The following is a 41894-nucleotide window of genomic DNA, read 5'->3' on the forward strand; positions in this document are numbered from 1 at the left end:
GTCTCTGCACTCGCTCGCTGCGTCGGTTCACCTTTAACCCGCCTTTCGGCGGCTTGACTTTGCTCACGCTCGGCAAAACCCGCAAGCGGTCTTTGCCCTCGCTCAATCGCAAAGTTCACCTTTCACTTTTCACTCGCCCTCCCCGAACACGCGAACGAACGAACAGAGCCCACCCCTTGTTCGTTCGTTCGCGTGTTCGGTCGGGCGTGTCCCCCTCTGCGAACGCCGAACGAACAACACAGGCCCACCCCTTGTTCGTTCGTTCGCCCGTTCGCCGGACCTGAAAGGTCCGTTTTATGTGCGGCAGCCGGTCCAGTCGCTTTCGAGCCCGTTCTACGCTCCCCGGACCCAAGAGGTCCGTTCTGAGGGCGGCAGCCGGTTCCGACGCCTCCGGGGCGGAGAGAGCGCAACCGTCCCGGAGGCCCCTCCGGCCCCGTCACCACGGTATCGACACCTCGCGGCCGTCCTCCGAGAGGCTCAGCCGCCCCGCCCGGATGGCCCGCGTGATGCGCATGCGCACGGCGTCGACCGAGCAGTCCATCTGCTGCGAGAGGCGCGTGGTGAGCAGCGCCCGCTGTGCCATGCCCCCCAATTCGTCGCGCAGCAGCGTGACGCACGGGTCCTCGCCGGCCGGACCGGTCTGCGGCAGATCGCACTCGACGGGCAGCCCCTCGCGGTCGATGCGGAAAGCGAAGCGGTCGAACGGCTCGTTGCGGCAGAACTGCGGCTCGACCACCGTCACCTCCCCCGCACGGCGGACGTAAAGCACCGTCTCGGCCTTGCGCTGGAGCGATGAACCGGTGTGTCCGCGCGCCTTGTCCGAGTTGGGGTTGGTGTGGAGCACCGAGAGGATGTGACACGACAGCTGCGAGGAGATACGCATCAGGTCGCAGACGATCCGCTCGCTCTCTTCGAGGTCGTTGGTGTTGTTCTGCAAGTCGCCGATGCCGTCGACGACCACCAGCCGCGGACGCAGCTGCTCGATGGCTGCAAAAGCTACCTCGGTACGGTCGCGGGGCGCCAGTTCGCGCAGCGCAAGCGTCCAGAAACGGTCCTCGTTGACCTTGAGGTCGAATCCCGCCATGCGGTGCACGCGCTGCATGACCCGCAGCACGTGGGTATCGGCCTGTTCGGTATCGATCCAAAGCACCCGGCCGGGCTGGGCGCCGAAACCCATGTAGTCCGAGGCGGAGAGCACACCCCCGGCCACGGCCGAGGCGAGAAAGGTCTTTTTGGACTTGGCTTCGCCGACCACGGCCGAGAGGTTGCCCTCCGAGCCGACGATCATGCCGTTCCACCGCACCACGGGGACGGGTTCCGCGATCCGGCGGCTAAGGTCCATCACATAGGGTTCGTAGTCGCAGGCGGGCGCCTGCCTCCCCTGGTAGGGGTTATACAAGGCCGTTGAAACGGCGCGCAATTCTTCTTCGAGCATAGTCGTCGTGTCCGTAAAAAAGGGTGAAATCGAGGTCGAAATAGTGGTTGAAGAGCGGCTCCTGGCGCAGGTGCAGCTTGAAGCCGTCGATCCAGGGGTTGAGCCGTGCGGCTTCGAGCCAAAGGGCCGTACATTGCAGGTAGGCCAAATAGGGGTCGTTGCCGGGGTCTACAACTCCGGCCAGCGGTAAATCTTTCATAATCAATAATATTAATGCGTTTTTAGAGTACAGTCGCCCCAAGCGATATTCTACGGGAACGGGATACCACAGGTGGTATTCTACGGGAACAGGATACCACAAGCGGGATTCTACGGGAACGGGATACCACGGATGGGATTCGGCAAGTGGGTACTACTTGTATACTATACAACCAGTGGGTACTACGAGTATTGGATTACCCGCGGATAGAGATGTGCACGATACAAATATACAACATGAAGAGCCCCTTTGTCAAGAGGTAAACGCATTTTTTTTCGATTTTTTTTGCGGCATGCGGCGCGAACACGCGAACGAACGAACAAGGGGTGGGCCTGTGTTCGTTCGTTCGCGTGTTCGGGGAGGGCGGGGCTGGGCAGGGCGGGGAAAGGTGAAAGGTGAAAAGTGAAAAGTGAATTTTGCGGGTAAGCGAGCGCAGAGACCGCTCCGCGGGCTATACCGAGCGGTGAGTCCAAGCCGTCCAAGCGGGACACGTCCAGCCGAACGCGCGAACGAACGAACGAACAAGGGGTGGCCTCTGTGCGTTCGTTCGGCGTTCGCAGAGGGGGACACGCCCGACCGAACAACCGAACGAACGAACAAGGGGGTGGGCCTGTGTTCGTTCGTTCGGTTGTTCGGGGAGGGCGAGTGAAAGGTGAAAGGTGAAATGTCATTCCGAGCGGATGCGAGGAATCTTCCGCAGACTAACCTCCGGGGAGCGCGGAACCGGCTCGAAAGCGACCGGACAGCCTGTCGCCCATAGAACGGGCGTCTTACGCCCGCCGCTGGCTGCGAACCGCAAAACCGGGGAGCGCAAAATCGACGCGAAAGTCCTCAAACGAGCGTCTGCCGCCCGGGTTGGCTGCGGACTGAGCTGCCCGAGGCGAACTCTTTGCGAACCCTGCAACCCCTTGACTGGCTCTGGGATCGAGAGCACCTTTCACCTTTAACCCGCCTAACGGCGGCTTGACTTTGCTCACGCTCGGCATAGCCTGCAAGCAGCCACTGCACTCGCTTAATCGCAAAGTTCACTTTTCACCTTTCACCTTTCACCTTTCACCTTTCACTTTTCACCTTTCACCTGGACTTACTCCGGCAGTCCGTGCTCGGCAATGTAACGCAGAATCTCTTCGCGCCGGGCGCGCGGGGTGACGTTCTGCCGCAGCACCAGCAGGTAGGAGTTGCGGATTTGCTGGCGGATGAATGCGTCGGGCAGGTCGCCGTCGGTGCGGATGCCGTTCCAGTGGCGCTTGTCGAAATGGCGGGCGCCGTCGATCTCGGGGTAGCGCTCCCTCAGGGCGACGGCCTCGTCGGGGTCGCACTTGACAGCCACCACCTCGAACGCCGCCATGTCGGTGCAGGCGTACATCTTGCCCCCGACCTTGTAGACCAGCGTGGTCTGGTCGAAAGGGGTCGACTCCTCGGTCAGGGGGAGCGAGAGGCAGTAGTTGCGCAGCGCGATGAGGTCCATGCGGCAAATGTAGTGAAAATTTTTGGCACACGGATTGCGGGCCCCACCCAAGTAAACCAAAATCAAGGTAAACAATGAAAAAAATTCTCCTCTGCGTGCCCCTCTTCTGCCTCCTCGCGGCGGGCTTCACGGGTTGTTCCCAGAAACGCCAATGGAACGACGAGCAGCGCAAAACCATGCGCGAATCGCTCAAAAGCTACCGCCAGATGGTCTACCTGGACGACCTGACCGACCAGGAGTTCGTCGTCTTCACGGACGACGTGGCCGGCCAGCTGGAGGGCTCCTACCCGGTCTACACGGCTTTCGTCCAGATGCCCGGCGCCACCGACACGGTGGACGTGGTGGTCGTGGAAACGATCGTCGACGAGCTGAATGCCGACGCACGCAACATGCGCCACATCTACCCCTACTCCTACCTGGTGGCCCAGGGCGTGCTGCCCGAGGGGCTCGACCACGAAGAGCAGCGCCAGTTCTACAACTGTTTCGCCTACAAGGTCAACACGGCCTACCAGACGATGACGCAGTTCTTCAACGCCGTGGTGGCCGACACCACCGACCGGTCGCAGATCCGCCGCATGGAGCGCGAGTGCGCCGGCGACCTCTTCGACTGGACGGTCACGGAGGTGGATATGGTCGAGAGCGTCGACTGACCGCTGCCGCCGAACGAACGAACGAACGAACGAACCGGGACGGCCTGTTATAAAACAGGTATCCCGGTTTTTTCGTGCCCGGCAGGCTCGTCGAGGGCCCGGTTCTCCGCGGCGATGCGCACGCGCAGCATCCAGGCGTCGAGCAGCGTGAAGACGACGGCCGTCGCATAGAGGTGGAAGATCATCGGAATGAGGAAAATCTCGCCCGCGACCGCCAGGTAGTTGGGGTGCCTGAGGAAGCGATAGGGACCCTTGCAGACCAGCTTCGCGCCCGGGATGCGGTAGATGCGCGTGTTCCAGTAGTGCCCCAGCGACAGGACGGCCCACGCCTTGAACGCCAGTAGACCGAGGTAGAGCATGAGCAGCGGCACGCTGCACCCTCTCACCGGCGCGGAGAGGTACTCCGCGACGAGCCAGAGGAAGAAGAGCGTATGCAGCGCCACCATCTGCGGGTAGTGCCCGCGGCCGTATTCGACGGCGCCGTGCTGCCGCAGCCAGCGGCCGTTGCGGCGCGCGAGGAGCAGTTCGCCCAGCCGGAGCAGGAGCACGAAGAGGAGAAAAAGGGCGAAACACATCGCGTCAGGGGTTCAGGTCCAACAGGAGCATCTCGCTCGAAAAGCCGGGCCCCATGGCCATCATCAGCCCGCAGCCCGCCGCACGGCGGTCGAGGAAGCGCTCGAGGACGTACAACACCGTCGTGCTCGACATGTTGCCGTAGTCCCGGAGCACGCCGCGCGTGGTTTGCAGGGCGTCGGGGGCGAGCTCCAGCGCCTCCTCGTAGGCGGCCAGCACCTTGCGGCCGCCGGGGTGGAAGATGCAGTGGTCGAGGTCGGACAACGCCCGCCCGTGCCGGGCCAGAAACGCCGTCACGTCGTCCCGCACATGGGCCCGCACCAGCGCCGGAATGCCCGGCGAGAAGCGCACCTTGAACCCCCGGTCGGTGAAATCCCAGCCCATCACCTCCTGCGTATCGTAGTAGAGCCGGCTCCCCGCCGCCACGAAGCGCGCGCCGTGCGGCCCGGCCCGGCGGCTTGCGTCGCCCGTTACGAGGCACGCGGCCGCCCCGTCGGCGAAGAGGCACGAACCGACGAAATTGCTCTTGCCCGGATCGCTTCTGAGGAACGTGAGCGAGCAGAGCTCGACGGCCACTAAGAGCACCACGGCCTCGGGATCGGCCGCAGCCAGCGCGCACGCCTTGGCCACGCCCGACACGCCGCCCGCGCAGCCCGGGCCGAAGAGGGCCATGCGCCGGGTATAGGGGCTGAGCCGCATGCGGTCGATCACCAGCGCGTCGAGGCTCGGGGTGGCCAGTCCGGTCGTCGAGACGAAGACCAGGTCGGTAACCGCCTCTTTCGGGACCCCGGCCGCCGCGAGGCACTTTTCGGCCGCCTCGACGGCGTAGTCGAGCGCCAGGCGGATGTATTCGTTGTTCTGTTCCTCAAAGGTGTGGGGCTGCATATACCAGTCGAGCGGCTTGCAGAGGTTGCGCCTCTCGATCCCGGCATGGTCGAAGACCCCCAGGAGGCGGTCGATGTCCGGGAATGCGGGGGCGAAGAGTTTTCGGGCGAACTCCCGAACCGCCTGCTGGGAGGTTCGGTTCGGGAGTTCGACGGTCGAAACGGCGGCGACGGTGGGCATGGCGATCCTGTTTTTCCGGCACCGGCAGCAAGAACCATGCACTTTTTTTTGCGGCCCCGCGGGGACGGGAAAGGTGAAAAGTGAAAGGTGAAAGGTGAACTTTGCGGTTGAGCGAGTGCAGAGGCTGCTTGCAGGCTATGCCGAGCGTGAGCAAAGTCAAGCCGCCGTTAGGCGGGTTAAAGGTGAAAGGTGAAAGGTGAACCGACGCAGCGAGCGAGTGCAGAGGCTGCCCAGCAGGCTATGCCGAGCCGCAAGGAGGAGAAGACTGCGCAGCAGGCTTAACTGCGGGTAAGCGAGTGCAGAGACCGCTCCGCGGGCTGAGGCGTGGTCGCGGGAATCACAAAGAACTCGCCGCTGCAAGCGGCGGCAGTCCGCAGCCCCCGGATGCGGAGGACTGCACGCAGCCTGTCGGCTTCGAGCACTCCTCCGCTGGCTGCGGACCGCAAAAGCGGAAGCATAGAATCTCTGAAGAGCGCAGAAACCGAACCCGATAGCATCCGCCCCGCCACCCTCCAAACGGCCGTTTTACGCCGGCCGAAGGCCCGAACAACCGAACGAACGAACAAGGGGTGGCCTTTGTTCGTTCGTTCGGTTGGGCGCTTCTCGCTTTCAGCCGCTTGACTTTGCCCCGCCCGGCATAGCCTGCAAAGCAGTCCAGCGCTCGCTTAGCCGCAAAGATCACCTTTAACCCGCCTAACGGCGGCTTGACTTTGCTCACGCTCGGCATAGCCTGCAAGCAGCCTCTGCGCTCGCTTACCCGCAAAGTTCACCTTTCACCTTTCACCTTATCATCGTAGTACCCCGCCAGCGCATACAGGTTGGCGTGGAGAAGCCTGAGGCTGCCGAGGAACTCGGTGTAGGGGACGTATTCGACCGAGACCAGCCCCTTGTTCGAGGCCGTCTGGCCGCCGTAGCTGTCGCAGTACTCGAAATGCATCCACCCCGCGCAACAGCGCGTTTCGAGGAGACGCAGGCAGAAATTCTCGTAGAACGCCCCGCGGTCGCGCTGCGTGCGGACGAGCCAGCCGCCGCCGTCGAGGTTCGCATAGGGCTTGCCCCGGTACGTGGCGTCGTCGCCCTTGACGTAGAACTCCGAGACGATGAAGGGGCGCTCGCCGCACCACGCCGCGAGGTTGGCCATGTAGTCGGGCTCGGGCTGCCAGCGGGCGTAGTAGTTGACGGACACCGCGTCGCAGTAGCGGGCGCACGCCTCGACCACCCCCTGCGTGTACTTGCTCCAGTCGTGCAGGCGCGAGCCGAGGATGAGGTGCTCGGGGTCGGCCTTGCGCACGGCGCGGGTCGTCACCTCGTAGTAGCGCTCGGCCACGGCCGTGCGGAACGCCGTGCGGTCGGCCGCCGTGATCGCTTCGGCCGAAGCGATGCCCCGCTCGCGCAGGAACGCCCCGGCGAACTCCCGGGCGCCCCGGTAGCGGTCGGGCAGCGCGAGGAAATGCGCCAGTTCGACGCCCCGGACCGGGTCGTTGTTCTCGTAGGCGACGAACGGCAGCTCGTTATCGAGGTAGTACCCCACGAAATGGCGGTCGCCGGCGAACAGGGCGCACTTTTCGCGCGCCAGGTCGGTGACGTACTGCTCGAACGTGGGTTCGAACACCAGCACCAGCCGGTTGTAGGTCCCGTCCTCGAACGCATAACCCAGGTTCTGCCGCATGTCCCACATGAACGTGCGCAGCAGGTAGAGGTTCTCGCCGTAGGCGATCTTCCGGCCGCCGGGCGAGAGGAGGTTTTCGCGCACCTCCGCGGGGAACGGCTCGATGCGCTTGGCGCCCCACGAGATGTAGTTGATGCCCTCAGCGGCAAGCAGCGCGCCCGTCTCGGCGCTCCACTTTTCGAGGCTCCCGAAGCGGCTGTTGAACGCCGCCTTGTGCTCGTCCGACTCGCCGGGAGTCACGTGCTGCGTGCCGCGCAGAATCACCGCCCCGCCGTCGGGGTCGAGGAAATACCACCGCCCGTCGGCCCGGGCCACGCGGAAGAAGCCCGCGGCGCCCCGCACCGCCTCGGGCGCGCCGTAGTCGAGCCGCCCGCCCCACGGGGTCTCGACGTGGAAATCGACGGGCGAAAACCAGTTCATGCCCGCCACGGTGCGGGTCTCGGCAGCATCGGCCGTGGTCCAGGGTTTGAATCCCGAGCTCTGCCACTTGCGGTACTCGACGGCCGAATAGCTGTATTCGGGTTTGTCGCACGGTCCGGCGGGCTGTTCGGCCGGGGTTTCGTCGGTGCAGGCCGCCGCCAGGCAGCAGGCCAGTAAAAAGGTCGATTTTTTCATTATCTGCATATTAGTGTTTATCCTGATGGAGCAGCCGGAGCATCGCTTCGGCGTAGCGGCGGCCCAGCTCGCGCTGGCTCGCCGCCGAGAAATGGGGGTCGCTCTCGTCCCTGAGGGGCTCCAGCCCCTCGGACGAAACGCATACCGCCTGCGGAATCGCAACCGCGCGCAGCATCGTGTTGAACGGTTCGGTCCCCTCGGCGCGGCCCGTCCAGTTCCAGCGGGCGATTTCCCCGAAAACGACCGGAAGCGCCGGATCGCCTATATCGGCGCGCAGGCGCTCGACCAGTGTGCGAAAACGAGCCTCGTAGCGCTCCGGATGGCGCACGTCGGCCTCGCCCTGGTGCCACAGCACCCCCGCCACATCGCCCCACGCAAGGGCCGCGCGGATGCGCCGCAGGGCCTGGTCGTAATAGCCCGCTTCGGCCCCGGGAAGCCATCGCTCGATCGACGTGTCGCCCCGGGCGTTGACCACCAACCCCACCGGCGCGCCCGTCCGGGCGGCATAGCTGGCGGCGAAGCTCCCCGCCGGGCCCACCCCCTGCATCCCGAGCTCCTTGCGGATGGTCGAATAGCGGTTGAGCGGCTCCGCGGCCCGCTCGAACCGCCCCGCGTCGTTGAGCAGAAAGACCTCCGGCAGCGTCCCGCGCGCCGCACTGTCCAACCTCCCCCGCCCCGCCATGTTCGACTGGCCGATGCAGAGGAAGAGCACTAAACGCGGGAGGCGCACGAAGCAGACCCCGCCCCGGAGGAGCGTATCACGGCGCATGCGGCGCGGTTCGAGGCGCACGCAGCGCCCGTCGTCCCCCGTGCATTCGACGGGCGGCGTGTAGCGGGCCGAGTAAGGGACGTAAACCGTATCGGTCTGGGCTGCCGTCCGCAGCGTCCCAGCCAGCACCGAGAGCAACAAGAGGATGCGTCTCATGGCGTCAGCGGTTGCGGTAGATGCGGATGGCGTTCAACACCGCCTCGCCCTCGCGGGGCCTGAAATCGATGCGGATGCCCTCGCCGTCCTCGACCGGCACCTCCACCTTGCGGACGAGCGCCCGCGAGAACCCGACCTCCGAGGCGATCGAGAAATCTTCCAGCACGCGCACGCCGTTGACCTCCACGTCGAAGCGGCGGCCGCGGTAGGCGCTGCCCGTATCGTCCGCCCCGAGGTTGTAGGCCAGCTTCTCCCGCTCGGCGGGGGCATCCAGTTCGGCCCAGTAGAGGTAGACGGAGTAGTGCCCGTCGGGCACATCGGCGCGGAACGCCTCGATCCCTACGCGCTGCGTCTGGAAGAGGGGGTTATCGTCGGTGCCCAGTATGTCGGCCGCCGACCCCAAGTAACCCGTACCCGCACGGCGCAGCACGCGCCCGCCGACATAGCCCCAGCCGCCCGGCGCGTAGGGCTGCTCGGGAATCCACGCCAGCCCTTCGGTGCGGTCGTCGTAATAGCGGGGCGAGCCGAGCATGACGTTAAGCTCCGTAAACTCCCGCGGCGACGCCTTGGCCAGCCGGAAATCGACCGTCAGCGCGTCCGTCAGCGCGCCGGCGGTGGCCACCAACCGGTTTTCGCCCGCAACGAACGGAACCGCGAACAGGGCCACCCCCTGTTCGGTTCGTTCGGTTGCGACCTTGCGTCCGTTGACCCGCAGCGTCACCGACGGCTGGTTCGAGAAGACCGGCACGGACTGCACCGAGCGGCCGTCGCCCCGGTCCGCGCCGCCGCGGTTGCGCCACATGCGGTTGCCGATCGCCAGCTGCGGCGCAGGATCGAGCAGCGTCTTGTAGAAGAGGTAGGTATCCTTTTGCTCGCGGTCGAGGCCCGTAATTCCCTTGTTGTTGACGTGGGGCACGGCGTCGACGCGCGGTTCGGAGTAGAAATCGTTGAGGTTCCAGAGCGACGACCCGGCCACAAAGGGCCGCCGGAGCATCTCCCGGAGGTAGTGGCGGTGGTAGACGAGGCCGTACTCCTGCGAAAAGTCGAACTGCTCGGGGGCGTACGAATGCAGGCGCGGATCGACCCCGGGGCCGTATTCGGTCACCAGCAGCGACTGGCCGGGGTACTCGGCGTGCAGGCGGTCGAGGATGCGTTCGAACTCGGTTATATCACGTTCGTACCACCCCTGGTAGAGGTTCCAGCCCTGGATCATCGGGATGCGCGTCAGCCCCGCCGCCGCATAGCGGTCCGGAGCGTTGTGGAACGCCATCATCGTGTAGCGCGCGGGGTCCTCCTCGCGGCAGGCGGCCTCCAGCGCCCGGGCCACGCGCTCGACGGCCTTGTAATACGCCGCAAGGCGCTCTTCGTCCTTGTAGGGCTCGCGCAGCAGCACCTCGTTCATGTAGGCCCAGATCACCACCGAGGGGTGGTTCCGGTCCTGACGGATCATCTCGCGGACCATGCCCACGGCCGTGTCGAGGAACTCGGGCGTCTCGGTCACGGCGTTGACCACCGGAATCTCGACCGACGCCACGATCCCCAGCCGGTCGCACAGCTCCAGCACCACGGGGTCCTGCGGGTAGTGCGACACGCGCAGGAAATTCCCGCCCATCGCTTTCAAGAGGCGCAGGTCCCGCTCGTGCATGGCGTCGGTCAGCGCCCAGCCACGGCCCAGATAGTCCTGGTGGCGGCAGGTGCCGATCAGCTTGCGGGGCCGCCCGTTGAGCGAGAAACCCTTGTCCGGATCGAATTCGAACCACCTGAAGCCGAGCGGATTGGATACCTCGTCGAGCACCTCGCCCGCTTCGGTGAGGATGCGCGTCGAGACGCGGTACAAGTTCGGCGAGTCGATGTCCCACAGGTGCGGCCTTGCGATCCGGATGGGGCGGCTCAGCTGCTCGGCGACCTCCCCCGCGGCCACCTCCACGGTCTGCGTCACGCGGGCCGCCTCGCGGCCGTCGGGCCCCGCGATGCGGTGCTCGACACGCACCCGGGCGGGCTCCGCACGGCGGTTGGCCACGAGCGTGCGCACCTCGACGGTCGCCTCGTCGGCCGAGACCGCAGGAGTCGTGAGGTAGACGCCCGACGAAGCCAGGTCGGTGGGGGCCACGTGCACCTTGTCGGTCACCAGCAGGCTCACGTCGCGGTAGATGCCCCCGAAAAAGGTGTAGTCGGCCGACAGGGGCGGGATGTTCGGATCGTGGGCATTGGTCACCTCCAGCGCCACGAGGTTCTCGCCTCCGGGCACGACCCAGCGCGTGATGTCGATGACGAAGCGCGTGTAGCCGCCCCGGTGTTCCCCGGCGTAGTGGCCGTTGACCCAGGCGCGCGTCACCTGGTTGGCCCCCTCGAAAGCGAGGTAGACCTGCTTGCCGGCAGCCGAGGCGGGCAGCGTCAGGTGTTTGCGGTACCACGCCGGACCGCGGTAGAAGCCCGGTGTGTCGTCGTCGGCATCCGCAGCGTTCCACGTGTGGGGGATGTCGACCACCTCCCAGGCCGAGTCGTCGGCCGCGGGCAGGTGGGCGTTCCAGGGCGACCCCTTGGCGAAGCGCCACGCATCGTTGACGGTGTATTGCACGCGGGAGGCCGAGGCCGTGGCTGCAACGAGCAGCAGGGCCAAAGAGAGAGCGGTTCGAAAGAGTTTCATATCGTCGGTTGCTTAAAATTTCACGTCGAGCGGCTCTCCCGTGTAGCGCACCCGTTTCCCGACGGGTTCGACGCCGGGCCGGTAGAGCCGCAGGGTCAGTTCCTGCACCGCGGCCATGCCCTCCCAGGACCCCTCGCGGGCCGAAAGGTGCAGCGTCGAGTCGGCTTCGGACCAGTCGAGGGTGCATTTCGCGCACTCCCCGGCAAGGTAGCCGAAGCCGTCCCCGGCATCGTCGTAGAGCGTAAAGCGGGCGTCCGCGCCTGCATAGATGCGGATTTCCAGCTCGCGGTCGGGACCCTCCCCGACCGACTGTTTCACCGCGCCCAGCGGGAGGATCGACCCGCCGCGGGCGTAGAGGGGCAGCTCCGTCAGGTCGCACGCCTTTTCCGCCACGCAGCCCCCGGCGAGCGCCTCGCCGGTTTCGAAATCGTACCACCACGTCCCCGCGTGCTGCGGCAGCCGGGTTGCGACCCGCTGCCGGCCGGCTCCCGCGGGCAGCGGCTCGAAGACCGGCCGCACCAGCAGCGACGGCCCGAAGAGGTAGGCGTCGTCGGCCGCCCGCACCCCGCGGTCCGCGGGAAAAGCCATGCCGAGGGCTTCGAGGAACGACTCGCCGCGCATGGCCACGCCGTAGGCCGTGGAGTAGATGTAGGGCATCAGACGGTAACGCAGATCGATGTATTTGAGCTGGTTGCGGTACCACACCGAGCGCTCGCCGCCCATCTGCCACACCTCACGCGGCACATCGGTACCGTGGGCCCGGAAGATCGGGACGAGCGCCCCGAACTGGAACCAGCGGGCATAGAGGTTGCGGTAGTCGGGGTCTGCGAGACCGCGGGGGTATTGTCCGCCGTTCGACGAGACGAAGAAGCCCCCGATGTCGAACGTCCACCACGGAAAGCCCGACGCCGCGAGGTTGACGCCCCCGGCCAGCTGGCGCTTCATCGCCTCCCACGAGGCCACTACGTCGCCCGACCAGACCGCCGTCGCGTAGCGCTGCTGCCCGGCGAAAGCCGAACGCGTGAAGAGGAACGGCCGTCGCTCGGGCTGCGCCGCCCACAGGCGGGCGTACAGGTCGCCCATCCACACCAGCGAGTAGGTGTTCAGGTAGCGGTGGAACGCACCCCAGTGGGTCCGCCCGGCCGATTTGGTGCGCGCCTCCTGCCGCCGCTGGGTGAAGCCCTCGCGGAACGAGGGTTCGGTGGCGTCCATCCACCAGCCGTCGACGCCCGTCGGGAGCAGCCCCCGCTCGAAATGGCGCCAGAAGATGTCGCGCGCCGCGGGATCGTAGGCGTCGAAAACCTTGTAGCCGGCCCAGGTCCGCTCGTCGAAGAGCGCCCCGGCCTCGTCCAGCTCGCGGTAGACGGCCGTCTCGGGCCCGAAGCCCGGCCAGACGGAGAGCATCAGCCGCACGCCGTACCGCTCGTGCAGCCGCGCGATCCGCGCCGCAGGGTCGGGAAAGCGCGCGGGGTCCCACGTAAGCGAGTTCCAGTGCGGCTTGTCGCCCCAGTACTCCCAGTCCTGCACGATCACGTCTAACGGAATGCGCCGCCGGCGGTATTCGCGCACGACGGCCTCCAGCTCGTCGAACGACTTGTAGCGCTCCCGCGACTGCCAGAACCCGAAAACCCACTTGGGGAGCATCGACGCAGCCCCGGTCAACGCACGGTAGCCCGCCACGCACCCCGCCGGATCGCCGCCCGCCACGACCCAGTAGTCGACGGCATCGGCCACCTCCGACCGGAATTCGAACCGGTCGCCCCGGTCGCGGAACTCCGAGGCGGAGTAGTTGTCCCACAGGAGGCCGAAGCCGCGCGTGGAGACCAGGTAGGGGTTGACGATCTCCTTGTTGGCTTGCAGGAGCAGCACCGTGTCGCGCTTGCAGTCCACCGTGCCCGTCTGGTACTGGCCCAGGCCGTACAACGATTCGTCCTCCTCGCCCGCGAACTGCTGCACCACGGCGTAGCACGCCTCGCCGCCCACGGTGTCGGCCGCGAAGCGCCGGGCTGTTTCGGCCAGCAGCAGCTCCCCGCTCCGGGCATCGCAAAACGAGAAGAGACCCGTCCGGCGGTCGAAGCGCACCTCTAACTGCGCCGTGGCGAACGTCCGACAGCCGTTCGACGACGCACAGCGCACAGCGACGGGTGCCGCAGCCGCCGTATCGACCGCCAGCCGCCGCGTGACCAGCCGCGCCGTGTCGGGATGCACGAGAATACGCACCGTATGCTCCCCGCGGAACTCGACGCCATACGTCATTCCGCCCTCGCGGAACCGAAAGGCATTGCCCTCGCGCACGGGGCCTCCGCAGGCGCACAGCAGCGTCGCAAGCGTCGGAAAAAGGAAGCGCCTCATCGCACAAGGGTATAGTGGACGCGCACGTCGCGCAACCGGAGTTTTCCCTTGAAGAGCAGCGTAAAGCCCGGCGTAGTGGCGTAGAGCACATTCTCCGGGGCCAGTTCGACCCGCACGCGCCGCCATGCGCCCGTGCCGCACGTCTTGAATTTGGCCACCGTGGCGAAGAGCTCTTTGGGCTGCCGCTCGGTGCGCGAGTAGATGTAGACATACTCGTCGGTCGGCTCCTCGTCGAAATACTCGAACTCGACGTAACCCCGGTGCGTGCGGGCGGCGATCAGTTCGCGCGTGGCGGCCTCCGGGAGGTAGACTTTCAGTTCGGGATCGGCCGACCACACCCCGTGGCGCGCCTCGCTGCTCAGGCGCAGCTCCCCAGAGGGAATGTCGAGCGTGCGGATTTTGAGCGTCCGCTCCAGCGCCGCCAAAGCCTCATCGGCCCCGGCGAGCGTCTCGGAAGCCCCGCCATAATCGCCCCGCGCAACGGCCGCCGCCGCTTCGTCCAGCAGGGCGTCGGCCGCCGCGGTCTTGCGCCTCGCCGCCGCGAGCCACGCACTGCGCTTGCGCATCCCGAAGAGGCGGCCGGGCAGTGTCAGGCCCGTCGTGTCGGCGGCGATCTCTTTGAACTGCGCGGCATACCGCAGCGTCGTACGCAGCTCGCGGTCGCCGTTTTCGAGGGTCGGTTCGATCTCGTGTCCCTCGGTGTAGTCGCTCCACGAGGCGATGAAGACCAGGTCGAGGCTGTCGCGCGAAGCCAGCGTGTACTCCCACATGCGTTCGTAGGTGCGGCCCCCATCGCGCGGAATGAGGTAGTAGTGCTGTCCGCCCCACCCGGCGCAGCCGCTGTTGTCCATGCCGGGCGTGACGAAGCCCGCCTTGAGCGTGTAGGTCGGGTCGGCGCTCCGCCACACCGAGTCGCGGAACGGTTCGAGGAACCGGATCGCATCGTCCGGCTCGGCGTAGTGGTCCCAATGGGGGTGCGCGGCGTCCATCTCCCGCACGCGGGCCGGCAGCCAGGGCGTGGGGATCATCCCCAGCGCTTTCCACTGCCCGATCTCATCGCTCCATCGCACCGGCTCGTAGCGGCCGCTCGGGTCGAGCTTGCCCCACTCGGCCCAGCGGCGCAGCACGGCGGGCCGGGGCATGCCCTCCGGCAGCCGCACTTTCGCCGCCGCCGACGCATACTCGGCGGGCGTGGCGCCCGGACCGAAGAGGTAGAAGAGCGGACGGCCGTGGACCGTCGGCGCCGCGGGACCCGTCAGCACCCGATCCACCAGATACTGGTAGCAGCGGGCGTAATGTTCGGTCTTGGCCTCGCGGGTCGAGATTTCGGGGTGGAGGCGCGTGATCCAGTCGTAGTAGAGCCAGCCGTCGCACCAGTTGACGCCGATCTCGAAGCCGTAGCGCGCCGCCACCGTCTGCATGGCCCGGAGAAGCACGTCGTTCTCGTGCTCCATGAAGCCCCACTCGATCAGAAAGCCGTCGATTCCGGCCGTCTTGGCCGCGAGAATCTGGTATTCGATGTAGTCGGGGTCGAGGTTCGACTGCATGCCCACCGCCGGGTAGGCCACCGCAGCGATGTCGTGGCGACCCGTCGAGTCCTGAAAATCGGCGTTGTAGCAGAGCCGCTCGCGGCCGGTCGCCGAGCGGCGCGTGTCGCCGTGCATCTCCCAGCGGCCCAGCTTGCCGTCGTGGGCGCGGGTGTAGCGCACGCCGTGGTAGTCGGCGTAGACCTTTTTGCCGTTCTGCGCCCCGGCCCCGGAGGCGACGAGCGCGAAAAGGGCCAGAAAAATCATTCCATGCGGTTTCATATCGGGTTCAGCGGGTTGAAAAACCGGAAATTCTCCGGGCACCGTTGGCCCGGAGAACTCCCGAAAGAGATGATTGGACTATTTTTTGGGAAATTTCACCGAGATCGTGACGGTCGAGAGCGAGGTGTTCTTGTTGCGCTCGTAAGCCTCGATCTTGATCAGTCCCACACGGTTGCCGCCGGCCGACGACTTGCCGCCCGTCTTGAACGCGATCACGTCGCCCGCCTGGAGGGCGGTCAGTTCGGCCGTCGTCACCTGCCCGGCAATGACCTTTTCGGTGATCTCGGCCGCCGTGGCGTTCTCGAAATCGAGGTCGTTGCGCAGCTGGTAGCGCGTCTGCACCTGCGGCAGGTCCTTGGAGGTGCCGCCGCTCCACGTATACTCGTTGGCCTTGTTTCCGCCGGGGAAATAGATGCGCACGTTGCCGTTCATGTCGTAGAAGAGGAAATCGGCGTCGACGCTCGTATCGGTCTTCTGGGCAAAAATCTCCGACAGGGCGAGGCCCTGCATGTAGCGCAGCGAGAAGAACGAAAAGATACCCGGAGCCGAGGCGTTGCCGTCGGCGTAGCCCTTGGCACCCATCACAACGTTCTCGGCCAGCTCCATCCCCACCACGGCCCGCATCGTCACGCTTGTCGAGCGGCCCACGTTGTCGGTCACCACGGCGCGGATACCCGAAATGTCGTCGGTGAACGCAACCGTCTCGGCGAACGAGAGCGTCTTGAGCTTGTCGTAGTTCTTCGTCATGAGCGGCTCCGCGTCGAACGTCTTGCCGCGCTGTGCGAACAGTTCGACTTTCACCACGCCGGCCAGCGACTCGATCTCCAGCGCCACGGCTTTCGCCTCGTCCTTATCGGCCCAAAGGGTCTCGCTCGCGGGCACGACGGTCGGCGGCGGCACGGTCTTGTATTTCACCGGCAGCGAGACGATGCGCACCTGGTCGTAGGAGTCGGTGGCCTTGACCTTGAAGCTGCGGTCGGTTTCGCCGAAGCGGATCAGCTCGTCGAACTCGTAGCGCACCCACGGGTCGGTGTCGCCGCCCGTGACCGTGCCGCCGTACTGCATCTGGCCCTCCTGCGTGACGCGGAACATCTCGATGCTCTTGAGCGCCACGGCGCTCGTGACGACGAAATGCGTGTTCTCCATCTCGCCGCCCACGGTCTCGTCGTAGGACCAGCTCTCGGGCGTGAAAACGATCAACGGGGGCTCCACCACGTCGATGATCTCGATGGGCAGCTTCGTCTCGACCCGGCGGCCCAGCAGGTCCTCGGCCTCGACCACGGCCTCCATGTAGTCGGGTTTGTAGTTGACCCGCTCCGAGAGGCTGTAACTGTGGCGGTTGAAGAACTCGGTCTCGGTGACCACGGGCACCTCGTCGCCGCCGTGGGTGCGGATGGTGAGCGACACGCTCCGCAGACCCGCCGCCGACTTGACGACGGCCACAACGGGCAGGTTGTCGGCCATGTTCAGGTCGGCCACCAGTTTGTCATAGGGGTAAGTGACGGTCGGCTCGGCCGACGAGGGGTCGATCCCCTCCTCGTCGCTGCACGCGGTGAACGCCACGGCGCACAGTCCGGCCAGCACGAGCATCCATATTCTCTTGTTCATGGCAATCGTTTTATTTCTTGTAGTAACAATAGGATTCGAAAACGTGGATCACGCCGTTGGTGGGCATGATGTTCGAGCTGACGGCAAGCCGCATCGGGGACGATCCGTTGCTTCCGGTGTTGTTCACCACCACCTTGCCGGCGTCGGCCATCCAGGGGTTCTTGCGCGTGAGGAGCGTCATCAGCCCCTCTTCGCCGCGCAGCAACGTCAGCACGAAGATCGGTTCGACGGGCAGTTCGCCGTAGCCGCTGTAAAAGCCGTCGACGATGTGGTAGCGCAAGAGATCGCGCACCCCCTCGACGGGGCATTCGGTGATCTGGCTGAACCCCAGACTGCTGACGTAGGAGCCGATGGCCGCATCGGTCAGCGCCAGAAAGGTGTACTGGCGTTCGGTCTGCGTGTAGTACTCTTTCATGCCGGCGTACTCGACGGCCGCCATGAACTGGCCGAAAATATCTTCGCGCGTCTCGAAATACTCCCACGCCGTCATCGGAATATGGGGATCGAGCACCGAGCCGTCGTAATCGGCGTCGGTCTGGAGCGCCATGTCGCCGCAGCCGGCGGTCAGGAGGACCGCAGCCGCGAGGCAGAGTTTTCTCAATATATGCTTGAACATGGTTGTCGGTGTTTTAGTTGGTTTGCGTGTAGTAGGGATTCTGGGTCAGCTTGCGGTTCTGGTCCAGGTGGGAGAAATGGATCGGGAAGAGCTCGTTGCCCTCTTCGGACATGCCGTTGACGGGCTGCATGACCGTCTTCCAGCGTCCCGTGCGCACCAGGTCGAACCAGCGGCGCCCCTCGCCCACCAGTTCGCGCTGGCGCTCGTCGAGGATGAAATCCACCAGCTCCTCCTCGGTGCCGAAATCGGCCGCCTCGGGGGTCGTCAGTCCGGCGCGCGTGCGGATCATCTTCACCAGGTCGAGGGCCTCCTCCCACTTGCTCAGGCGGGCCAGCGCCTCGGCCTGCAAGAGGAGCATGTCCGAATAGCGGTAGATCGGGTAGGCCACCTGGCACGTCTTGTTGAGCGTCGAGGAGATGTCGCCCGGGATGTACTTGCGCAGCTCCCAGCCCGCCTGGTACTCCTTGGTCACGAGCGGGAAGCGCAGGTCGCCCTCCTCGTATTTGTCGCGCAGCCTCTGGGAGACCACCGCCGCACGGTTGCCCGACCCGGTGAACCACTGGTACATGTAGCTGAAGCCGTTGGTCCCCACCTCGTCCATGTTGAAATGGACGACGAAAATGAACTCCCTGGTCGAGTAGTCGTCGTTCTCGGGAGTGTTGTCGCTGGCCTTGCCGTTCAACTCCTCGGTGAACATCTTTTTCCAGGTGTCGATGCCGGGCTCGAACGCCATGAACATCGGGTCGGCCTTCATCTTCTCGATGGTCTGGTCCGCGAGGTTGTACTCCCCGAGCCACATGTAGGCGTCGGCCAGCACGGCCCATGCGCCGTAGACCGAGATGCGCTTGCGCTCCTTGTTCTTGGTGCGGTCGATGAGCGACTCGGCCTTTTTGGCGTCCTCGACGATCACCTCGCGCAGGATGTACTCCCGGTCGGTGCGCTCGCGGTAAATGGCGTCGCTGTACTTTTCGTTGGGGTCGGTGAAGAGCGGCACGTCGCCCCACACGCGCACGGCGTAGAGGTAGGCCAGGGCGCGCATGCCGTAGGCCTGGCCCAGCAGGTCGTTGCGCTCGGCTACCGACGGGGTGTCGATCCCGCCGATGTACTTGATGCAGAGGTTGGCCTGGTTGATGACCTTGTAGAGGTCGGTCCACTTGGTGCAGCGGTGGTCGGTCGTGAGCTGGTTGTCGATCACGCGCTGCTGGTCGGCGGCCGACGAGGCGCCGTGCTCGAAATCGTCGGAGCGGAACTCGCCCCAGTAGAAATAGTTTTCGCGCATGGCCGTACGGAAATAGCCGTAGATCTGGTTGACGCCGGCCTTGGCGTCGCGCGAGGTCTGCCACATCTCATCCGCGGGAACCTCGCTCACGGGCTGTTCGTCGAGGAACCCCTCGCAAGCCGTGAGGCTCAGCGTGAGAAGCGCGGCGGCAAATATCTGAAAGCTGTTTTTCATGGTCGTTTAGAATTTGAGGTTCGCGCCCAGACCGAACTCCCGCTTGTGGGGATAGCGGTAGGAGTCCTTGCCGATGCGCAGCGGGTTCTGAGAGGAGAATTCGGGGTCGTAGCCGCTGTATGCGGTCCATGTGAGCGGGTTGTTGGCGTAGACGTAGACCTGAAGGCCTTTCAGGCGGAGCTTCTCCAGCCACCGCTCCGGGAGGTCGTACGAGAGGCGCACGTTTTGCAGGCGGATGAAATCGCCCTTTTCGAGGTAGAACGAGTTGGCGTAGCGGGCGTTGTTGTACTCGTCGTTGTAGGGACGCGGGTAGAGCGCCCGATCGCCCTGGTTGACCCAAATGTTATTGATGACGTGGGGCGATGGGGTCGTCGAAGAGTACTTGAACATGTTGCGCTGGTGCTCGGCGTCGTTGTAGATCTTGGCCCCGAACGAGTAGTAGAACGAGACGAAGAGGCTCAGATTCTTATAGGTCAGCGTCGTCGAGAGGCCGCCCGTGTAGGTGGGCAGGGCGTTACCCAGCACCATGCGGTCGTTCTCGTCGATCACCCCGTCGCGGGCCCCCGGCGCCTCGTCCCAGTTGACATCGCCGCCGCGGAACGGCTTGCCGTTGGGCAGTTTCTTCTGCATCACGTCGCCCTGATAGGGCGCCCCGTCGAGCTGATAGCCGCGGAACGCGCCGCCCTCGAAGACGGGCGTGAGCTGGCGCCAGTCGCCGGGCGTAAAGGCGTTCGACTCGTCGTAGCGGAAGATGTCGATCTGGCGGTAGCCGTAGAAATCGCCGATCGAACCGCCCTCCTGCATCCACCACAGGTCGCCCTCCAGATAGGGCTCACCGCCCGAGAGCTTCTCGATGGTGTTCCAGTTGCGCGAGATGTTGAACGAGGCATTCCACCGGAAATTCCTGGTGCGCACCAGGTCGCCGGCCACCGTCAGCTCGAAACCGCGGTTGCGGACCTCGCCCACGTTGGTGCGCATGGTTCCGAAGCCCGACTCTTTCGGCAGTTCGAGGTTGGCCAACAGGCCGTCGGTGTACTTGTCGTAGTAGTCGGCCGTCGCGGTCAGGCGGTTGCCGAAGAGACTCAGGTCGAGACCCACGTCCATCTGGCGCGTCTCCTCCCAGCGCAGGTCGTCCACGGCCAGGCGCGCCGGGTAGACGCCGCCGATGCCGTCGTAGATGTCGCCCGTGGCGTAAGAGTAGAGGTAGTCGTAGTTGCCGATCTGCTCGTTACCCGTGATGCCCCAGCTCACGCGCACCTTGGCGTCGTCCAGGACGCGGCGCGAGAAATTCATGAAGCGCTCGTCCGAGAGGCGCCACGCGGCCGACACGGAGGGGAAATTGCCCCAGCGGTTCGATTTGGAGAAGCGCGAGGAGCCGTCCCGGCGCACGGTGGCCTGGATGAGGTACCTGGACTCGTAGTCGTAGTTCACGCGGGCGAACATCGAGGCCATCGAGTGGTTCTGCTGCCACGCGCCCGTCTCGCTCAGAATGAGGTTGGCGGCAAAGGCGTTCATCGTCACCAGGTAGTCCGACGAGGAGTTGATGCCCGACAGCACGTTGCGGTCGGTGCGCCACTGCTGCTCCGTAAAGCCGACCGTGGCCGCGAAATTGTGGCCGCCCCACTTGTTCTTGTACGTGAGGACGTTCTCGTTGAGCCAGTTCCAGTTGAGGTTGTCGACCGAGTAGCCCGTGTTGCTCTTCTGCCACTCGTCGGTAATCAGGCTCGGGTAGATGCGGTTGCGCTTGTCGAGGTAGAGGTTGGCGTTGATGCTGGTCTGGAACGTGAGCCCCTTGGCCAGCTTGATCTCGAAACCCTGGTAGAAATTGGCCTTGTAGTACTCGGTGCGGTCGGTGGTGTACTTGACCTGCGCCAGCGGGCTCTTCTGCCCCTGGAACACGCCCGCCAGCGAACCGTCGGGATAGTAGAGGTTGAAATAGGGGCGGCGCGAGAGCATGGCCGTCATGAGCTGGCCCTCGTTGATGCCGTTCTTCTGCGAGTAGCCCAGCGAGATGCGGCTGTGGAGCGTGAGCCAGTCGGTGGCCGTGTAGTCGGCGTTGATGCGGGCCGTCAGGCGCTGGAACCCGGTGTTGGGCACGATACCGCGCTCGTTGTAGTAGCCCGTCGAGCCGTAGTATTTCATCTTCTTCGTGCCGCCCGAGACGCTCAGGTCGACCTGGTCTTTCTGGCCCCACTGGAAGAGGATGTCCTGGTAGTCGTTGTCGACGTTGAACGCCGCGTTGAGCGAGTCCTGGATGATCATCCAGCTCTCGTCGGGCGTGCCGAGCTTGTTCTGGAGGAAATAGGCGCGGCGCTTCAGGTCGTACGTGCGGCGGTCGGCGCGCGTGGCCTGCGGGAGCTTGTGCGAGAGCTGGCTCCACGAGTGGTAGTATTTCAGATCGACTCGCGGCGCCCCCTCCTGCCCGCCCTTGGTGGTGATCAGGAAGACGCCGTTGGCCGAACGCGAACCGTACATGGCGGCCGAAGCGGCGTCCTTGAGGACCTCGACCGAGAGGATGTCCGAGTTGTTGATGCCGTCGATGTCCTCCATCGGGATGCCGTCCACGACGTAGAGGGGCCGCACGCCCTCGGCCGAAAAGGTCGAGATACCGCGCACGTTGACCGTGGCCGACTCGCCCGGCTGGCCCGAACCGGCGGTGATGTGTACGCCGGCCACCTGGCCCTGCATGGCCTCGAAAACGTTGGCCGCCATTTTGCGCTCCAGCGCGTCCGACGAGAGCGACGCCACGGCGCCCGTGATGTCGCGTTTCTTCATCGTGCCGTAGGCCACGACCATCACCTCGTCGATCTGCTGGGCGTCGGCCTTGAGGTCGATCTTCCGCGCATCGGCGTTGGCCGTGAGCGTCTGGGTCACATAGCCGATGAACGAGACCTGCACCTCGGCCCCCCTTTTGGAGACCTTGAGCGTGAACCGTCCGTCCGCGTCGGTGACCGTGCCGTTCGAGGTGCCGGGCTCGGTTACCGTCGCACCGACCAGCGGCTGCCCGTCACCGGTTACGGTGCCGGAAAAGGTAAAATTCCCCCCCCCGGCGTTTTGGGCGACGGCAAGTCCCGCATGCAGCAGTGCCGCCGTCAGGGCGAGGGCGCACAGCCGTTGAACTTTCGTCAAGAGTTTTTTCATAATTGGGTTTTTGATTAGGTATGGTGGTTGGTTACTTGTCCGCAAAGAGCGACCGCGCGATGCCCAGCTCCAGCCCGCGCAGCTCGGCCAGACCCCGCAGACGCCCCAGGCACGAATAGCCCGGATTGGTCTTTTTCCTCAGGTCGTCGATCATCTGGTGCCCGTGGTCGGGACGCAGGGGGATCGACTCGCCCCGCTGCTGCTGGATCACCAGGAGGTTCTTCATCACCTCGAACATCGGCACGTCGCCCTCGAGGTGGTTGGCTTCGTGGAAATTGCCCTCGGCGTCGCGCTGCGTGGAGCGCAGGTGGACGAAATAGACCCTTTCGCCCAGCCGGAGCATCATCCCCGGCAGGTCGTTCGAGGCCACGACGCCCAGCGACCCGGTGCAGAGGCACAGGCCATTGGACTTGCACGGCACGGCTCGAACAAGCGCGTTGAAATCGGCTTCGGAGGACAGGATGCGGGGCAGCCCCAGAATCGGGAACGGCGGATCGTCGGGGTGGATGGCCAGCACGGCGCCGACCTGGTCGGCCACGGGGGCGATCTCGCGGAGGAACGCGATCAGATTCGCGCGCAGCTTCTCGGGCGTGATCCCCTTGTAGCGATCCAGCTCCCGCTGGAACTGCTCCAGGGTGAAGCTCTCCTCCGAGCCGGGAAGCCCCGCGATCATGTTGCGGGTGATGAGCGCCTTTTCGGCCTCGTCCATCCGCTCGTAGCGGGCGCGGGCCGCAGCGCGCTCGGCTTCGGAGTACTCCTGCTCCGCTCCGGGACGCCGGAGGATGAAGAGGTCGAACGCCACGAACGCCGCGCGCTCGAAACGCAGGGCGCGCGAGCCGTCGGGCATTTCGTAGCTCAGGTCGGTGCGCGTCCAGTCCAGTACGGGCATGAAATTGTAGGTGATGATGCGGATGCCGCACGCCGCGAGGTTGCGGATCGACTGCTTGTAGTTGTCGATGTAACGCTCGAACTCGCCCGTGCGGGTCTTGATGTGCTCGTGGACCGGGACGCTCTCGACGACCGACCACACGAGGCCCGCCTCGGCGACGATGCGCTGCCGCTCGCGGATCTCCTCGACGGGCCACACCTCGCCGTTGGGAATGTGGTGCAGGGCCGTGACGATGCCGGTAGCTCCGGCCTGGCGAATATCCTGTAACGAGACGGGGTCCTGCGGCCCGTACCACCGCCAGGTTTGTTGTGAAAGGTGCATGACTTGAAAAGTGAAAGGTGAAAGGTGAAAGGTGAAAGGTAATAGCTTTAGCGGATTTGGCAATAATTTTATTCGCCGCTGCAAGCGGCGGCAGCCCGCAGCCCCCGGATGCGGAGGGCTACTCTTTCGCCTATCGGCTACGAGCTCCCTCCGCCGGCTGCGGCCCGCAAATTGTGAATTCTTAATTTTTAATTCTCAATTATGCCTTATTATGCCTTTTCGATCCTCAGATCGAAAAGGCATCGAACCCGCCGTCCACCACGGCCAGTGCGCCCGTGACGAACGACGAAGCGTCGCTGATGAGGTAGTGGATCGTGCCCAGCAGCTCCTCGGGCTCGGCGAAGCGGCCTGCGGGGGTGTGGGCGATGATCGTCCGGGCGCGGTCGGTGTACGACCCGTCGGGGTTGGTCAGGAGCGTGCGGTTCTGGTTCGTGAGCAGAAAACCCGGGACGATGGCATTCACGCGCATCTCGGGGCTGAACTTGGTAGCCAGCTCGGCGGCCATGTAGCGGGTGTAGTTGGCGATGGCAGCCTTGGCGGCGCCGTAGCCCACCACGCGCGTCAGGGGACGCAGCGCCGACTCGGAGCAGAAATTGACGATGACCCCTTTGCGGCGCGCCGTCATGGCCTCGCCGAAGACGGTCGTGGGGAGCACCGTGCCGAACAGGTTGAGGTCCACGACCTTGCGGAATGCGTCGATCTCCAGGTCGAGGAACGACTTGTCGGGCGGGATCGTCGCGCCCCCCATGTTGCCGCCCGCGGCGTTGAGCAGCACGTCGATCGAGCCCCAGGCCGAGAGAATCTCCTCGCGGTTCTCGACCAGCACCTCGCGGTTCAGCACGTCGGTTTCGAGGAAGAGCGCCTCGCCGCCCGCGGCGCGGATCGCGCGGACGAGCTCGTCGCCCGCCTCGCGGTCGCGGTCGAGCACCGCCACGCGGGCGCCCTCGCGGGCGAGGTAGTCGGTGATCGTGCGTCCCAGAATGCCGGCGCCGCCCGTCACGACGACGACCTTACCCCGGATGTCGAATAGATTTTTCATGGCTAAATGATGTTGTTGTTATAGTATCGTATGTTCTCTTTCAAAAGGATGTCGATGGGCATGTTGTTCACCCGCGGCACCCGGCGTCCTCCGACCAGGTGCTCGCACAGGGCCATGACGCCATGATACCCCTGCGCCTCGGGCCGCTGGGCGATGAGCGCCGTCACGGTGCCGGCGAGCAGCATGTCGCGGTTGCGGCCGATGATGTCGTAGCCCACCAGTTTCACCCCCTCGCGCCCCGAGCGCTGGAGATACCCGGCCAGGATGTAGCAGGTCGAGTTGAACGTCACGGCGCCGGCGATGCGGGGATTGGCGTCGAAAAGGGCGTCCAGCACGCGGTTGTTGTAGAGGTCGTCGTCCAGGCGCAGCGAAGCCCGGTGGACCGTGCCCCGGAAGCCGACCCGCCGCAGGTAGTCGCTGAACCCCTCTTCGCGGTTGCGGCACTGGTTCGAACCGCCCGTCCCCCGGTGGATGATCGACGCCACGACCAGGTCGGCCTGCCGGTCCATGCCTTCGGTCAGGAGCCGTGCAGCCACCACGCCCGCGTCGAACGACGAGGTGCCGAAATAGGCCAGGCGCTTGCTGCCGAAGATGTCGGAATCGACGAAGACGTAGGGAATTTGCTGCTCGTCCAGTTCGCGGGTGAACTCGACGACCATTTCGGCGAAGAGCGTGGCGATCACCACACCGTCGAAATGCTCGTCGCGCACCCGGGTGAGCGTGCGTTCGAACGAGGTGCGGTCGTACTGGTCGAACGAGAATTTGCGCACGCGCACGTTGAAGCGTCCGGCTTCGGCGGCGGCCCGCTCGATGCCCCGGTCGACGTCGGCCCAGTATTCGCCCTCGCGGAACGCGGGGATGATGACCGCAAGGGTCTGCTCGCGCGCCGAGGCCAGCGAGCGGGCGACCAGATTGGGGTGGTAGTCGACCCGATCGAGCACCTCGCGTATGCGGCGCAGGTTCCGTTCGGAGACTTTGCCCCGGTTGTGAATTACGCGATCTACCGTGGCTACGGAGACACCGGCCATGCGGGCTACGTCCACGATCCGGATGTGTTCTTCGGATTTGTCGGTCATGGGTTCAGTCGGGTTGGTTCGCATTTCAGGTTCGGTGTGGCAAAACTATGCAATTTTTCACAAATCATCAAGTGTGTGCGCACACACTAACGATTTTTGCGTAAATTTTAACCCGCAAGCCTCCTCTTCGGGCGCGCCTCGGAGCCGTCGGAAACCGACCCGCGGGAGGCGGCCCGGAGCTTGTCAGAGAGCAGCCCGGCGACCCGGCAAAAGAAACGACCGTCCGGAAAAACCGCAGTTTTCCGGACGATCATTTTGTGCAAAAAATACGCTAACTACTCTTTCGTGCAGCAACCGCTCCCCGCGTCCTCCTGGCGGCGGAAGAAATCGCCCCCGACGACGATGCGGATGGCTCGGTGGAGGATCGAGAATTCGAGCGGCGTTTCGCCCAGCAGCTCGCCGTCGACCTCGACCGAAACCTCGGGCGAGGATTCGATGCGGATGCGGCTGCCCCGCTCCTGGAGAATGTGGCGAATGCGGTAGATGCCGCCGTTGAAGAGGTAGTGGAAGCGGAACAGCAAGTGCCAGAAATGGACGGGACGCACGAGCGAGAGATCGAGCATGCCGTCGTCGGCGACCGCTTCGGGCAACTGCTGGATGCCGCCGCCGTTGTACTTGCAGATGCCGATGGCCAGCGACAGCAGCAGGTTGTTGTAGACCAGCCGGTCGTCGACCCACACCTTGACGCCCGTCGATTTGTAGCGGAAGAACGACCGCACCAAGCACCACGTGTAGCGCCAGCGGCTCTTGCGCCCTTTCTTCTTGAGGTGCGAGAGCCGCCGGATGACGTAGGCGTCGAATCCGACGCCCGCGACGTTGGCGATGTAGCGGCACTGGCGGTAGTGCGACTCCTCGTACGACACCACGCCCACGTCCTGCAAAAAGGAGTAGCCCTCGCTGATGGCCCGCACGGCGTCGCGGTAGCGGTTCGAGATGCCGAACGTGCGGACCCAGTCGTTGCCCGTGCCCACGGCGATCACGGCCAGCAGCACCTCGTCGGGCCGTACCTCCTGCTGGATGAAGAGCCCATTGACCACCTCGTGCAGCGTGCCGTCGCCGCCCACTACGATGATGCGCCGGTAGCCGTCCCTCACGGCCGAGACGGTCAGCTCCGTCGCATGGAACTTATGCTCCGTAAAGACCGGTTCGCAGAGGATGTGGGCATCGCGCAGGTGCTTGGAGATCTGCGGAAAATGGTCGAGCCCGCGGCCGCCTCCGGCCACGGGATTGACGATGACGAACCATTTGGTCTTGTCGCCCTCCACCTTGCGCGTTACTTTTTAGGTATGTTCCCGAGCGTCCGGATGAGAAAATCGTAGAATTTGGCGACCGAAGCGATCTCGACTTTCTCGTCGGGCGAGTGGGGGTAGCAGATCGTCGGGCCGAACGAGATCATGTCCAGCGCGGGGTAGTTGCTGCCGATGATGCCGCACTCCAGGCCGGCGTGGATAGCCGTCACGGCGGGTTTCACGCCGTACAACTGCTCGTAGGAGGCGGTCATGGCGGCCAGGATGGGAGACTGCATGTCGGGATTCCAGCCGTTGTAGCTGCCCGAAAGTTCGGTGCGGGCCCCGGCCAGCGAGAAGAGGGCGGCGATGGCCTCGCCGAGCGCCTCCTTTTCGGAGTTGACCGAGCTGCGCAGCAGGCTCTGGAGCTTGACGCTGCTGCCGTCGGAGACCACCCTCGCCAGGTTGGTCGAGGTCTGGACGAGGCCGGGCATCGCAACCGACATTTTCTGCACCCCGTCGGGGCAGGCGGCCACGGCTTTCACGAGGCGGCCGGCCACCTCCGCGGGGAGCATTTCCGTGGGGCGGTCGCACCGCTCGACGGTGATAGAGATCGAATCCTCGACCTCGGCGTACTCCGCCCGGATGGTCCGCTCGTAGGCTTCGAGGGCTGCGGCCAATTTTTCGTAGTCGCCCGTGGCCACCAGCACGACGGCCTGGGCTTCGCGCGGAATGGCGTTGCGCAGCCCGCCCCCATCGACCGAGGCGAGGAGCAGATCGCACGGCGCAGTGTTCAGGAAGCGGAACAGCACCTTGTTGGCGTTGGCCCGCTGGCAGACGATCTGGATGCCCGAGTGGCCGCCCTTGAGCCCCTTGACAGCGATCCGGGCGGCGGTCCAATCACCCGCCGGAACGGGCTGTGCGGCGTAGTCGAACGTCGTGTTCGCATCGAGCCCGCCTGCGCAGCCCACGTAGAGTTCGCCCTCGGTCTCGGAGTCGAGGTTCAGGAGGATGTCCCCTTTGAGCAGCCCCTTTTCCAGCCCGAACGCCCCGTCCATGCCGGTCTCTTCGGTAGCCGTAAAGAGCGCTTCGAGCGGTCCGTGGACCAGCGTGTCGTCCTCGAGCACGGCCAGGATCGCTGCGGCGCCGATGCCGTTGTCGGCCCCGAGCGTCGTGCCGTCGGCCGTCACCCAGGCGCCGTCGATGCAGGCGTCGATGGGGTCTTTCTCGAAATCGAACACCTTGTCGTTGTTCTTCTGCGGCACCATGTCGAGGTGGGCCTGGAGAACGACCCCCTTGCGGTCCTCCATCCCCGCCGAGGCGGGTTTGCGGACGTAGATGTTGTGCGCCGCATCCTCGCGGCACTCGAGCCCTTTCGAGCGGGCGAAATCGAGGACGTAGGCGCGGATTTGCTCCTCGTGCGACGAGGGGCGCGGGATGCGCACGATCCGTGCGAAATGTTTCCAAACGAGCGACGGCTTCAAAGCCGCTAAATTTCTGTCCATGTTTTATTCGGTTTTAGGGTTGTTCGTTTCGTATGGGGTAGCAGGGCTCTCTGCGGCATAGCGGTCGAACGCCTCGACGATGTGTTTGACCAGCCGGTGGCGCACAATGTCGCGCTTGTCGAACTCCACCGCGCCGATGCCTTTCACGCCGTGCAGAATCTCCATCGCCCGCACCAGGCCGCTGTCCGACTTGCGCGGCAGGTCGATCTGCGTCACGTCGCCCGTGACGATGAAGCGCGCGTTGCGGCCCATGCGCGTGAGGAACATCTTGATCTGCGAGAGGGTGGTGTTCTGCGCCTCATCCAGGATGACGAACGCATTGTCCAATGTGCGGCCGCGCATGTAGGCCAGCGGCGCGATCTGCACGGTGCCCTCCTCGAGGTATTTCTGCAACTTGGCAGGCGGGATCATGTCGTTCAGGGCGTCGTAGAGAGGTTGCAGGTAGGGGTCGAGCTTCTCCTTCATGTCGCCGGGCAGGAAACCCAGCTTCTCGCCCGCCTCGACGGCCGGGCGCGTGAGGATGATGCGGCGCACCTGCTTCTCCTTCAGAGCCCGCACGGCCAGAGCGATGGCCGTATAGGTCTTGCCCGTCCCGGCGGGCCCTACGGCGAACAGCAGGTCGTTCGTGTCGTAAAACTCGACCAGCCGCTGCTGGTTGACCGTGCGGGCGCGGATGATGTTGCCGCCGTTGCCGTAGACGATCACGTCCTTGTCCACGGGTGCCTCCTGCGGCGCATCGGCCCCGGCGAACGACTGGTCGACGACCTCCGCGGAGATGTGTCCGTATTTGAGGTAGTAGGCCACCAGCCCCGCGAGGCGCTTTTCGAAGCGCGCCACGCCCGCCTCCGATCCGAGCACCTTGAGCGAAGAGCCGCGGGCGATGATCTTCAAATGGGGGTTGAGCGACTTGATCCTTTCGAGCCAGGCGTTCTGCGGCCCGTACAGCTCGCGGGGGTCGACGCCCTCGACCGGCAGCTCCTTTCCGACTTCCTCCGTCATACGCTAAAAGAGGTAGCCGAAGCTGAGCGCCACGTTGTACGAACGGAGTTTGTCGAGCCGCGAGCCGTCGGGCAGCACCACGTCGTGCTTCGAGCGGAACTGGCCGTTGTAGCGCAGGTCGATCAAGAGGTGCCGCATGAGCACCACGCCGGCGCCCACGGTGTAGGACATGGTGGGGCGCACGCGGCCGAAATCCAGCAGATCGCCGCCCGATTTCTGCTTGCTGTCGTTCATCACCGTGAAGACCGGGCCGGCGTAGATGCGCACCGGGCGCAGCAGCCTCAGCGACACGAGCACCGGCACGTCGATCGAGTTGGATTTGAGGTTGATCTCCTTTTGGCCCTCGGGACGGATGCGCAGGCCCTGCCGCACGTAGAGAATCTGCGGCTCGAGGGCGAAAGCGCCGAAATCGACGGCTGTCAGGATGCCCGCCTGCCAGCCGAGCTTGTTCTTCACGTCGGCGCTTTTCATGTTGGTCGTGTAGTCGGGGACGTTGATACCGCCCACGACGCCCCACTCCACCCGGGTGCGGGGACGCTGCGCGAAAGAGGCGCTCACCGAAGCCGCCAGCAGCAAGGTCAGAATAATTTTTCGCATATTTTTCGATTCAAAATTCATCATCATCATTTTTCAAGGCCGCGGGCGTAAGACGCCCGTTTATGGGCGGTAGCCGGTCGAGACGCTTTCAACCCGGTTCTGCGCTCCCAGATTTTCGCAGGCCGCAACCAGCGGAGGCTGCCTGAGCCGTAGGGCGAAAGTGCAGTCCTCCGCCCGGGGTGGCTGCGGACTGCCGCCGCCCGAGGCGGCGCAATACAGTCAGCGGAAGATTCCCCGCATCCGTTCGGAATGACATTTCACCTTAACACCATTAACCCGCCTAAAGGCGGCTTGACTTTGCTCCCGCTCGGCAGAGCCCGCAAGCGGTCTCTGCTACTCGCTTACCCGCAAAGTTCACCTTTCACCTAAGCGGAAGCTCGCCCACAGCATATACCCCACCAACACGGCCACGTAGAGCATCCCCAGGTGCGGATTGCCCGTCGCGCGGATGATCGCCCCGCAGACCGGGCCCGAGAGGGCGCCGGCCGAGATGGCCATGATCATCAGCCCGGCCACGCCGTTGGCCCGCTCGGGTTCGGCCTTGGTCGCCACGGCGTAGAAAGTCGCAAAGACGCAGGCCATGGCGAAACCCAACAGCCCGATGGCGGCATAGATCGCCCACTCGCTTCGGATGAAGAGCAGCGCGACGGTCAGCACCAGCGCCCCGGCCATGTTCCAGCCGAGGTATTTGAGGTCGGAGTAGCGCGCCAGCACCCAGGCCCCGACGAGCGTGCCGACGATCCGGCAGGCATAGAACCCCGTGGTGGTGAGGATCGACGAGGGGTTGTCGATCAGCCGCACCGAGAGAAAGCCCACGCCCACGTCGGCGGCGATGAACGCGGCCACGCCCAGCGTCGAGAGCAGCACCGCGCGGTTGCCCAGCAGCCGGAAACAGTCCAGCGCCCCCGCGGCGCGTTCGGTTCGTTCGGGTTCGGCCACCTCCGTCAGCTGCAACCACACTCCGCCCGCAACAGTAAGCCCCGCATAGATCGGCAGCAGCAGCCGCCACGAGCCGGTCCAGGCCACCAGCAGGGTGACCAGCGGGGCCACGAGAAGCAGCGAGCAGTTGCGGAAAATCTGCCCCACCGTCAGGTAGCTGGTCATCCGCTCCGCGGGAACGATCGTGGCCAGCAGCGGGTTGACGGCCACCTGCACGACGGTGTTGCCGATACCGAGCAGTCCGAAGCCCGCGAAATACCACCCCAGCGAGCACCCCCGGCCCGCGGCGAACGGGACCAGCAGGCCGACCACCGTGAACGCATAGCCCAACAGGGCGGTGCGCTTGCGGCCCCAGCGGTTCATCAGCGCCGCCACGGGGGTCGAAAGCACCAGAAACCACAGGAAGACCATCGTCGGCAGAAAGCTCACGGCCGCCTGCCGTGCGGGTCCGAATTCCGCGGCGATGCGGCCCGAGATCGGCGCCACCATGTCGCAGAAACCCATGATGAAGAACCCCGCAAGGACGGGCGCCAAAAGGCGTTTATCGACTTTTTGAACGTTCATTGCACGCATATATCCGGTCAAAGTTACATTTTTTTGCGGGAATCCCCGCAGGCGGGCCGAAAAATTTTAACCTCCGCCGCGCGGGGCGACGCGCCCGGTCCGCAACGCCCGCCCGGCGGCCCTAACGGATCATTTCGCCGTTTTCACCCGCCGGGACACGCGCGGTTCCGCAATTTTTTCCTATTTTTGCAGTCACAAACCCCCGTGCATGACTCAGCTTCTCGCCCACATCCCCGTCACCCTGCCGCTCGAAGACCCCATCCTCAAATTCATGCTCATCATGGCTATCGTGCTGGGCGCCCCGCTCCTCCTGAACCGGCTCAAGATACCCTACCTCCTGGGGCTGATCATCGCCGGAGCGGTGATCGGACCCCACGGGCTGAATCTGGTGCTGCGCGACAGCAGCATCATCCTCTCGGGAACGGCCGGCCTGCTGTACATCATGTTCCTCTCGGGGCTGGAGATGGACATGGCCGATTTCAAGCGCAACGGGTGGCGCAGCCTCGTATTCGGGCTCTACACGTTCTCCGTGCCGATGCTCTTCGGCATGCTGGCCGGGTACTACATCCTGGGCTACTCCATCTACTCCTCGATCCTGCTGGCCGGGCTCTTCGCCTCGCAGACCCTGATCGCCTACCCCATCGTCAGCCGCCTGGGAATCACGCGCGACAAGGCCGTCACCATCGCCGTGGGCGGCACGATCATCACGGACATTCTGGCGCTGATGGTGCTCACCGTGATCGTCGGACTCTCGACCGGCAGCGCCGACAGCGCGTTCTGGTACCGGCTCGGCATTTCGGTCGCGGTGTGCGTCGGGGTCATCCTCTTTCTCTTCCCCGTGGTCGGCCACTGGTTCTTCAAGCGCTCGTCGGACAGCGTCTCGCAGTACGTCTTCGTCCTGGTGATGGTCTTCCTGGGGGCCTACCTCGCCCAGCTGGCCGGGCTGGAGCCGATCATCGGCGCGTTCCTCGCGGGGCTGGCCATGAACCGGCTCATTCCCCGCACCTCGCCCCTGATGAACCGCATCGAGTTCGTCGGCAACGCCATCTTCATTCCGTTCTTTCTGATCGGCGTGGGCATGCTCATCGACTACCGGGCGTTCTTCAAGAACTGGGAGACGGTCGAGGTCAGCGCCGTGATGATCGTGCTGGTCACGGCGGCCAAGTACATCGCCGCGGTGCTTACGCAAAAGACGTTCCGTCTTTCGCGCGACCAGCGTACGGTGATCTTCGGACTGAGCTCGGCGCACGTGGCCGCCACGCTGGCCGCCGTAATGGTCGGATATAACGTCGTCCTGGGCCACACCCCCGAGGGCGAGCCGATCCGCCTTTTGGACGAGGCGATCCTCAACGGCACGATCCTGATGATCCTGGCCACCTGCACCGTCTCCACGTTCGCCACGCAGCGGGGCGCCCACAACATCGCCCTGCGGGGCGCGCAGCACGACCCGGAGCCCGGCACGGGCGAGCACGTGCTCGTCCCCGTCTCGCAAATGGGCACCATCGCCGACACGGTGGCGCTGGGCATCGCCCTAACCAAACAGAAGCACCGCAGCGTCTACGCCCTAAACGCCATCGACAACCGGCTCGACGATCCGGAGGTGAAAAAACACGCGCAGAAGCTCCTCGACACGGCCTGCTCGGCAGCCGCCGCAGCGGACATCCACCTGCACCGGCTGCTGCGCTACGACGTGAACATCGTCAACGCCATTCTCAGCGTGGTGCGCGAACGCAACATCACCGACCTGGTGCTCGAACTCCACGAGGAGCGGGCCTCCTCGCCCCTGAACGCCGCACTGCCGGGCGTGCTGGGCACCGGCACGATTCCGGCACTGGGCAAGAACATCCCGTCCGTGGTGGCCCAGTGCAACGTCACCACATTCGTCTACCGCCCCGCGCAGCCGCTTCCCACCGTCAAGCGCCACCTAGTCGCCGTGCCCCGCAAGGCCGAGCTGGAGGCGGGGTTCCAGGCGTGGCTGCTGCGCATCCGCCACCTGGCGCACGATACCGGAGCCAGGCTGATCTTCTATGCCACCGAACAGACCGTCGGTCACCTCAAAAGCAAGCGCCGCCGCGCCGACATCGCAGAATACGTCGCCTGGGAAAAGGGCTGGGAGCGCCTGCCCGAACTGCTCGGCGAAATCCGCCCCGACGACTGCATCTGGATCGTCATGAGCCGGCGCGACCGCATCTCCTACCACCCCGCGATGAGCCGCATCCCGGCCTATCTGGCCGAACATTTCCCCGCCAACAGCTACGTGCTGGTCTTCCCCGTACAGGCGGGCGATACCGAGAAGATGTATTTCGGATAGCGGCATGCGCCCCGCTTGGCGCACGCAGGCGGGACGGCTCCACGTGCGCTACGACCGTCGTAAATCGGGCACCCGAAGCGCGTCGGTTTTTTATTTCGGGGAATTTGCGCTATATTTGTCCTCAAAACAGCATCGAATATGAGTCTGGTAGCAATCGTGGGCCGTCCGAACGTCGGCAAAAGCACCCTTTTCAACCGCCTGGTAGGCCAGCGCAAAGCCATCGTGGATGCGACGGCCGGTACTACCCGCGACCGCCATTACGGCAAGACCGACTGGAACGGCAAGGAGTTCTCGGTGATCGACACGGGCGGATACACCGTCAATTCGGAGGACATCTTCGAAGATGAAATCCGCCGCCAGGTGTTGCTGGCCATCGACGAGGCCGACGTGATTCTCTTTCTGGTGGAGGTCCGGACCGGCATCACCGACCTGGACATGCTCATGGCCGACATCCTGCGCCGCACCTCGAAAAAGGTCATCCTCGTCTGCAACAAGGTCGACAACAACGACCAGATTTACTCTTCGCACGAGTTCTACGCCCTCGGGCTGGGCGACCCCTACTGCATCTCGTCCATGTCCGGCAGCGGCACGGGCGACCTGATGGACGCCATCCTCGAGGCACTGCCCGCCGAAACGCTCGCCGAGGAGGACGAAAACCTGCCCCACATCACCATCGTCGGTCGGCCCAATGTCGGCAAGTCGTCGATGACAAATGCCCTTTTGGGTGAGGAGCGCAACATCGTCACCTCGATTGCCGGGACCACACGCGACTCGATCCACACGCGCTACAACAAGTTCGGCATGGATTTCTACCTCGTCGACACGGCCGGCATGCGCAAGAAGGGCAAGACCATGGAGGACTTGGAGTTCTACTCGGTGATGCGCTCGATCCGCGCCATCGAGAATTCGGACGTCTGCATCCTGATGCTCGACGCGCAGCAGGGGCTCGAATCGCAGGACCTGAACATCCACAACCTGATCGTCCGCAACCGCAAGGGGTGCGTGATCGTGGTCAACAAGTGGGATTTGATCGAGAAAGAGAGCAATACGATGAAGGAGTGGACCGAATTTCTCAAAAAGAAGCTGGCGCCGTTCAACGACATTCCAATCATCTTCACCTCGGTCGTGACCAAACAGCGCATCTTCGAGGTGCTGCAAACGGCCATCCGCGTCTTCGAGGCGCGCAAACGCCGCATCCCCACCTCCGAATTGAACGATTTCCTGCTGCCCCTGATCGAGAATTACCCGCCCCCGGCCACCAAGGGCAAATACATCAAGATCAAATACGTGACCCAGCTGCCCACGCCCACGCCGCAGTTCGCGTTCTTCGTCAACCTGCCCCAGTACGTCCGCGAGCCCTACCGCCGTTTTCTGGAGAACAACATCCGCGGCCACTGGGATTTTTCGGGCGTGCCGATGCAGATCTATTTCCGGCAGAAATAAGTCTAAGGCCCGTCGTCACACCTCTTCCAGTCGTGCGGCCCGAAAAATCCGGTGCAGACAATCCCCCTGAATCCCCCTTTGAAAAGGGGGACTTACTTGGAACGGGCGTACCGATGCAAATCTATTTCCGGCAGAAATAAGTCTAAGGCCCGTCGTCACACCTCTTCCAGTCGTGCGGCCCGAAAAATCCGGTGCAGACAATCCCCTTGAATCCCCCTTTGAAAAGGGGGACTTGCCAGAACGGGAGTGCCCATGCAAATCTATCTATTTCCGGCAGAAATAAGGTTTTCGGGCCACGAAACAAGCGGAATAAACTGCAAGCAACTCACGCAATCCCTCGGGTTCTTTTTTCCGGCAGGCCTTAATGACAGCCCCTTTTCGAAGTCCAAACATGCCGCCGGCATCGGTTTCGGGCAAAAAACCGCACCGGAAAGTCCGCAGGCAGGGGACAATTCCACTTTTTTTTACTATATTTGTTTTTATTCGAATACCGTTTAAAACGAACATACCATGAAAATCGCACCCGCTTATACGGTTCCCGTGCTACGATCGACCGAGAGCACGACCCGCATGGAGACCTACGAGCAGAGCATCGAACGCTACAACGAGGGCCGACAACTCGAAGCGTTCCACCTTTTGCTGGACCACCTCAACCCGGAGTTCCGCACCCGCTACGGCAATGCCGACGGCACCGAGTTCCACATCCCCCACGGTTCGATCCTGGTCAACATCCTCATCCGCGACGGGCGGATCGAGTTCAGCGCCGATTTCCTCGAAATTCCCGCCAAAGGCCGCGTAGCGATGCTGCGCCAGGTCGCCGACCTGAACCTCAACCGCCTGATGCTGCCCCGCTTCCGCAAGGAGGGCGACCGGCTCAGGATGGAGTACGCATGCGCCCTGTCGCAGAGCCACCCCCACAAACTCTATTACGTCCTGCGCAACATCTGCCACGTGGGCGACCGCTACGACGACGAGTTCTGCACCAAGTTCGGTGCTGCGCGCTGCTACGAGCCCCGCATCAGGCCCTACCCCGCCGAGGAGGCCGAACGCATCTTCGGGGCCGTGCAGGCGACCTGCCGCGAGACGCTCGAGGCGACACGCGAATACGAAGCCGAACGCAAATACGGCTACGCCTGGAACGTGGTCGACACGGCCTTTTACAAAATAGCCTATTTCGCCCACCCGCAGGGCCAGCTGATGAACGACCTCGAAAAGGCCGTGGACGACATGGACCGGGAGCTGCCCACGGCCGAACTGGTCGCCAAGGGCAAGGCCTTTCTCGAACGCCTCGCGTCGATGCCGCGCGAGCAGATGCTCCGCGACCTCTATTACGTCGATACGCTCGTCTCGACCAAACAGCGCTCGTCGCTGGGCAATGTGCAGGAAAATTTCAAGGAGGTCTATCAGGAGGCTACCGAAGCCATCCAGGTCAACAATTTCGAGCGCAGTGCCGTGCGCATTCTCTACAAGTTCTACGAGATGTATTTCTACAACGACGTGCAGGACGACCTGAACGCCGTCGTGGCACGGGCGCTGGAGCGTTCGGCCGGGAAACCGATGGAAGAGGCCTCGGGGATTCTCTACGAGGCGCTCGGCAACATCATGGACGGCGACCTGGACACAGACGACGACCCGACGGAGCTCCTGTCGTCGGAAGCGGGCCAGGAGGCCGTACGGCAGGCGCAGGAGGCCGCCTCGGCGCTGGCGGGAGAGGTGGCCGACATGCAGACCCGGATGCAGGAGGCGATGGCGCGGGGCGACATGGCCGAATACATGCGGCTGGCCACCGAGTTCCAGCAGAAGATGATGGAGCAGGTCATGAAACAAAACCGATAACGGAACGTAATAAAGCGGATAAAATGGAACAGAACAACCTGTACCGGCTGGTATTCAAGGTCACGCATACGGGCGGCTCCGGCAGCTGCTTCTACCTGAAGCAGTACGACCTTTTCGTCACGAACTACCATGTGGTCGAGGGCTTCCGCACGGTGGCCGTACACGACAACGACCGCAACCCCTACGAGGCGCGCGTGGTGGTGGTCAACCCCGAGTCGGACCTGGCGCTGCTGGCCGTCGATGGGGACTTTTCGGCGCTGCCCGAACTGGAGATCGCGGCCGACGATTCGCTCGAGATCGGCCGCAAGATCTACGTGGCGGGCTACCCCTATGGCATGCCTTTCACCGTCACCGAAGGGTCGGTATCGGCACCCCGGCAGCTGTTGAACGGCAAGTACTATATTCAGACCGACGCCGCGGTCAACCCCGGCAATTCGGGCGGCCCGATGCTCGATGAGGCGGGCCGCGTGGTCGGCGTGACGGTCAGCAAGATCACGCAGGCCGACAACATGGGATTCGGCATCCGCGTCGAGACGCTGCGCAAGCTGCTGGAGTCGGCCGCGGAGTTGGACCGCACGCTTTTTCAAGTGCAGTGCGGCAGCTGCGACTCGCTGATCGCCGAGGAGGAGGAGGAGTTCTGCCCCTCGTGCGGAGACAAACTGCCCGAGGGGGTGTTCGATGAACGGGAGCAGTCGCCGCTGGGAGCCTTTGTCGAGAGCGCGATCCGGCAGATGGGCATCAACCCCGTACTGGCGCGCGACGGCTACGACGCCTGGCTGTTCCACAAGGGCAGCTCCGAAATACGCATCTTCGTTTACGACGGCAACTACCTCTTCGCAACCTCGCCGATCAACCTGCTGCCCAAAAAGGAGGTCGAGCCTGTGCTCGACTACATGCTCTCGGAGGATTTCGGCCCCTACAAACTGGGGATCGAGGGGCGGCAGATCTACATCGCCTACCGCATCCACCTCTCGGACATCACCGACGAGTCGGAGGACGAAATCCGGCAGCATATCGTCGGCCTGGCCCTGCGCGCCGACGAGATGGACAACATGCTGGTGGAGCGTTTCGGCTGCGAATTCTCGGAGTACTCCAAAGCCGGGGCCTGAGCCGGAGGGTTACCCCGAAAAGGGAGGCGCTATTTTTCGACGCTTCCGTCCTTTACGGAACGGTTAGACACCCCGGACCACGATTTGTTGAACTTGTAGGCGATATTGAAAGTGAAATAGCGACCGAAAGAGCGGGTCCACGTATTCTGGACATAGTCCGAATACATGGCCGTTTTATACCCCGAATTGCGGTTCAGCAGATCGTAGGCCGTGAAACTCAGGTCGCCCCTGCGTTTGAAGAACTTGCACCCGACGGCCAGGTTGAGAATCTGGTTGTCGAGGTCGTAACCGTTGCTGCCGTAACGCCTGTGATACGAGAGGCTGTAAGTGGCATCGACATAGAAATATTTGCAGATATCGATCAGTCGGGTATTCGCCCAGGCCCCCTGCTGGAAATAGCGGTCGTCCTGCCCGACGGTGTTGCGGGAGTAGATGTACGAACTCCTCGCACCCACCGTCAGACGAAAAGTGCGCGACGCGTCGACGCGCAGGTTCAGTTTGAGCTCGGGAGCGTAATTTCGGGTGCGGTTCAGGGCTTCGTCCACGAAAGAGGGGGTGTCGTTGTAAACGAAGAGGACATCGACCCCCAACTGCGACCGGAGTTTGCGCAGCGGCAGCACCAGCCGGACGCTGCCGTCGATCTGCCACAGACCGTTCACGTTTTCGTAGGTGGTGAGCGTACTCTGTGCCGGAGCGAGGTAATTCCACTCCGGCAGCAGGGTCTTTGCGGTGAAAAACCGGCGCTTGACGGCGATCAGACGATCCGTTTCCCGGATATTCAAAAGGATACTCAGACTGTTGTTGGCTTTCCCGAACAGGGTGGTGAACTGCCCGATGATCGCGTGCGTGTAGCTCTGTCTGAGCCGTTGATTCCCGCCCACGAGCATGTAGGGATTCGCATCGTTCAACCGGGGACGCAGCTGCTCGACGGAGGGCAGTCGCGTCGAGGTCATGTAGGTAAGAACGAACAGACCGGTCAATCTGTTCAGGCTGAAATAGACGCTCGGCAGAAAAGCGTCGAACCGTTTGTCGTAGCGCCCGTCTTCGGGAAACCGCTCGTCGCGGTTGATCCCCGTGGTCGAGAAATCGGATTTCACGCCCAGGTTTCCGCCGATATTCGGGAAACAGAGATTCAATTCGACGGTTGCCTTGTGCGTCGTATAGTCGTTGGTGAAATCGTAGGTGTTGGTCGTGTCGATCAGGGCATGCTGCGCATCGGAGAGATCGAGCCAGGTCTGCTTGCGGCGGCTCTTGTCCCAGACGAACGAATAGCCGATATTAAGTTTCGAGGCTTTCTCCTGCGAGAGGTTTATTCCGGTCGAAACATCGACCGTCGCCTTGCGGCTCAGTCCGTCGGATGAGGATCGGAGCTCGCGCCGCGTAGCCGTCGAGGTAAGCGTGTCGGTACGGAAGCCCCGGCCGTCGCTGTTGGAAGCATCGAAAGTCGCAGCAACATTAAAATTCCTGTGCCGGATCGACAACTTGTCGGAAATATCATAGGGGGTGCTCCGTTTGTCGAAATGGCGCGTCCGGCCTCCGACGGGCGCTCCGCCGTCGACGATACTGGCGTAGGAACGGCTGCCGTCGCTCCATTCGTCCGCAAAGCGCATCCGGTGATCGAAAAGGAACAGTCTGCTCGAAGAGAACCCGACCGTCGCCGCATGGTAGCGGGTGGTCCGGTCGTTGCGCACGGTGTCGCCATAGAGCCGGGAATCGTACTCCGCCGAGGGGAAATAGGTTTGCTGCGTCCGGTTTTCCGAACGGGAGTAATCATCGCCGTAGGTGTAAGAGGCCTTGAGCGTGGTTTCCGCCCCTTCGTAGCGTACGTTTTTCCAGTTCTTTTCCGCTCCGGCATTCGCGTATGTCGTCCTATCGTAGGAGGACTTGGGGCTCTGAACGGCAATGATGTCCGCAATTTTATTGGACTTGCGATTGAGGTTGTTGAAGAAGACGTTGGTCGAAAGCAACAGATTTTCGGAAAAGAAATTGGCCGTGGCCCCGATCCCGTAACGGTCCCGTCCGCCCCGGTTCATGTCCGCCCCGTAACTGGCCAGGAAATGGCCGGTCGCGGCCTGAATCGGTTTGCGGCGGGTCTCGATATTGAAGACCCGCCGGGTCTGATCTCCTTTTCTGCGTTTGTGTTCGGGATCCTGCTCCACATACTCGTCGTACACCCGGATTTTCACCACGTCGTCGGCCAGCAGGTTTTGCAACGCCGCCATCGGGTCGCTGCCGAAAACGAGTTTGCCGTCGATATAGGTGCGGGCGATGTCCACCCCCATGACGCTTACGGCCTGCGTCGAGACCTGCATGCCCGGCAACTGCCCGATGATCGCCATCGTTTCGTCCCCTTCGAGCGTCCGCACGGCCGCGGGGTTATAGACCAGCGTATCCCCCTTGACCGTCAGCACCGGAATCTCCCCCTTGACCGACACTGCCTCCATTTCGTTCGAGGCTTCGTGCATCGTCACGTACGCTTGGGTCGTCTGACCGGGCACGATCTCGACCTCCCGGACAACGTCGTTGTAGGAGACGTGCGAAAAGTGGAGGGTGACACGCCCCGCGGCGATCCGGCGGAACAGAAAAGCACCCCTTACCGTCGTTGTATAGAGCGTGTCCCGCACCGTCCGGGCCTCGACCACCGCACCTTCGACGGATGTCATCGTTCCGTCCACACTCATCGGCGTCGACACGCTTCCGGCGAGCGTACCGTATTTCGGTTGGGCCGACAAGACCAGCGTATCGGCCAGGCAAGCCGACAAGAGCAGACCGTATTTGACCAAATTGTTCAAGCAGCAGTTTCAAGGCAATTCCGGCATCCGGATGATCGGACAAGGGACTTTGATTCCAGTTAAGGGAGAAACGGACATGCTGTTCGTTTCTCCCGATCGATTACGACGCGGTAATCCAGGGGAAAATACCGGCAGGTTAGAAAATTTCATCGATGGATTGTGTATCCGGGACCAAAACACCCTCTATCGAGCCTCCCCGAACCACGATTTCCAATGGCTTGTAACCGATAAATGTAAAAACGAGAATATCTCCCACATTACAGTAAATTGTAAAATTACCATCTGCATCCGTTACCGTTCCTACTGTTGAACCCTTTATCCGAATATTTACTCCGGGAATCCCATCTCCGTTCGAATCCGTTACCCGTCCTGTAACTTTAATTTGCTGGCTCACGCTGGCAGAAATTTCCGTTCCACGCATCTGCTGCGCATCTACGGTGTTGGAGAGGGCTGCCATTCCGAGGATAATTGCCAGCACAATCAATAGCGTCTTTTTCATAAAACCAAAATTTTGGATTAATAAATCATGTTTCCGAATGAATCGACTTGCGGTAGGAACTTGCGATAAAGATAAGCAAAAAACAAGAAATCTTACGTATCGCTTTGATTTTTTGATAGAAAATCGTTAGGAGGCCTTTCCAACGAGTTGCAGCCGGCCTCGGAATGTCTTACGCAACAGGGCCCCGTCCAAAAGGACGGGGCCCTGCGAAATGCTTCTCAGATCGGTTAATTGCCGGACGACTGCGGAGTTTCGCTGCCCGTAGCGCCACCGTCGTTGCCACCCTGCGGCTTCGGCCGGCGGTTGCGGCCGCCGCGATGACGGCGGCGGTCGCGCGTGCCGCGATTGCCCTCGCCCCGGCCCGAGGCGTGGTCGTTGTCGGGTACTGATGGCGTCGTTTCAGGCGCTGCGGATGCGGCAGAGGCTGCGGAGTCGTTGCGCCCGTCGCGGCCCCCACGGTTGCGGTCGCGGCCGCCTCGTCCCGAACCCCCACGGCCGGATGCACCCCGGCCCGAGCCGCCCGAA

The 41894-nt window shown here is 63.7% G+C and carries 29 protein-coding genes; 5 read left to right on the forward strand and 24 right to left on the reverse strand.

The window, feature by feature from the left end:
- Positions 1 to 436 precede the first annotated feature (436 nt).
- The 3 genes from ACMQ11_RS07055 to ACMQ11_RS07065 form a co-directional block, all read right to left on the reverse strand.
- A complete protein-coding gene (locus ACMQ11_RS07055) occupies positions 437 to 1435 on the reverse strand; it encodes an AAA family ATPase (RefSeq protein ID WP_418992060.1) in 999 nt (332 codons plus the stop codon).
- On the reverse strand, positions 1392 to 1634 hold the full coding sequence (locus ACMQ11_RS07060; RefSeq protein ID WP_418992061.1) for a hypothetical protein: 243 nt from the start codon (positions 1632 to 1634) through the stop codon (positions 1392 to 1394). The genes ACMQ11_RS07055 and ACMQ11_RS07060 overlap by 44 nt, the downstream gene beginning before the upstream one ends.
- Before the next feature lie 1084 nt (positions 1635 to 2718).
- Positions 2719 to 3102: an MmcQ/YjbR family DNA-binding protein gene (locus ACMQ11_RS07065; protein ID WP_418992062.1), complete on the reverse strand. Its 384-nt coding sequence runs from the start codon at positions 3100 to 3102 to the stop codon at positions 2719 to 2721.
- 74 nt (positions 3103 to 3176) lie between these two features.
- Between ACMQ11_RS07065 and ACMQ11_RS07070 the strand changes: the two genes are divergently transcribed.
- The gene (locus tag ACMQ11_RS07070) at positions 3177 to 3752 is read left to right on the forward strand and encodes a hypothetical protein (RefSeq protein WP_418992063.1); all 576 of its coding nucleotides are present in this window, start codon (positions 3177 to 3179) and stop codon (positions 3750 to 3752) included.
- A gap of 47 nt (positions 3753 to 3799) precedes the next feature.
- Here the strand turns inward: ACMQ11_RS07070 and ACMQ11_RS07075 are convergent, their stop codons facing one another.
- The 19 genes from ACMQ11_RS07075 to ACMQ11_RS07165 form a co-directional block, all read right to left on the reverse strand.
- On the reverse strand, positions 3800 to 4327 hold the full coding sequence (locus ACMQ11_RS07075) for an isoprenylcysteine carboxyl methyltransferase family protein (protein ID WP_418992064.1): 528 nt from the start codon (positions 4325 to 4327) through the stop codon (positions 3800 to 3802).
- Between the two features lie 4 nt (positions 4328 to 4331).
- Entirely contained in the window at positions 4332 to 5390 is a 1059-nt protein-coding gene (locus ACMQ11_RS07080) for a type III polyketide synthase (protein WP_418992065.1), read from the reverse strand.
- Positions 5391 to 6156: 766 nt separating this feature from the next.
- A complete protein-coding gene (locus ACMQ11_RS07085; protein WP_418992066.1) occupies positions 6157 to 7674 on the reverse strand; it encodes a hypothetical protein in 1518 nt (505 codons plus the stop codon).
- Between the two features lie 10 nt (positions 7675 to 7684).
- Positions 7685 to 8599, reverse strand: coding sequence for a sialate O-acetylesterase (locus ACMQ11_RS07090; RefSeq protein WP_418992067.1), 915 nt, complete (start codon positions 8597 to 8599; stop codon positions 7685 to 7687).
- A 4-nt stretch (positions 8600 to 8603) separates the two neighbouring features.
- Positions 8604 to 11246: a glycoside hydrolase family 2 TIM barrel-domain containing protein gene (locus ACMQ11_RS07095; protein ID WP_418992068.1), complete on the reverse strand. Its 2643-nt coding sequence runs from the start codon at positions 11244 to 11246 to the stop codon at positions 8604 to 8606.
- Between the two features lie 12 nt (positions 11247 to 11258).
- The gene (locus ACMQ11_RS07100; RefSeq protein ID WP_418992069.1) at positions 11259 to 13598 is read right to left on the reverse strand and encodes a TIM-barrel domain-containing protein; all 2340 of its coding nucleotides are present in this window, start codon (positions 13596 to 13598) and stop codon (positions 11259 to 11261) included.
- Entirely contained in the window at positions 13595 to 15406 is a 1812-nt protein-coding gene (locus tag ACMQ11_RS07105) for a hypothetical protein (protein ID WP_418992070.1), read from the reverse strand. The genes ACMQ11_RS07100 and ACMQ11_RS07105 overlap by 4 nt, the downstream gene beginning before the upstream one ends.
- Positions 15407 to 15484: 78 nt before the next feature.
- Positions 15485 to 17014, reverse strand: a complete 1530-nt coding sequence (locus ACMQ11_RS07110; protein WP_418992071.1) for a hypothetical protein — start codon at positions 17012 to 17014, stop codon at positions 15485 to 15487.
- Positions 17015 to 17024: 10 nt separating this feature from the next.
- On the reverse strand, positions 17025 to 17630 hold the full coding sequence (locus ACMQ11_RS07115) for a fasciclin domain-containing protein (RefSeq protein ID WP_418992072.1): 606 nt from the start codon (positions 17628 to 17630) through the stop codon (positions 17025 to 17027).
- Positions 17631 to 17643: 13 nt separating this feature from the next.
- Positions 17644 to 19083, reverse strand: coding sequence for a RagB/SusD family nutrient uptake outer membrane protein (locus ACMQ11_RS07120; protein WP_418992073.1), 1440 nt, complete (start codon positions 19081 to 19083; stop codon positions 17644 to 17646).
- 6 nt (positions 19084 to 19089) lie between these two features.
- Positions 19090 to 22224 (reverse strand): SusC/RagA family TonB-linked outer membrane protein, encoded by a 3135-nt coding sequence (locus ACMQ11_RS07125; protein ID WP_418992074.1) that lies wholly within the window; start codon positions 22222 to 22224, stop codon positions 19090 to 19092.
- A gap of 31 nt (positions 22225 to 22255) precedes the next feature.
- A complete protein-coding gene (gene uxuA / locus ACMQ11_RS07130) occupies positions 22256 to 23434 on the reverse strand; it encodes a mannonate dehydratase (protein WP_418992075.1) in 1179 nt (392 codons plus the stop codon).
- 226 nt (positions 23435 to 23660) lie between these two features.
- Positions 23661 to 24473, reverse strand: coding sequence for an SDR family oxidoreductase (locus ACMQ11_RS07135; protein ID WP_418992076.1), 813 nt, complete (start codon positions 24471 to 24473; stop codon positions 23661 to 23663).
- Between the two features lie 2 nt (positions 24474 to 24475).
- A complete protein-coding gene (locus ACMQ11_RS07140; RefSeq protein WP_418992077.1) occupies positions 24476 to 25549 on the reverse strand; it encodes a LacI family DNA-binding transcriptional regulator in 1074 nt (357 codons plus the stop codon).
- 275 nt (positions 25550 to 25824) lie between these two features.
- Positions 25825 to 26814, reverse strand: a complete 990-nt coding sequence (locus ACMQ11_RS07145) for a diacylglycerol/lipid kinase family protein (RefSeq protein WP_418992078.1) — start codon at positions 26812 to 26814, stop codon at positions 25825 to 25827.
- 8 nt (positions 26815 to 26822) lie between these two features.
- The gene (locus ACMQ11_RS07150) at positions 26823 to 28280 is read right to left on the reverse strand and encodes an aminoacyl-histidine dipeptidase (RefSeq protein WP_418992079.1); all 1458 of its coding nucleotides are present in this window, start codon (positions 28278 to 28280) and stop codon (positions 26823 to 26825) included.
- A 3-nt stretch (positions 28281 to 28283) separates the two neighbouring features.
- The gene (locus ACMQ11_RS07155; RefSeq protein ID WP_418992080.1) at positions 28284 to 29279 is read right to left on the reverse strand and encodes a PhoH family protein; all 996 of its coding nucleotides are present in this window, start codon (positions 29277 to 29279) and stop codon (positions 28284 to 28286) included.
- Positions 29280 to 29282: 3 nt separating this feature from the next.
- Entirely contained in the window at positions 29283 to 29876 is a 594-nt protein-coding gene (locus ACMQ11_RS07160) for a porin family protein (RefSeq protein ID WP_418992081.1), read from the reverse strand.
- 354 nt (positions 29877 to 30230) lie between these two features.
- Positions 30231 to 31379 carry an MFS transporter gene (locus tag ACMQ11_RS07165; protein ID WP_418992082.1) on the reverse strand — a complete coding sequence of 383 codons (1149 nt, stop codon included), beginning with the start codon at positions 31377 to 31379 and terminating at the stop codon, positions 30231 to 30233.
- 208 nt (positions 31380 to 31587) lie between these two features.
- Between ACMQ11_RS07165 and ACMQ11_RS07170 the strand changes: the two genes are divergently transcribed.
- The 4 genes from ACMQ11_RS07170 (at position 31588) to ACMQ11_RS07185 (ending at position 38078) form a co-directional block, all read left to right on the forward strand.
- Positions 31588 to 33690, forward strand: a complete 2103-nt coding sequence (locus ACMQ11_RS07170; RefSeq protein WP_418992083.1) for a cation:proton antiporter — start codon at positions 31588 to 31590, stop codon at positions 33688 to 33690.
- A 138-nt stretch (positions 33691 to 33828) separates the two neighbouring features.
- Positions 33829 to 35133, forward strand: a complete 1305-nt coding sequence (gene der, locus ACMQ11_RS07175) for a ribosome biogenesis GTPase Der (protein ID WP_418992084.1) — start codon at positions 33829 to 33831, stop codon at positions 35131 to 35133.
- A gap of 510 nt (positions 35134 to 35643) precedes the next feature.
- Positions 35644 to 36969: a hypothetical protein gene (locus ACMQ11_RS07180; RefSeq protein ID WP_418992085.1), complete on the forward strand. Its 1326-nt coding sequence runs from the start codon at positions 35644 to 35646 to the stop codon at positions 36967 to 36969.
- 23 nt (positions 36970 to 36992) lie between these two features.
- On the forward strand, positions 36993 to 38078 hold the full coding sequence (locus tag ACMQ11_RS07185; RefSeq protein WP_418992086.1) for a trypsin-like peptidase domain-containing protein: 1086 nt from the start codon (positions 36993 to 36995) through the stop codon (positions 38076 to 38078).
- A gap of 29 nt (positions 38079 to 38107) precedes the next feature.
- On the opposite strand, the gene ACMQ11_RS07190 is transcribed toward ACMQ11_RS07185, so the two are convergent.
- Positions 38108 to 40870, reverse strand: coding sequence for an outer membrane beta-barrel protein (locus ACMQ11_RS07190; protein ID WP_418992087.1), 2763 nt, complete (start codon positions 40868 to 40870; stop codon positions 38108 to 38110).
- 136 nt (positions 40871 to 41006) lie between these two features.
- On the reverse strand, positions 41007 to 41369 hold the full coding sequence (locus tag ACMQ11_RS07195) for a carboxypeptidase-like regulatory domain-containing protein (RefSeq protein ID WP_418992088.1): 363 nt from the start codon (positions 41367 to 41369) through the stop codon (positions 41007 to 41009).
- Positions 41370 to 41894 lie beyond the last annotated feature (525 nt).

The sequence above is a fragment of the Alistipes sp. genome (genome assembly GCF_048465575.1).
Taxonomy (GTDB): domain Bacteria; phylum Bacteroidota; class Bacteroidia; order Bacteroidales; family Rikenellaceae; genus Alistipes.

What these genes read in the sequence shown, in the direction of transcription:
- ACMQ11_RS07140 (WP_418992077.1), bottom strand. Translation starts at nt 25,549, where the DNA reads ATGACCGACAAATCCGAAGAACACATCCGGATCGTGGACGTAGCCCGC.
- ACMQ11_RS07070 (WP_418992063.1), top strand. Translation starts at nt 3,177, where the DNA reads ATGAAAAAAATTCTCCTCTGCGTGCCCCTCTTCTGCCTCCTCGCGGCG.
- ACMQ11_RS07120 (WP_418992073.1), bottom strand. Translation starts at nt 19,083, where the DNA reads ATGAAAAACAGCTTTCAGATATTTGCCGCCGCGCTTCTCACGCTGAGC.
- ACMQ11_RS07195 (WP_418992088.1), bottom strand. Translation starts at nt 41,369, where the DNA reads ATGAAAAAGACGCTATTGATTGTGCTGGCAATTATCCTCGGAATGGCA.
- ACMQ11_RS07095 (WP_418992068.1), bottom strand. Translation starts at nt 11,246, where the DNA reads ATGAAACTCTTTCGAACCGCTCTCTCTTTGGCCCTGCTGCTCGTTGCA.
- ACMQ11_RS07150 (WP_418992079.1), bottom strand. Translation starts at nt 28,280, where the DNA reads ATGGACAGAAATTTAGCGGCTTTGAAGCCGTCGCTCGTTTGGAAACAT.
- ACMQ11_RS07085 (WP_418992066.1), bottom strand. Translation starts at nt 7,674, where the DNA reads ATGAAAAAATCGACCTTTTTACTGGCCTGCTGCCTGGCGGCGGCCTGC.
- ACMQ11_RS07110 (WP_418992071.1), bottom strand. Translation starts at nt 17,014, where the DNA reads ATGAACAAGAGAATATGGATGCTCGTGCTGGCCGGACTGTGCGCCGTG.
- ACMQ11_RS07060 (WP_418992061.1), bottom strand. Translation starts at nt 1,634, where the DNA reads ATGAAAGATTTACCGCTGGCCGGAGTTGTAGACCCCGGCAACGACCCC.
- ACMQ11_RS07165 (WP_418992082.1), bottom strand. Translation starts at nt 31,379, where the DNA reads ATGAACGTTCAAAAAGTCGATAAACGCCTTTTGGCGCCCGTCCTTGCG.
- ACMQ11_RS07100 (WP_418992069.1), bottom strand. Translation starts at nt 13,598, where the DNA reads ATGAGGCGCTTCCTTTTTCCGACGCTTGCGACGCTGCTGTGCGCCTGC.
- uxuA (WP_418992075.1), bottom strand. Translation starts at nt 23,434, where the DNA reads ATGCACCTTTCACAACAAACCTGGCGGTGGTACGGGCCGCAGGACCCC.
- ACMQ11_RS07170 (WP_418992083.1), top strand. Translation starts at nt 31,588, where the DNA reads ATGACTCAGCTTCTCGCCCACATCCCCGTCACCCTGCCGCTCGAAGAC.
- der (WP_418992084.1), top strand. Translation starts at nt 33,829, where the DNA reads ATGAGTCTGGTAGCAATCGTGGGCCGTCCGAACGTCGGCAAAAGCACC.
- ACMQ11_RS07155 (WP_418992080.1), bottom strand. Translation starts at nt 29,279, where the DNA reads ATGACGGAGGAAGTCGGAAAGGAGCTGCCGGTCGAGGGCGTCGACCCC.
- ACMQ11_RS07115 (WP_418992072.1), bottom strand. Translation starts at nt 17,630, where the DNA reads ATGTTCAAGCATATATTGAGAAAACTCTGCCTCGCGGCTGCGGTCCTC.
- ACMQ11_RS07075 (WP_418992064.1), bottom strand. Translation starts at nt 4,327, where the DNA reads ATGTGTTTCGCCCTTTTTCTCCTCTTCGTGCTCCTGCTCCGGCTGGGC.
- ACMQ11_RS07160 (WP_418992081.1), bottom strand. Translation starts at nt 29,876, where the DNA reads ATGCGAAAAATTATTCTGACCTTGCTGCTGGCGGCTTCGGTGAGCGCC.
- ACMQ11_RS07105 (WP_418992070.1), bottom strand. Translation starts at nt 15,406, where the DNA reads ATGAAACCGCATGGAATGATTTTTCTGGCCCTTTTCGCGCTCGTCGCC.
- ACMQ11_RS07065 (WP_418992062.1), bottom strand. Translation starts at nt 3,102, where the DNA reads ATGGACCTCATCGCGCTGCGCAACTACTGCCTCTCGCTCCCCCTGACC.
- ACMQ11_RS07080 (WP_418992065.1), bottom strand. Translation starts at nt 5,390, where the DNA reads ATGCCCACCGTCGCCGCCGTTTCGACCGTCGAACTCCCGAACCGAACC.
- ACMQ11_RS07180 (WP_418992085.1), top strand. Translation starts at nt 35,644, where the DNA reads ATGAAAATCGCACCCGCTTATACGGTTCCCGTGCTACGATCGACCGAG.
- ACMQ11_RS07055 (WP_418992060.1), bottom strand. Translation starts at nt 1,435, where the DNA reads ATGCTCGAAGAAGAATTGCGCGCCGTTTCAACGGCCTTGTATAACCCC.
- ACMQ11_RS07185 (WP_418992086.1), top strand. Translation starts at nt 36,993, where the DNA reads ATGGAACAGAACAACCTGTACCGGCTGGTATTCAAGGTCACGCATACG.
- ACMQ11_RS07090 (WP_418992067.1), bottom strand. Translation starts at nt 8,599, where the DNA reads ATGAGACGCATCCTCTTGTTGCTCTCGGTGCTGGCTGGGACGCTGCGG.
- ACMQ11_RS07135 (WP_418992076.1), bottom strand. Translation starts at nt 24,473, where the DNA reads ATGAAAAATCTATTCGACATCCGGGGTAAGGTCGTCGTCGTGACGGGC.
- ACMQ11_RS07125 (WP_418992074.1), bottom strand. Translation starts at nt 22,224, where the DNA reads ATGAAAAAACTCTTGACGAAAGTTCAACGGCTGTGCGCCCTCGCCCTG.